At 37.2% G+C, this 57,671-nt stretch carries 58 protein-coding genes (2 of these 58 cut by a window edge); 28 read left to right on the top strand and 30 right to left on the bottom strand.

Annotated features, from left to right (window positions below):
• A protein-coding gene (locus BKM32_RS16075; RefSeq protein ID WP_076665274.1) for a trypsin-like peptidase domain-containing protein crosses the window boundary here: on the bottom strand, positions 1–1,272 show its 5' portion. The gene continues 135 nt to the left of window position 1, outside the view; 1,272 of the gene's 1,407 nt are visible here — the first part of the coding sequence; it begins with the start codon at positions 1,270–1,272; its stop codon lies off the left edge, out of view.
• A gap of 159 nt (positions 1,273–1,431) precedes the next feature.
• Between BKM32_RS16075 and dapF the strand changes: the two genes are divergently transcribed.
• From dapF to BKM32_RS16050, 5 genes are all read left to right on the top strand, one after another.
• Complete coding sequence (gene dapF / locus BKM32_RS16070) at positions 1,432–2,211, top strand: diaminopimelate epimerase (RefSeq protein ID WP_076665272.1); 780 nt, start codon at positions 1,432–1,434, stop codon at positions 2,209–2,211.
• Entirely contained in the window at positions 2,205–2,729 is a 525-nt protein-coding gene (locus BKM32_RS16065) for a GNAT family N-acetyltransferase (protein ID WP_076665269.1), read from the top strand. The genes dapF and BKM32_RS16065 overlap by 7 nt, the downstream gene beginning before the upstream one ends.
• Positions 2,730–3,773 carry an endolytic transglycosylase MltG gene (gene mltG, locus BKM32_RS16060; RefSeq protein WP_076665266.1) on the top strand — a complete coding sequence of 348 codons (1,044 nt, stop codon included), beginning with the start codon at positions 2,730–2,732 and terminating at the stop codon, positions 3,771–3,773.
• Positions 3,774–3,898: 125 nt separating this feature from the next.
• Positions 3,899–4,687 carry a DUF2279 domain-containing protein gene (locus BKM32_RS16055; RefSeq protein ID WP_371328834.1) on the top strand — a complete coding sequence of 263 codons (789 nt, stop codon included), beginning with the start codon at positions 3,899–3,901 and terminating at the stop codon, positions 4,685–4,687.
• Between the two features lie 106 nt (positions 4,688–4,793).
• Positions 4,794–5,468 carry a peptidoglycan-binding protein LysM gene (locus BKM32_RS16050; protein ID WP_076665261.1) on the top strand — a complete coding sequence of 225 codons (675 nt, stop codon included), beginning with the start codon at positions 4,794–4,796 and terminating at the stop codon, positions 5,466–5,468.
• Between the two features lie 9 nt (positions 5,469–5,477).
• Here the strand turns inward: BKM32_RS16050 and BKM32_RS16045 are convergent, their stop codons facing one another.
• The 4 genes from BKM32_RS16045 to dnaA form a co-directional block, all read right to left on the bottom strand.
• Positions 5,478–6,194, bottom strand: coding sequence for an SAM-dependent methyltransferase (locus BKM32_RS16045; protein WP_076665258.1), 717 nt, complete (start codon positions 6,192–6,194; stop codon positions 5,478–5,480).
• A gap of 2 nt (positions 6,195–6,196) precedes the next feature.
• Positions 6,197–7,600 (bottom strand): PQQ-dependent sugar dehydrogenase, encoded by a 1,404-nt coding sequence (locus BKM32_RS16040; RefSeq protein ID WP_076665255.1) that lies wholly within the window; start codon positions 7,598–7,600, stop codon positions 6,197–6,199.
• 62 nt (positions 7,601–7,662) lie between these two features.
• Entirely contained in the window at positions 7,663–8,124 is a 462-nt protein-coding gene (locus BKM32_RS16035; protein ID WP_076665252.1) for a low molecular weight protein-tyrosine-phosphatase, read from the bottom strand.
• Between the two features lie 3 nt (positions 8,125–8,127).
• Positions 8,128–9,555 carry a chromosomal replication initiator protein DnaA gene (gene dnaA, locus BKM32_RS16030; RefSeq protein ID WP_053977568.1) on the bottom strand — a complete coding sequence of 476 codons (1,428 nt, stop codon included), beginning with the start codon at positions 9,553–9,555 and terminating at the stop codon, positions 8,128–8,130.
• 198 nt (positions 9,556–9,753) lie between these two features.
• On the opposite strand from dnaA, the gene BKM32_RS16025 reads away from it, so the two are divergent.
• Positions 9,754–10,164 (top strand): thioesterase family protein, encoded by a 411-nt coding sequence (locus BKM32_RS16025; protein WP_076665249.1) that lies wholly within the window; start codon positions 9,754–9,756, stop codon positions 10,162–10,164.
• Here the strand turns inward: BKM32_RS16025 and BKM32_RS16020 are convergent.
• The 3 genes from BKM32_RS16020 to ribD are packed head-to-tail and all read right to left on the bottom strand — an operon-like array spanning position 10,161 to position 12,467.
• Entirely contained in the window at positions 10,161–10,781 is a 621-nt protein-coding gene (locus tag BKM32_RS16020; protein ID WP_123812153.1) for a YigZ family protein, read from the bottom strand. The two genes, BKM32_RS16025 and BKM32_RS16020, sit on opposite strands and share 4 nt — an antisense overlap.
• Before the next feature lie 29 nt (positions 10,782–10,810).
• On the bottom strand, positions 10,811–11,422 hold the full coding sequence (locus BKM32_RS16015) for an HAD family phosphatase (protein ID WP_076665243.1): 612 nt from the start codon (positions 11,420–11,422) through the stop codon (positions 10,811–10,813).
• Positions 11,415–12,467, bottom strand: a complete 1,053-nt coding sequence (gene ribD, locus BKM32_RS16010) for a bifunctional diaminohydroxyphosphoribosylaminopyrimidine deaminase/5-amino-6-(5-phosphoribosylamino)uracil reductase RibD (protein WP_076665240.1) — start codon at positions 12,465–12,467, stop codon at positions 11,415–11,417. Before ribD ends, BKM32_RS16015 begins: the two co-directional genes overlap by 8 nt.
• 34 nt (positions 12,468–12,501) lie before the next feature.
• On the opposite strand from ribD, the gene BKM32_RS16005 reads away from it, so the two are divergent.
• The 6 genes from BKM32_RS16005 (at position 12,502) to BKM32_RS15980 (ending at position 18,409) form a co-directional block, all read left to right on the top strand.
• Positions 12,502–12,990 (top strand): GNAT family N-acetyltransferase, encoded by a 489-nt coding sequence (locus BKM32_RS16005; protein WP_076665340.1) that lies wholly within the window; start codon positions 12,502–12,504, stop codon positions 12,988–12,990.
• Positions 12,987–13,853, top strand: coding sequence for a peptide chain release factor N(5)-glutamine methyltransferase (prmC, locus tag BKM32_RS16000; RefSeq protein WP_076665337.1), 867 nt, complete (start codon positions 12,987–12,989; stop codon positions 13,851–13,853). The genes BKM32_RS16005 and prmC overlap by 4 nt, the downstream gene beginning before the upstream one ends.
• Entirely contained in the window at positions 13,850–14,440 is a 591-nt protein-coding gene (locus tag BKM32_RS15995; protein ID WP_076665237.1) for a TIGR00730 family Rossman fold protein, read from the top strand. The genes prmC and BKM32_RS15995 overlap by 4 nt, the downstream gene beginning before the upstream one ends.
• A 186-nt stretch (positions 14,441–14,626) precedes the next feature.
• Positions 14,627–16,621, top strand: a complete 1,995-nt coding sequence (gene ligA, locus BKM32_RS15990; RefSeq protein WP_076665234.1) for an NAD-dependent DNA ligase LigA — start codon at positions 14,627–14,629, stop codon at positions 16,619–16,621.
• 131 nt (positions 16,622–16,752) lie between these two features.
• A complete protein-coding gene (locus BKM32_RS15985) occupies positions 16,753–17,436 on the top strand; it encodes a hypothetical protein (RefSeq protein ID WP_076665232.1) in 684 nt (227 codons plus the stop codon).
• Positions 17,437–17,650: 214 nt separating this feature from the next.
• Entirely contained in the window at positions 17,651–18,409 is a 759-nt protein-coding gene (locus tag BKM32_RS15980; protein WP_076665229.1) for a hypothetical protein, read from the top strand.
• A 1-nt stretch (position 18,410) separates the two neighbouring features.
• On the opposite strand, the gene BKM32_RS15975 is transcribed toward BKM32_RS15980, so the two are convergent.
• Positions 18,411–19,319, bottom strand: a complete 909-nt coding sequence (locus tag BKM32_RS15975; protein WP_076665226.1) for a bifunctional UDP-sugar hydrolase/5'-nucleotidase — start codon at positions 19,317–19,319, stop codon at positions 18,411–18,413.
• Between the two features lie 40 nt (positions 19,320–19,359).
• On the bottom strand, positions 19,360–20,115 hold the full coding sequence (locus tag BKM32_RS15970; RefSeq protein WP_076665223.1) for a 5'-nucleotidase C-terminal domain-containing protein: 756 nt from the start codon (positions 20,113–20,115) through the stop codon (positions 19,360–19,362).
• Positions 20,116–20,185: 70 nt separating this feature from the next.
• On the opposite strand from BKM32_RS15970, the gene BKM32_RS15965 reads away from it, so the two are divergent.
• From BKM32_RS15965 to BKM32_RS15905, 13 genes are all read left to right on the top strand, one after another.
• The gene (locus BKM32_RS15965; RefSeq protein WP_076665220.1) at positions 20,186–20,707 is read left to right on the top strand and encodes a hypothetical protein; all 522 of its coding nucleotides are present in this window, start codon (positions 20,186–20,188) and stop codon (positions 20,705–20,707) included.
• On the top strand, positions 20,707–21,585 hold the full coding sequence (dapA, locus tag BKM32_RS15960) for a 4-hydroxy-tetrahydrodipicolinate synthase (protein WP_076665218.1): 879 nt from the start codon (positions 20,707–20,709) through the stop codon (positions 21,583–21,585). Before BKM32_RS15965 ends, dapA begins: the two co-directional genes overlap by 1 nt.
• 123 nt (positions 21,586–21,708) lie before the next feature.
• Positions 21,709–22,524: an outer membrane protein assembly factor BamD gene (locus BKM32_RS15955; RefSeq protein ID WP_076665215.1), complete on the top strand. Its 816-nt coding sequence runs from the start codon at positions 21,709–21,711 to the stop codon at positions 22,522–22,524.
• Between the two features lie 12 nt (positions 22,525–22,536).
• A complete protein-coding gene (locus BKM32_RS15950; protein WP_053977584.1) occupies positions 22,537–22,866 on the top strand; it encodes a DNA-directed RNA polymerase subunit omega in 330 nt (109 codons plus the stop codon).
• A gap of 8 nt (positions 22,867–22,874) precedes the next feature.
• Positions 22,875–24,083: a bifunctional phosphopantothenoylcysteine decarboxylase/phosphopantothenate--cysteine ligase CoaBC gene (gene coaBC, locus BKM32_RS15945; RefSeq protein ID WP_076665212.1), complete on the top strand. Its 1,209-nt coding sequence runs from the start codon at positions 22,875–22,877 to the stop codon at positions 24,081–24,083.
• On the top strand, positions 24,076–24,966 hold the full coding sequence (locus BKM32_RS15940; RefSeq protein WP_076665209.1) for a DUF4835 family protein: 891 nt from the start codon (positions 24,076–24,078) through the stop codon (positions 24,964–24,966). Before coaBC ends, BKM32_RS15940 begins: the two co-directional genes overlap by 8 nt.
• Positions 24,967–25,020: 54 nt before the next feature.
• Positions 25,021–26,673 (top strand): DNA repair protein RecN, encoded by a 1,653-nt coding sequence (recN, locus tag BKM32_RS15935; RefSeq protein WP_076665207.1) that lies wholly within the window; start codon positions 25,021–25,023, stop codon positions 26,671–26,673.
• 72 nt (positions 26,674–26,745) lie between these two features.
• A complete protein-coding gene (locus BKM32_RS15930; protein WP_053977588.1) occupies positions 26,746–27,564 on the top strand; it encodes an enoyl-ACP reductase in 819 nt (272 codons plus the stop codon).
• 192 nt (positions 27,565–27,756) lie between these two features.
• The gene (locus BKM32_RS15925) at positions 27,757–28,770 is read left to right on the top strand and encodes a glycosyltransferase family 2 protein (RefSeq protein WP_076665205.1); all 1,014 of its coding nucleotides are present in this window, start codon (positions 27,757–27,759) and stop codon (positions 28,768–28,770) included.
• Complete coding sequence (locus BKM32_RS15920) at positions 28,760–29,728, top strand: CdaR family protein (RefSeq protein WP_076665202.1); 969 nt, start codon at positions 28,760–28,762, stop codon at positions 29,726–29,728. Before BKM32_RS15925 ends, BKM32_RS15920 begins: the two co-directional genes overlap by 11 nt.
• A gap of 46 nt (positions 29,729–29,774) precedes the next feature.
• Positions 29,775–30,368: a dephospho-CoA kinase gene (coaE, locus tag BKM32_RS15915; RefSeq protein WP_076665200.1), complete on the top strand. Its 594-nt coding sequence runs from the start codon at positions 29,775–29,777 to the stop codon at positions 30,366–30,368.
• 69 nt (positions 30,369–30,437) lie between these two features.
• Positions 30,438–32,018, top strand: a complete 1,581-nt coding sequence (locus BKM32_RS15910; protein ID WP_076665197.1) for a sensor histidine kinase KdpD — start codon at positions 30,438–30,440, stop codon at positions 32,016–32,018.
• 3 nt (positions 32,019–32,021) lie between these two features.
• Positions 32,022–32,732, top strand: coding sequence for a response regulator transcription factor (locus BKM32_RS15905; RefSeq protein WP_053977593.1), 711 nt, complete (start codon positions 32,022–32,024; stop codon positions 32,730–32,732).
• Positions 32,733–32,805: 73 nt separating this feature from the next.
• Here BKM32_RS15905 and BKM32_RS15900 read toward each other — a convergent pair whose 3' ends face one another.
• From BKM32_RS15900 to BKM32_RS15865, 8 genes are all read right to left on the bottom strand, one after another.
• Positions 32,806–32,997 (bottom strand): cold-shock protein, encoded by a 192-nt coding sequence (locus BKM32_RS15900; protein ID WP_053977594.1) that lies wholly within the window; start codon positions 32,995–32,997, stop codon positions 32,806–32,808.
• 78 nt (positions 32,998–33,075) lie between these two features.
• Positions 33,076–34,029, bottom strand: coding sequence for a tRNA (adenosine(37)-N6)-dimethylallyltransferase MiaA (gene miaA / locus BKM32_RS15895; RefSeq protein WP_253187473.1), 954 nt, complete (start codon positions 34,027–34,029; stop codon positions 33,076–33,078).
• Positions 33,980–34,837, bottom strand: a complete 858-nt coding sequence (locus BKM32_RS15890; protein ID WP_076665334.1) for an ion transporter — start codon at positions 34,835–34,837, stop codon at positions 33,980–33,982. Before BKM32_RS15890 ends, miaA begins: the two co-directional genes overlap by 50 nt.
• 22 nt (positions 34,838–34,859) lie before the next feature.
• Positions 34,860–36,824: a DUF3857 domain-containing protein gene (locus BKM32_RS15885; protein ID WP_076665195.1), complete on the bottom strand. Its 1,965-nt coding sequence runs from the start codon at positions 36,822–36,824 to the stop codon at positions 34,860–34,862.
• A gap of 5 nt (positions 36,825–36,829) precedes the next feature.
• The gene (locus BKM32_RS15880) at positions 36,830–38,197 is read right to left on the bottom strand and encodes a 3'-5' exonuclease family protein (protein ID WP_076665326.1); all 1,368 of its coding nucleotides are present in this window, start codon (positions 38,195–38,197) and stop codon (positions 36,830–36,832) included.
• A gap of 23 nt (positions 38,198–38,220) precedes the next feature.
• Positions 38,221–38,877: a YggS family pyridoxal phosphate-dependent enzyme gene (locus BKM32_RS15875; protein ID WP_076665193.1), complete on the bottom strand. Its 657-nt coding sequence runs from the start codon at positions 38,875–38,877 to the stop codon at positions 38,221–38,223.
• A gap of 153 nt (positions 38,878–39,030) precedes the next feature.
• Complete coding sequence (locus BKM32_RS15870; RefSeq protein ID WP_076665191.1) at positions 39,031–39,921, bottom strand: 3-hydroxyacyl-CoA dehydrogenase family protein; 891 nt, start codon at positions 39,919–39,921, stop codon at positions 39,031–39,033.
• 122 nt (positions 39,922–40,043) lie between these two features.
• Positions 40,044–41,003, bottom strand: coding sequence for a Gfo/Idh/MocA family protein (locus BKM32_RS15865; protein WP_076665188.1), 960 nt, complete (start codon positions 41,001–41,003; stop codon positions 40,044–40,046).
• Positions 41,004–41,158: 155 nt separating this feature from the next.
• Here BKM32_RS15865 and BKM32_RS15860 point away from each other — a divergent pair, with 155 nt between their 5' ends.
• Complete coding sequence (locus BKM32_RS15860; protein WP_076665322.1) at positions 41,159–41,800, top strand: protein-L-isoaspartate(D-aspartate) O-methyltransferase; 642 nt, start codon at positions 41,159–41,161, stop codon at positions 41,798–41,800.
• Here the strand turns inward: BKM32_RS15860 and BKM32_RS15855 are convergent.
• The 8 genes from BKM32_RS15855 to clpB all read right to left on the bottom strand — a co-directional run bounded on the left by BKM32_RS15855 (position 41,797) and on the right by clpB (position 51,031).
• Positions 41,797–42,339, bottom strand: a complete 543-nt coding sequence (locus tag BKM32_RS15855; RefSeq protein ID WP_076665186.1) for a hypothetical protein — start codon at positions 42,337–42,339, stop codon at positions 41,797–41,799. The two genes, BKM32_RS15860 and BKM32_RS15855, sit on opposite strands and share 4 nt — an antisense overlap.
• A gap of 31 nt (positions 42,340–42,370) precedes the next feature.
• Positions 42,371–44,842 (bottom strand): DUF5686 and carboxypeptidase regulatory-like domain-containing protein, encoded by a 2,472-nt coding sequence (locus tag BKM32_RS15850; protein WP_076665184.1) that lies wholly within the window; start codon positions 44,840–44,842, stop codon positions 42,371–42,373.
• Between the two features lie 102 nt (positions 44,843–44,944).
• Entirely contained in the window at positions 44,945–45,403 is a 459-nt protein-coding gene (gene smpB, locus BKM32_RS15845; protein ID WP_076665181.1) for an SsrA-binding protein SmpB, read from the bottom strand.
• A 73-nt stretch (positions 45,404–45,476) separates the two neighbouring features.
• Positions 45,477–45,980, bottom strand: a complete 504-nt coding sequence (locus BKM32_RS15840; protein WP_076665178.1) for a histidine phosphatase family protein — start codon at positions 45,978–45,980, stop codon at positions 45,477–45,479.
• Between the two features lie 92 nt (positions 45,981–46,072).
• Positions 46,073–46,735, bottom strand: coding sequence for a deoxyribose-phosphate aldolase (gene deoC / locus BKM32_RS15835; protein WP_076665176.1), 663 nt, complete (start codon positions 46,733–46,735; stop codon positions 46,073–46,075).
• Positions 46,736–46,966: 231 nt separating this feature from the next.
• Positions 46,967–47,842, bottom strand: coding sequence for a TraB/GumN family protein (locus BKM32_RS15830; protein WP_076665173.1), 876 nt, complete (start codon positions 47,840–47,842; stop codon positions 46,967–46,969).
• A 28-nt stretch (positions 47,843–47,870) separates the two neighbouring features.
• The gene (locus tag BKM32_RS15825; protein WP_076665171.1) at positions 47,871–48,260 is read right to left on the bottom strand and encodes a hypothetical protein; all 390 of its coding nucleotides are present in this window, start codon (positions 48,258–48,260) and stop codon (positions 47,871–47,873) included.
• A 161-nt stretch (positions 48,261–48,421) separates the two neighbouring features.
• Entirely contained in the window at positions 48,422–51,031 is a 2,610-nt protein-coding gene (clpB, locus tag BKM32_RS15820; RefSeq protein WP_076665169.1) for an ATP-dependent chaperone ClpB, read from the bottom strand.
• 294 nt (positions 51,032–51,325) lie between these two features.
• Between clpB and ytxJ the strand changes: the two genes are divergently transcribed.
• Positions 51,326–51,724, top strand: coding sequence for a bacillithiol system redox-active protein YtxJ (gene ytxJ / locus BKM32_RS15815; protein WP_076665167.1), 399 nt, complete (start codon positions 51,326–51,328; stop codon positions 51,722–51,724).
• A 27-nt stretch (positions 51,725–51,751) separates the two neighbouring features.
• On the opposite strand, the gene BKM32_RS15810 is transcribed toward ytxJ, so the two are convergent.
• Positions 51,752–52,954 carry a hypothetical protein gene (locus BKM32_RS15810; RefSeq protein WP_076665318.1) on the bottom strand — a complete coding sequence of 401 codons (1,203 nt, stop codon included), beginning with the start codon at positions 52,952–52,954 and terminating at the stop codon, positions 51,752–51,754.
• A 105-nt stretch (positions 52,955–53,059) separates the two neighbouring features.
• Positions 53,060–54,352 (bottom strand): fumarylacetoacetase, encoded by a 1,293-nt coding sequence (fahA, locus tag BKM32_RS15805; protein ID WP_076665166.1) that lies wholly within the window; start codon positions 54,350–54,352, stop codon positions 53,060–53,062.
• Between the two features lie 204 nt (positions 54,353–54,556).
• Between fahA and glyA the strand changes: the two genes are divergently transcribed.
• Positions 54,557–55,828 (top strand): serine hydroxymethyltransferase, encoded by a 1,272-nt coding sequence (gene glyA / locus BKM32_RS15800; RefSeq protein WP_076665314.1) that lies wholly within the window; start codon positions 54,557–54,559, stop codon positions 55,826–55,828.
• 51 nt (positions 55,829–55,879) lie between these two features.
• Here glyA and BKM32_RS15795 read toward each other — a convergent pair whose 3' ends face one another.
• Positions 55,880–56,257: a hypothetical protein gene (locus BKM32_RS15795; protein ID WP_076665163.1), complete on the bottom strand. Its 378-nt coding sequence runs from the start codon at positions 56,255–56,257 to the stop codon at positions 55,880–55,882.
• A gap of 78 nt (positions 56,258–56,335) precedes the next feature.
• Positions 56,336–57,671: the 3' portion of a hypothetical protein gene (locus BKM32_RS15790; protein ID WP_076665160.1), read on the bottom strand. The gene runs 230 nt beyond the window's last position; the window shows 1,336 of its 1,566 coding nt (coding positions 231–1,566); its start codon lies off the right edge, out of view — the gene reads right to left on this strand; its stop codon occupies positions 56,336–56,338.

Here is a 57,671-nt window from a genome sequence, read left to right as displayed (position 1 = left end):
GATGATATTACCTTCTTCAATGCCGTTCTTTTTCCAATATCTAGCATAAGTGTTATCTAAAGCCGCTATTTTAATACCATTATTGGTACGGTATTTTTGCAAATCGGAAGCTTTAGCATTTTTCACCTGTCCAACAATAGGAAGGGTTAAAGTAGAATTCTTCATCAAGGTTACAGGAAGTACCTTTGTGTCTCCATCCCTAAGTAATGTCACATTGACTACGTCATCCGGACGTTTTGTAGTAAGATAGCCTTTTAGGTCGGCAAACTTCGAAATTTTAATGTGATCCAATTTTGTAATGACGTCTCCTTCTTTGATACCCGCCAAATCTGCACCGGTGTCTTCCTCAATGCCGTTTACGTAAAATCCTTCTGAGGTATTCACACCAAAATGTTCAGCGGACTCACTGTTAAGAGAAATTCCCGTAACACCCAAAATACCAGTTTGTACATCGCCAAATTCCATAATGTCTTCTACTACTTTTCTGGCAATATTACTTGGCACTGCGAAGGAATATCCTATATAGGAACCCGTTTGGGAAGAAATAGCGGTGTTTATTCCAATCAAGTCCCCATTGGCATTGACCAGAGCACCCCCAGAGTTGCCTGGGTTCACGGCGGCATCTGTTTGAATAAAGGACTGCATGTTTCTACCAGACAAATCCCTTGCCTTAGCACTGATGATACCCGCAGTTACGGTTGAAGTTAGATTGAATGGATTCCCAACAGCCAATACCCATTCACCAATTTTTGCTTGGTCCGAATCACCAAAGGAAATGTATGGCAATTCTTCTTCTGCATCAATTTTTAACAGGGCGATATCGGTTTTTTCATCCGTACCAATAAGTTGGGCATCGTAAATTTTGTTGTCATTTAGTGTAATTGAAATTTCTCTGGCACCATTAATCACATGGTTATTGGTAATGATATAGCCATCTGGAGAAATTATCACGCCGCTTCCGGTTCCAACCTGGGCTCTTTGGGATTGCCTTCCAAAGAAAAAATCTTCAAAACTGTTTTGTCCTGTAATGATCGCCGTGTTCTTAACGTGTACTACAGAGTGCACCGTTTTTTCGGCAGCCGAAACAAAATTGGGGGCATTTACAGCATTGGCAATATTGGAAACGTTCTGGACGGTTGGGTAATATGTGGATTCGCTTACCGTCGAAGGGGATTGGAAAGCAGTGTTTTGATCGAAATACATTTTATAGGTAGACAGTGTAATGACTCCACCTAATACGGAAACTAAAACTAAAGACAGTAATTTTTTCATAGTTTATTAGGATTTTATGGTTTATATATTGAATAATTTAACGTTTAAAATTACTTTTTTATTGAATGGACAATTTCTATTTAACGCTTTTTAACGTTGGTTTTAACGCCTATTTAACAACGGGATTTACCGTCGATTATTCCTATATTTGTCCCCAATATGAAACTTACTTTTTACAAATATCAAGGAACAGGGAACGATTTTGTGATGATTGATAATCGTCAACAAACTTTCGACAAAAATGATACCAAACAAGTAGCTTTTTTGTGTGACAGACGTTTTGGCATTGGTGCCGATGGTTTGATTTTATTGGAAAACCACCCAGAATATGACTTCAAAATGGTGTACTACAACGCCGATGGAAACGAAAGCTCTATGTGCGGTAATGGAGGTAGATGCTTGGTGGCGTTTGCAAAACATTTGGGAGTTATTGAAGACAAGGCTACGTTTGAGGCTGTGGACGGACTTCACCATGCCACGGTAGACAACAATATTGTACACCTTCAGATGCAGGATGTGGATTTGGTTGAACAACATGATTCGCATGTGTTTTTAAATACGGGATCTCCTCACCATGTAGAATTCAATAGTAATTTGGACGACATGGATGTTAAAACCGAAGGCGCTAAAATCCGTTATAGTGAATTGTATGGTAAAGCAGGAAGTAATATCAATTTTGTGAGTAAAATTGAAGATGGCTTTTTTGCTGTGAGAACTTATGAAAGAGGAGTGGAGGATGAAACCTTATCTTGTGGAACTGGTGTTACTGCTGTAGCTATTGCCATGCACAATACCGGGCAAACCGATAAGGAAACAATTGCTTTGCAAGTTCAAGGAGGACAATTAAAGGTGTCTTTTGAAGTTGCAAATGGCCATTACAAAAATGTTTGGCTTATTGGACCTGCAACATTTGTATTTAAAGGTGAAATTGAATGCTAACACTCAAAGGGGAACATATCTATTTAAGGGCGTTGGAGCCAGAAGACTTGGAATTTGTCCATGCCATTGAAAATGATGAGTCCGTTTGGGAAATTAGCAACACCATAACCCCATATTCCAGATATGCCATCAAGCTGTATTTGGAAAATGCCCACAGAGACATTTTTGAAGTTAAGCAGTTGCGATTGGCTATTTGTAACAATAGTGATACAGTGATTGGCTTGATCGACCTTTTTGATTTCGACTTCAAGAACAAAAGAGCCGGTATTGGAATTTTGATAAAAGATAAGGTGAATCGTGGTATGGGCCATGGCAATGACGCTCTAAAGCTGCTCATAGGGTATTGCGATAAGTATTTAAATCTACATCAACTGTATTGCAATATTTCTGAAGAAAATGAAGCCAGTATCAAATTGTTTGAGGGCAACGGCTTTCAAAAAGTAGGGCTGAAGAAGGATTGGAACTTTGTAGATGGTTCCTTCAAAAACGAATATTTATTTCAACGTATATCTAGTTAAATGTACTTTAAAAAAATACTGTTGGCAATTGCCCTTTTAGGCTTGGCCATTGCTGCTTTTATTGCATATTATATTTATGGAGCCATGTTTAAGCCAAATACAAGCTTTAATAATGAGCAGGCTTATGTGTATATTCCGTCGGGAGCTACCTACCAAGATGTTAGGGACCAATTGGAACCATTGTTGTTGGATATCGATAAATTTGATGCCCTTGCCAATAGAAAGCAATACACAACCAATATCAAGGCGGGCAAGTATGTCATCAAAAAAGGCATGAGCAATAATGACATTATAAATTCTATAAGAAGCAATAATATTCCTATCAAACTGTCTTTTAATAATCAGGAAAGTTTAGCAAAATTAGCGGGAAGGATTGCTGTCCAGATAGAAGCCGATAGTTTGTCATTGTTGAATGAAATGACTTCCAAGGCATTTTTGGAAGCCAATGGGTTTTCTGAGAAAACAGCTCTGGGAATGTACATTCCTAACAGTTACCAATTTTTTTGGAATACCTCTTCTGAGCAATTCTGTGAGCGTATGGCAACCGAATACAGTAGGTTTTGGAATGACAGTAGAAAGGCTAAAGCCAAAGAAATTGGTTTGAGCCAAAATGAAGTTATGACTTTGGCTTCCATTGTGCATGAAGAATCCAAACAAGCAAGTGAGCAACCTAGGATTGCAGGGGTGTATATGAACAGAATCAAGATTGGTATGCCTTTACAGGCCGATCCAACCTTGAAATATGCGGCCTACCAATTACCAGAATATCAGGGTACGGTTATTAAACGTGTTTTGAATGTCCATAAGGAAATTGAATCGCCATACAACACCTATAAATATGCTGGCTTGCCTCCTGGGCTTATATCCATGCCGGATATTTCGGCCATAGATGCGGTTTTAAACTATGAGAAACATAGTTACTTGTATTTTGCTGCCGATGCCAAGCGTTTGGGATACCATAAATTTGCCAAAACTTTGACGCAGCATAACATTAATGCTAGGGAATACCAAAGTTATTTATCTTCTCAAGGGATAAGACGATAGGGGTGAAGCGTGGCCTCACACAAATAGTATTGTTTTGTTTTGCGGTTACTGCTTGCTATGCCCAAACAGGGATAAATAAATTTCTTAAGCCAAGCGACACTCTCAATATAAAAAGGAGAAATGCAGTGGTTATTTCCGAAGCTTCACTAGCAACCATGGCGTTGGTTGGTTTGGACCAACTTTGGTACGCCGATTATCCTCGTTCAAATTTCCATACCCTAAATGACAACCAAGAATGGTTGCAAATGGATAAGCTGGGACATGTTTACACCTCTTACCAAATGGGGAGATTGGGAGCAAACACATTGCAATGGAGTGGGGTAAGCGAAAGAGACCAATTGTTGTACGGCAGTACTTTAGGCTTTGCTTTTTTAACGGCAGTGGAGGTTTTTGATGGATTTTCAGAGGAATGGGGCTTTTCTTGGGGGGATGTTATTGCCAATGCTTCGGGTACGGGATTGTATATTGGCCAAGAGTTGCTTTGGAAAGAACAGCGAATGACTTTAAAATATTCATTTCATCAAACCCATTATGCACAGCTGCGGCCCGAAACCCTTGGAGATGGATTTTTGGAGGAAATCCTGAAAGATTACAATGGGCAAACTTACTGGTTAAGTATTAATCTGAATTCATTTTTTAGGGAAAGTAAAATTCCGAGGTGGTTGAACATGGCTTTTGGCTATGGAGCCGAGGGGATGCTTTTTGGATCGGAAAATGAAAATATTGAAGAAATTATTGAAAAAAATAGGCGCCGACAGTATTTTTTTAGTCTCGATGTAGATTTAACTAAAATTAACACAAACTCCCATTTTTTAAGAACTGTTTTTGAAGTTTTTAACCTTATTAAGATACCTTTTCCTACAGTGGAGTTCACCGATAAAAATTGCATAAAGTTCCACGGAATCTATTTTTGAAGTACTTAAGCGATTAATTTTCAGGGTTTAAAAAAAAGTTATACCTTTGCCCGCTGAAATTTAAAGCCCGTTTTTGGGGAGATAACGGCTTTATAAATTAGCTATTATGATAAAAAAGAAAACTAATTTTTTCGTAATCCCTCTTACAATTTGTGCGCTGATTTATTTGGCGCTTTCTTCTAACCAAGAAGCCGTTGATATGGGTGACTATTCAACAGAAGGGTTAGAACTTGATTTTACAGTTTCAGAAGATATGGCTTTTTTAGCTAATGAAACTAAAGAGCCCACAACTCCTTTCTCCGAGGAGGTCTATTTTCCAAATATAGGAAAAACCTATATAGGATTCAAGGAAGCGATTGCTTTTAAGGAATCCAGAGGAAATTATTTTACGGTGAATACGTTAGGCTATCTTGGAAAGTACCAATTTGGTGCAGAAACCTTGAAATTAATAGGAATTTACAATCCTAACCAGTTTTTGTACAATCCGGAACTTCAAGAAAAAGCCTTTTTGGCCAATGCAGAACGCAATAAGTGGATTTTGCGTAAAGACATCAAGCGTTTTGTAGGAACTACCATTAACGGTATCAGCGTTACGGAATCCGGAATTTTGGCTGCGGCCCACTTGGCGGGACCTGGAAGCGTAAAGAAATTCCTGAGAAGTTCGGGAGTTGACAATTTCAAGGATGCCTATGGAACATCTGTAAAGTACTATATGAAACGATTTTCAGGGTACGATACTTCCCATATTGTTCCAAATAAGACAGCAAAAGCTATTTTATAGTTGTATTGATTATTCCTTATGAATGATAAAGATTGACGGACGTTTGTGTAAGTCAATCTTTGTCATTTTCCATTGCTTGGCCGTTAAGGTTTTAATGTATTCGGTAGGCAATGTAATGTCGCAAGCCACACAAATTTTGGTTTGAGGCTGTAATACTTGACATAAATCTTCTAAAAGCTTATTGTTCCTGTAAGGGGTTTCAATAAAAATCTGACTTTGATTTTCTTCTTGAGAACGTCTCTCCAATTTTTTTAATGTGTTTTTGCGTTCCTGTTTGTCGATAGGTAAATAACCGTTGAAAGCAAAACTCTGCCCATTCATTCCAGAGCTCATCATTGCTAGAATTATGGAAGAAGGTCCTACTAGGGGCACAACCTGAATGTTGTTTTGATGTGCCAACTTTACAATTTCAGCACCGGGATCTGCAACTCCAGGACAGCCAGCTTCAGAAAGAAGTCCCATGTCGATGCCTTCTTTACATGGATCTAAAAAGGTCATCATCTCCATACTCTCCGTGTATTTGTTAAGTACTTGTAGATGCAATTTTGGTTGTGATTTTTGAGGACAGACATGTTTTATAAAGTGCCTTGCCGATTTTTCGTTTTCTACAATAAAAGAATCTATATGTTCAATAACATTTTTTACCGAAATAGGAAGTACTTCCAATGAGGGATTGTCTCCTAAAAGAGTTGGGATGAGGTATAATTTACCAGTGTTCTTTTCCATTCTTAATCAACGATTAGTTTTTTTATAACCCTTGAGCCATTTATTTTTTTGAGTTCCATAAGGTAGACCCCTGCTGAAAAGTTATCAGAAGAGATGGTAATTATGGAGCTTTCAAAATTAGTGATAGATTTTAAGAATTTCCCTTGAATATCATAAAGATTTAATTGGTTTATGGAAGTGTTGTTGTTGAGGTCTATAGTTATGGTTTGATTTCGGGAACTTGTATATATTTTTACTTCTGCCATGTGTTCATCCTCGATTCCTAAACTGTTCCCGGTGATTTTGTAGATAGTTCCTGAGGTTAAACCTGCAATATATAATTCACCACTCACATCTTCTCCAAAACAGCTCCATTCATTGTTTAAATATGGAGGGGTGAAAGTCATGGTCCAATCACTGCCATTAGCTTGAAGGGTGCCAATTTCATTACTACAAAAGTCGGCGAAAAAATAGAGACCATTGAAGCCGGCTTGTTCCGAACCTCGATATCTATAGCCCCCTGTAATAGAGCATTTCGTGGGGCCTCCATTGCCACTGTGACTATAAACATCAACGGGAAAAGTTAGAGTGCTGTCGTCAGGACAATTTGTTGAATTGTATGCTGTATTTCCTTCATAGCATCGCCATCCGTAGTTTAATCCGTTTGCGGAAGTTGAAGGAGTAACCATATTGATTTCTTCATATAAGTTTTGACCAACATCGGCAATCCATAAGTCATTGGTGTCACGATCAAAGGAAAATTTCCAAGGGTTTCTCAGTCCGTAGGCCCATATTTCATCTAGGGCATTGGGATTGGATACAAAAGGATTATCACTAGGAATCCCATAGTTGTTTCCTACAGAGGGGTTATCCACATCAATTCTTAACAATTTTCCTAAAAGAGAGGTAAGATTCTGAGCTCTATTTTGTGGATCACCCGAGCTTCCGCCATCACCTGTACCAATGTATAAATAGCCATCTGGCCCAAAGGCAAGATCTCCTCCGTTATGGTTGTTGTAGGGTTGGGTAATGGTTAATAAAATTAATTCAGAGTTGGGATTGGCTGTGTTGGTATCGGTTCGTTCAAATCTGGAAATGACTGTGTTTTGGCTATTGTTGATATAGTTTACATAAAAATAGCCATTGGTTTCATAGTTGGGGTGGAAGGCTAAACCCAATAAACCTTGTTCGCTAGCACCGTCATATACAATGGAAGTAATGTCCAAAAAAGGAGCTGTGTTTAAAGTTCCTTCAGAACTTATAATTTGAATGGTGCCGGCTTGTTCTGCAACAAACAGTCTTTCATCACCAGCATGTTTAATGTTCACCGGGTCTACAAACCCAGTGGCAAAAGACGTAATTTCAATGTCTTGGGAAAAGCTAATCTGAACAAAAAGGGCTAATAGAAGGGTGAAGGGAAGTTTCATTTTGATGTATTAGAATGCTTAGATACAACAAAATACAAAAATGAGATTGAAAAAAGGGGTGGTTAGGAATTAAGTTGGTCTGCAATTTCTTGACAAACGGTATCCAAAAGGGCAAAAACATGTTCAAAATCACTCATGTCGCCATAATAAGGGTCGGGAACATTTTTGCTTGAAATGTTGGTGTCTGCATCCAAAATCTTTCGGACTTTGGCAATATCATCCTCAGTACGGGCCAATCTAACAATATCATTATAATTGTCTTGGTCCATGGCATAAATGATATCGAAAGCATCAAAATCATTTTTGCTAAACTGTCTCCCAGCTTGATGGGAAATATCAATGCCGTGTAATCTAGCAACCGCTATAGACCTTCTGTCTGGCTGTTGGCCAATATGATAATTGGAAGTGCCTGCAGAATCCACATAGAATAAATCGTCAGGAAGTTTGGATTCCAAAATTCCATGAGCCAATGGTGACCTACAGATATTTCCGAGACACACCATTAAAATTCTAGTGATAGCCATTTGTTAAACGGAGAATTTTTTAGAAAGATCGTCTACGTATTTTCTAAATTGCTTGTCTGTAGCAGTCAAGTTATCAACTGTTTTACATGCATGTAATACCGTAGCATGATCGCGTTTTCCAATTTGAGATCCAATACTTGCCAAAGAGGCTTTGGTATACTTTTTAGCAAAGAACATAGCCAATTGTCTAGCTTGCACAATGTGTCTTTTTCTCGTTTTAGACTGTAAGGTGCTTACATCCATTTGGAAATAATCCGACACGACTTTTTGGATATAATCGATAGAAACTTCGCGTTTGGTATTCTTTACAAATTTCTCAACAATATCTTTTGCAAGGTTAAGGGTGACTTCCTTTTTGTTGAAAGAAGACTGGGCGATCAAAGAGATGATAGCGCCTTCCAATTCCCTTACATTGGTTTTGATATGCTTTGCAATGTATTCAATAATATCGTCAGAGATTTCTACACCGTCACGGTACAATTTGTTTCTTAATATAGAAACTCGGGTTTCAAAATCTGGGGTTTGCAATTCCGCAGAAAGTCCCCATTTAAAACGGGACAACAAGCGTTGCTCAATATCTTGCATGTCTACAGGAGCCTTATCACTGGTAAGGATTACCTGTTTGCCGTTTTGGTGCAAGTGGTTGAAAATGTGAAAAAACACGTCCTGCGTTCCTGATTTTCCAGATAAAAACTGAACATCATCAATAATAAGAACGTCAATGATTTGGTAGAAATGAATGAAGTCATTTCTGTTGTTCTTTTTAACGGAATCAATGTACTGCTGGGTGAACTTTTCAGCGGAAATATATAGAACAGTTTTCTCTGGATACTTGTCTTTAATATCAATACCAATGGCGTGTGCCAAGTGGGTTTTTCCTAAACCAACACCACCAAAAATCAAAAGTGGATTAAAAGAAGTTCCTCCCGGTTTACTAGCTACTGCCAAACCTGCATTTCTTGCCAATCGGTTAGAGTCTCCCTCCAAAAAGTTCTCAAAATTGTAATTTGGATTCAGTTGAGATTCAATCTTGATATTTCTGATACCAGGAATTACAAATGGATTTTTAAGTTCTGGATTTTTGTTGTTGAATGGAATGTCAACATCTTGGGATTTTACCGCAGTACGGTTGGAACTCGGTATTTTTTCAGTGAACGGCTGCTTGTTGCCATAGGTGTTTTCCATCTTGATAACATATACCAATTTGGCACTGTCACCAAGCTCTTTGGTAAGGGCAACTTTAAGGATTTTTACGTAGTGCTCCTCAAGCCATTCGTAGAAAAATTTACTGGGAACTTGAATGCTTAACGCTTTGTCTGAAAGTTTGACTGCTTGTATGGGTTCAAACCAAGTTTTATAAGCTTGGGGTTGTATGTTATCCTTAATAAAAGACAGGCAATTATTCCAAACTGATTGCGCAGTTACATCCATTCTCTAAGATTATTTGTTGTTTAGTTAGTTTAGTTTTAGTAAAAAAAAGAGAAAATAGAGTTTCTCTTGGATCAAATTTTTACATGACAAATATGTGAACAAAATTCTTAAAAAAAAAACTGAATAGGGGTTGAATTTTTAGAATTTTTTTACCATGTTTAAATTTCCTTGAAAGTACGAAAAAAAAATTAAAAAAGAATGGGTAACGCTTTAAAATCAGATGAAATACAATTTAGAATCCGATATGGAGAAACAGATCAAATGGGCGTTGTATACCACGGAAACTACGCGCAGTACTTCGAAATGGGACGAACCGAATGGTTACGAAAATTTGGGGTAAGTTATCGGCAAATGGAGGAGGAAGGAATCATGCTTCCGGTGGTGTCTTTGAGTGTAAATTTCAAGAAGTCAGCTCGTTATGATGATCAAGTTCGTGTGGTGACAACCTTGGCGAAAATTCCTTCGGCTTCAATTGAGTTTGATTATGAAATTTTTAATGCGGAAAATGAATTGTTAACAACTGGGAAAACTGTTTTGGCATTTATCGATATGGAACGCAATCGGCCAACCAGATGTCCAAAATATATTTTAGACCAACTGCAAAATTAATCGTTTAAATTTTTGATGTCGATTTCATATAAAGCATCGAAAATTTGGAAAATTTCATCGGCATTTTTTAGGCGAACAGAAATGGTGATTTCACAGTCCATTTCCAACTTCTGATTGACGATTTTTAGGTCCTTTTCTTTGATGATTCGCATGACTTTGTTCATGTTCACATAATCGAAATGGATCAGAAATTCCGCGTTGATGGTTTTGGTGACTATTTTGGAAACCTCAAGTGCCATTTGGGCGGCAGTTTTGTAGGCATTTATCAACCCGCCAACACCAAGTTTGACGCCTCCGAAATAGCGAACCACAACTACCAATATGTTGGTAACTTCAAAAGATTGGATCTGTCCGTAAATTGGCATCCCGGCACTGTTGCTTGGTTCTCCGTCATCATTGGCTCTAAAAATGATGTTGGGTTCTTTTGTGCCTATTTGGTAGGCATAGCACCAATGGCGTGCCGAGTGGTGTTGTTTTTTTAGGGCTTCAATATGGGTTTTTGCCTCTTCTTCAGATTTAATGGGGATGGCATAGCCGAAAAACTTACTGTTTTTATCCTTAAACAAGACTTCTTCAGATGCTTTGGTAATGGTTTTGTAAGTGTCTTTAGTCATCAGTGTTTTGGATAATGGATATCGGTTTTGTTTTAAAATAAGTGTTTGTGTGTGGCAAACAAAGTACAAACATCTTCGGTTTTAGGATCGATATTCCAAACGTGAATTCCCAATGACTTTGCGGCATCTGTGTTTTCTTTTAAATCATCAACAAAAAGACATTCCTCCGGTTTTAGATTGTTTTCCCTTAGTACAAATTCGTAGATTTCGGTATCAGGTTTTCTTAGTTGAATTTCATGAGATAGGTAGAATTTGTCAAATTGCTTTTTGAAATCTTCAAACACAGAAATGTTTTCTTTTACCCAATCAATATGAAGTTCGTTGGTGTTGCTTAAAAGAATAAGTAGATAATTGCCATCTTTTGCCAACTGTTTCAAAAAATCCAGTTTATGCTCTGGAAAGTCTTTTAAAATGTAATTCCAGGTATCTTTTAAAGTCTCCTCGGAGATGTTCTTGAAATTTTGGAAGTAAAAATCTTTGAATTCTTCTGTGGAAATAAGTCCCTGCTCATAAAGACAGTTCACCGATAGCATTTCTTCTGGAAATTCCTGAAGGTTCAAAGTGGCTTTGGTAGTCTCTATGGCGCCTTCCTTATCTAGGTTGATAAAAACGTCTCCAAAGTCGAATATTATGGTTTTAATCATTGCGGTATATTTTTAAACTGTCTTGTAAAATGTGTTGTTGTGAAACTAACGTTCCATGAATTTTTGGAGCTTCAATGCCCTTTTCAAAAAGAACATTGCCGGTAAACACCCTTGCTTCATCCCAAAGACCTTCATTTATAAAAGTATGCAGGGTTTGCGCACCTCCTTCAATAATTACAGATTGAATGTCTTGTTTATGGAGAAGCTCACAAATTTGTTTGGCAATATGTGTGTTGTCTTCCCAAGCTATGAATTCTGTCTGAGTAAATTCAGAATTTAAAACGTTCGTATTTTCTGAAGATGAAATTACAATGGTTTTGGATTCATTATTGAAAACACCAAGGTTTTTAGGGAGTTTACCTGTTCTGTCGAGTACAATTCTTATTGGGTTTTGGCCTTTCCAATCTCTAACCGTTAATTTAGGGTTGTCCTTAATAACGGTGTTAGTGCCCACAAAAATGGCATGTTCTTCGGTTCGCCATTTATGAACGATTTGTCGCGAAAATGTATTGGTAATCCAAACAGGTTCCTGTTTGTTTTGTGTTTCAGGTGCCAAATAGCCATCTAGGGTCTGTGCCCATTTTAGGATGATGTATGGTCTTAGTTTGTTGTGAAACGTAAAGAAGCGTTTATGATGTTCTTGACACTCATTTTCTAAAATTCCAACCGTCACATTGCATCCGGCAGCTGTTAATTTTTCAATGCCTTTTCCCGCAACTTTGCTATGGGTGTCAATGGTTCCAATAACAACATTTGGAATCTGGGATTTGATAATCAAATCACTGCAAGGAGGCGTTTTACCGAAATGGCTGCAAGGTTCAAGCGTCACGTAAAGTGTAGCTTTTTTCAATAAATTGGGGTCTTGAACCGAATGTATGGCATTTACCTCTGCATGATTTCCGCCGTATGGACTTGTAAAACCTTCGCCAATGATATTGTTCTCATGAACAATAACGCAGCCAACCATGGGATTGGGTCTTGTATTTCCCAAGCCATTTTTGGCAATATCTATACAGCGTGTTATGTATTTTTCGTGTATCTTCATCCCAAATTTGATGTGGCAAAAATACCAATTAAAAGTGAGCAAAAATAATATTGTCATTAGAGAAATTATGGCTGAAGACGATGCTCAAGTGGCGGCTGTAATCCGTGATGTTTTGATTGAATTTGGGGTTCCAAAAGTAGGGACTGCCTATGAGGATGTGGCTTTGGACTGTATGACCAAAATGTATAGTGCTCCTAAAATGGTATACTATGTTTTGGATGACAATGGTAAGGTAATTGGAGGCGCGGGAATTGCTCCTTTGGAGGGAGAGGTCAATGTATGCGAATTGCAGAAAATGTATTTTCTTCCTGAAGCTAGAGGCACAGGATTAGGAAGTGCAATGATGACAAAATGCTTGGAAAAGGCCAAAGAACTGGGATTCAAAAAATGTTATTTGGAAACCTTACCATATATGAAGGCAGCCACGAAGTTGTATGGAAAGGTGGGTTTTGAACCTTTGGAAGCGCCAATGGGAAATACAGGGCACTATTCGTGCAATGTTTGGATGATAAAAGAATTATGATTTTAAAGGATATAAAAACTCAGTTTCACCAATCCCTTGATGCAATCTATGGGGTTGAGGAAGTAGATAGTTTTTTCGGTCTTCTTTTGGACCATTATTTCAAGATAAAACCAATTACCTTGGTTTTGGAGCCAGAATATGAAGTGACGCCTGAAGGTGCTTCCAAAATGAACCAGGTTCTAAGGAGGTTGAAAGACCAAGAACCTATTCAATACATTTTAGGGGAGGCGGAGTTTTTTGGATTACCATTTAAAGTATCTCCTGCAACTTTAATTCCAAGACCAGAAACGGAAGAATTGGTGAATTGGATAATAGAAACCAGTAAAAATAGGTCTGAGCCAATACGGATTTTGGATATAGGTACGGGGACGGGCTGTATTCCCATTAGTTTGGGACATTACTTGCCCAGCGCTGAAATTTATACGCTAGATGTTAGTGCTCAGGCCATTGAAGTGGCCAAAGAAAATGCAGGAATAAATAATGTGGATGTGAACTTTATGGAAGGGGATATTCTTCAGTTTGAGAATTTAGCGCCTGAGTTTTTACAGCTCAAGTTTGATGTCATCGTCTCCAACCCTCCATATGTACGTGAACTAGAGAAAAGCGAGATGAAAACCAATGTTTTGGACTACGAGCCGGATTTGGCATTGTTTGTTCCTAACGATGATCCTTTACGTTTTTATAAAGTAATCACTAAATTTGCTGGTAAGAGTTTGAAAAACAGCGGGATGTTGTTTTTTGAGATCAATCAATATCTTGGAGAGGAAATGCGGCAGTTGCTTATTGATAATAATTTTACAGATATAGAATTGCGTCAGGATATTTTTGGGAATAACAGGATGCTAAAAGGAATAAAGTTATGAAAACACTAAAATCGATAGCTGTATTTTGTGGAAGCAGCGAAGGAAATGATCTCAAGGTAATCAGTGATGCCCAGTATTTGGGAAAGGTAATGGCGAAGGAAGACATTGCCTTGGTTTACGGAGCTGCGAAGATTGGAATCATGGGTAAAGTGGCTGAAGCCGTTTTGGAGCATAATGGCAAGGCAATAGGGGTTATTCCTGAATTTTTAAAATTAAAGGAAGTGGTACATTTAGGATTGCATGAGTTGATTACCACAGAAACCATGCATGAACGAAAGTTGAAGATGCATGAGCTTTCCGATGGCTTTATAGCTTTGCCAGGAGGATTTGGCACCTTTGAAGAGCTTTTTGAAATTATCACCTGGGCGCAATTAGGTTTGCATCAAAAGCCAATTGGCTTGTTGAATTCCAATGGGTTTTATGACGAACTTATTAAAATGTTCGAAACCATGGTGGCCAAGGGACTTCTTAAAATTTCAAATTTAGATTTGCTGATTGTGGAAGATGACATCAATAGACTACTTGATAAAATGAGAGGGTTCAAGCCTCAAGATGTACCACAATGGTTAAAGGCTGACAGAACCTAAAGTATTAAAAGGTTTTTCATTCAAATTTTTCTATTTTTAAAAATGACTCTCTGGGTTTTAATAAGGGACTTTATCTAATTCTTCTGTTAATATAAAACTCAAAAAACAAATATGCCGTCAGGGGCATTTTAGTATCTTGGAACCCTGAAATTAAACCAAAATTCATACATCTTCATAAGTTTTTAAATGGATATTCAACAACACATTACTGCCTTGAGAGAAGAGCTTAGAAAGCATAATTATAATTACTACGTATTGGACAATCCAACCATAAGCGATTATGATTTTGATATGAAGTTGAAGGAATTGCAGGAGTTGGAAACTAAACACCCTGAATATTATGACAGCAGTTCGCCCACTTTAAGAGTAGGAGGAGCTGTTACCAAAAATTTTGAAACAGTTGCGCATGAATACAGAATGTATTCATTGGACAATTCCTATTCCAAAGAAGATTTATTGGACTGGGAAGCCCGCATTAAAAAGTTGGTGGATGGTGATATATCTTATACATGCGAGCTCAAATATGATGGAGCTTCCATAAGTTTGACTTATGAAGATGGAAAGTTGCAAAAAGCGGTTACTCGTGGAGATGGTTTTCAAGGGGATGATGTAACCACTAATATCAAAACCATAAAATCTGTTCCTTTGCAATTGAATGGTGATTATCCTCCAAAATTTGATATTAGAGGCGAGATTGTATTGCCGTTTGAGGGTTTCAACAAAATGAATGAAGAACGTATTGAAATTGGTGAAGAGCCTTACAGAAACCCTAGAAACACAGCCTCAGGGAGTTTGAAATTACAAGATAGTGCAGAGGTTGCTAAGCGTCCTTTGGAGTGTCTTTTGTATACTGTGATAGGGCCTAACTTGGATATTGCAACTCAATATGAATGTTTGGATAAGGCCAGATCTTGGGGATTTAAAGTGCCGAATACAGCGCATTTGGCCAATTCTATTGAAGAGGTTTTGGAATTTATTGCGTATTGGGATACGAAAAGATTTGAGTTGCCTTATGAAACAGATGGAGTTGTAATTAAGGTCAATGATTTGTACCACCAAGAGGAACTGGGCTACACGGCTAAAGCGCCTAGGTGGGCCATAGCGTATAAGTTTAAGGCCGAACAAGTTTCAACTAGATTGAACAGTATAACCTATCAAGTTGGCCGTACAGGGGCTATTACGCCTGTTGCCAATTTAGATCCTGTGGAGTTGGCTGGAACTATTGTGAAAAGGGCTTCCTTGCATAATGCCGATCAAATTGAAAAATTGGATATTAGAGTAGGCGATGAAGTATTTGTAGAAAAAGGGGGGGAAATCATTCCAAAAATTATTGCGGTCGATTTGAGTAAACGACCAATCGATTCTCAACCTACCCAATATATTACCCATTGCCCAGAATGTGACACCGAATTGGTGAGACAAGAAGGCGAAGCGCAACATTACTGTCCTAATTACAACGGTTGTAAACCACAGATTATTGGACGTATTCAGCATTACATTTCCAGAAAGGCGATGGATATTGAAGGTATGGGAGGCGAAACGGTTGCCTTGTTAGTAAATGGCGGTTTGATAGATAATTATTCCGATTTGTATGAGCTTACAAAAGAGCAAATTCTTCCTTTGGAAAGAATGGCTGATAAAAGTGCTGGTAATTTGTTGAACGGTATTGAGGCTTCCAAACAGATTCCTTTTGAAAGAGTTTTGTATGCTTTGGGAATTAGATATGTTGGAGAAACCGTAGCTAAAAAATTGGCAAAACATTACAAGTCTATAGATAATTTAAAGGCTGCTTCACTGGAAGATTTGGTGAATGTGGATGAAATTGGGGTGAAAATAGCCGAAAGTGTTCTAGCCTTTTTTGAGGATGAGGCTAATATAAACATCGTTGAACGGTTAAAGCATTTTGGTGTCCAATTGGAGATTTCTGCTGAAAAATTAGCTGAGCAGACCGATAAATTGAAAAATCTCACTTTTGTGGTGTCTGGAGTTTTTGAAACCGTCTCCAGGGATGAACTTAAAAAACTTATAGAGGATAACGGGGGAAAGGTTTCATCTTCAATATCTTCCAAAACAAGTTATCTTGTTGCGGGCGATAAAATGGGGCCAAGTAAACGTACTAAAGCAGAGCAATTGAATTTAGCGATTATTTCGGAAATTGAATTTTTGCAAATGGTTATGTAAAATCCTACAAAATGTATTCTTTCATCGATTAAATACATTTTTTAACGTTGAATTGTATTTATTGTGTTACATTTGGCAAAGACCAATCGAGCTAGTTTATGCTGAAAAGGAATATTTTAGTCGCAATATTAATGGTTTTTAGTTTAGGATTTATTGGCCTTCAATTGCTTCAGTATGAATATTGTGCAATGGGAGTGAGGGCTCTAATGTTAATCTTATTAAGCTTTTTGTATGTAGTTAGGGTTAAAAACAAGCGTAATTTCTTCTTTTTGTTTTTATTGGCTTACACGCTTTCTGATGTCATCAATTTTATTACTTGGGAGTATAGTACAGAGGATGGAGGATTTGACTATTATTATTTAGGAAACGGACTGTATATTCTGTCTTATTTATTTTTGGTGGCCAAATTGCTTCAATCTATTAAAATTCGGGAAGTTGCGGTAAAATTACCTTTCCATGTTCTTATATTGTTTATTTTAGATTGCTTTTGTGTGGTAATTGTAACTAACACTACAAAAAGCGAGCTAGGTGTCTATCCTTATGTTTTGGAGTTTATTTATAATGCCGTGATCATGTTGTTGTTGACTCTAGCGTTACTGAATTATATCCATAAGGATGATAAAAAATCCATGAATTTTTTAATAGGCTCTATTTGTATTGTCTTTTATGAGGTAATTCAATTGGCGTACTTCTATATTTCCGAAACCAATATTTTAAATGTGATTTCTTCGGTGTTCTTGGTATTGGCCTTTGTGTTTCTTTATCTTCAGTCGAGATTGGTATATTCGGAAAGAATGCAGATTGCCAATTCGTAATCCTCCCTAGATTTCTTTTTAAAATAGTTTTGTCTGCCTTGTGAAACCTTGAAATTTACTTTTGTGTTCATTGGTTTGTATGTGTTATGGGTTGGTGTGTTGTTGATTTTGCATACATCTTGATTTTTTATTGAAAATTTCTTAAAATCGATGAAACGCAAAAAAATACTGACAAAATACATATATTTGTATGACCTACTTATAAAATCTAGTTATGGAATTTTGGCATAAAATGACGTCCAATAAGTCCTTGGTTATTGTATTTAGTGCTTTGTTTGCCCTACAGGTGCTTGCGGTAATTCAGGATGATTTAATGTTGGATAGGATAGCAAAAATTGTAGTGATTCCGGTTTTGTTGACTTTATATTTTACTAGGATGAAATATATGGCCAACATTTTTCTTACCGTATTTCTTTGTTCCTTTTTAGGAGACGTATTCACTGTATTTCACAAAAATGAACTCACTCATCAATTATCTGAAATGGCCTATGTGGGAAGTTATATCTTGTTGTTGGGTGTTCTGATAAGTCAATTTCGAAAAGTTCGGTTTGAGGGAGTTGTTTCGGTTTATTTAGGGCTCATTTTTATGTTCAATGCCTATCTGTTGTATATACTCTATGGGGCTGTAAAAAATAGTTTTGTAGACGATATAAGCTTGTGGCTGTATGCGGGTAGAGGACTGGCTATTGTGCTTTTGGTCTTTTTGGCTTTTGCCCTTTATTTGAGTAGAGAAAGCAAGCAATCTATTATCTTATTAGTTACTGTGGCATGTTTTGCTTTTGGGGATGTATTAAAATACATATGCGAATTATACGTGTATTTTTGGGTGTTTGAAGTATTTGCAATAGCATTGCATCTAGCTGCCTTGGTATTTTTGTTGGCCTATGTGAGTAATCATCATAGAAAAGCAGTTAGGTATTCTGTGAATAAAGAATCTCTATCTTCTACTTCTTCTGAACACGCTACAGTATAGGTTATACTATTATAGAAGTACCATCAGCAGATTTGTTGTTGAAACTGTCAAAATAGAAGTCTAGTCGGCCTAAATTGATGCCGTAACAGCCTACTTGGTTCACCAACATATTTTTGCCTTCAATATTTTTGGTTACGGTTGGTTTCTTCAAGAAGGTGTGGGTGTGTCCTCCGATAATTAAATCAATATTTTTTGTGGATTTTGCTAATTCAAGGTCACTAATTTTTGAACTTTTTCCGTAATGATAACCTAGGTGGGAGAGACAAATGATAAGGGCGCATTTCTCCTTTTCTTTCAAAATTCTTGTCATATCTTGAGTGGTTTCCACAGGATCCAAATACACTGTTTCTTTATAAAGGTTTTTTTCAACAAGACCATGAAGTTCTATACCTAAACCAAATACTCCAATCTTAATACCATCTTTTACAAACACTTTATAAGGTTTGGTGTGTGTGTCCATAATGGTGTTCTTGAAATCATAATTGGCAGACAAAAAATCGAATTTGGCATGAGGTAATTGGGCGTAAAGCCCTTCGATACCATTGTCGAAATCGTGATTTCCAAGCGTGGCAGCATCGTATTGTAACATGCTCATCAATTTGAATTCCAATTCGCCGCCGTAATAATTGAAATAGGGGGTTCCTTGAAAAATATCACCCGCATCAAATAGTAGCGTGTTGGGATTTTCCTTTTTAATGGCTTCTATCAAACTGGCTCTTCTTGCAACGCCTCCTTTGTTGGGGTGCATGCCATCTTGAGGACTAAATGGATCAATATGACTATGGACATCGTTGGTGTGTAGAATGGTAATTTTCTTAGCAGGCTCTTTAAAGGACTGCAATCCCAAACCAGCTAGGCCAACCAATGAAGTTGCGGCTGCTGTTTGTTGTAAAAAATCTCTTCGTTTCATGGTTCTCTATAGTTATTTTGTAAACGTAAAACTGGAGTGGTTATTCTATTTGCATATAACGATCGTCAATGGCGGCTCTAATGGTGTCTGTTTTTATGAAATAGTCCAGTAGGGCATTTCTAACTTTGTAATCCAGAGAGTAAACAGTGTCGTTTGGTTGGAAGAATGTCATGTGGTCCCCTCCGTTATACAGGTAGTTGTTGGTGAGGACATAATACGTTTTGTTGTAGTCAATAGGTTGTCCCCGGACAGCGGCGGAAACAATATTGAAATCCTTATCCACCGTCACTTTCAATTTTGAAATTGGGTGGGCCTTACTACTTGCGGTCAGGTATTTTAAAAGTTCTTTGATTTGTTCTCCTTTGATAGCTGTTACAACAACGGTGTTTTCGAAAGGCATCAGTTCATAAGCGGTTCTAATGGTAATATTGCCTTTGGATAGAATTGAACGAATGCTCCCATGGTTCAACATTACAAAGTCAATGTCTTTTCCTGTTCGTTTTTTAAAAATGGGGTTGGACTGCTCGTAAATGGCATCGGCCATAAAATTACCTATTGCTGTATTGAATGGAGAGTCTTCTTTTGTGTAAGTGTCTGCCGAATATGACAAAACACTGTCCAAGCTTTGGTTGAGGTGGTCATGGTAAGGTTTGATAAAGCTATCTATTTCTGAATTAGAGGGTAAACTATCTGTAATTGAAATCTGTTTCCCTTCAATTTTATAGAGGTGCTTTGTTTGGTTGCAAGAGAAGAAAACGAGAACTGTTAAAACAAAAAAAAGATGTTTTGGATTCATTTAGATTCTTAAGAAAAGTTAACAAAACATGTAGTGACTTTTACTACATTTGCAAAAATTATAAAGATAAATGATTTTAAAGGCATTTAAGGAAAAATCATACCAAAATTACATCAATAAATTGTTAAATTCTAGGAGTATAGAGGCTAACAATAAAAAGATTGAGTCGGTTGGGGTGATTTTGAATTTAAATGAATTTGCTGATTTTGAGAACTTCCAAAGATTTTTTGATGATTTGGGAGTGAAACAGAACCGATTGAAAATCATTGCCTTTGTAGCCGATGAGAAGTTGGCGCCAGAGACCCTTTGGGGCGTTAACGTAACACCCAAGGATTTTGGATGGAAAGGAGCCATAAAAAATGGCGACCTGAAAGCGTTTCTTGATACAGATTTTGATGCCTTGATAAGTTATTACAAAGAGGACCGTATGGAACTCAATATTATCACAGCGCAATCCAAGGCACGTTTTAAAGTGGGACTCTCGGGAATAGATGATAGGTTGTACGACTTGATTCTTGATGTGCACCCAAAAGAGTTTTCACTGTTTAAAAGAGAATTACATAAATATCTAACAGTACTAAATAAAATATAATGACTAAATTTTATGGGACAGGAGTGGCATTGATTACGCCATTTAATGAAGATTTGTCCGTAGATCACGAAGCGTTGAAAAACATTGTAAACTACAATGTAGAGAATGGAACCGATTATTTGGTAATAAGCGGGACAACTGGTGAAAGCGTGACTATTACTAAGGAAGAGAAGAAGGCTATCATAGCTACCATCGTAGAGGCTAACAACGGAAGATTGCCTTTGGTATTGGGAATTGGAGGAAACAACACTGCCAACGTTATTGAAGAGATCAAGGCAACTGATTTGTCTCAAATAGATGCAGTTCTTTCGGTTTCTCCATATTATAGCAAGCCTACCCAAGAGGGAATTTACCAACACTTTAAGGCTATTTCAGAGGCTTGTCCTGTAGACATTATTTTGTATAACGTACCAGGAAGAACTGCATCAAACATGTTGCCAGAAACAACTTTACGTTTGGCAAATGATTTTAAAAATATTGTGGCCGTTAAAGAAGCTGGTAACAACATGGGGCAATATTTAAAATTGTTAAAGGATAAGCCTGAAGATTTTTTGATTATTTCTGGAGACGATGATTTAGCCTTAGCGGTTGTATTGGCTGGTGGAGCAGGAGTTATCTCTGTGATTGGTCAAGGATTGCCAAAGCAATTTGCTAAAATGATCAAACTTGGTTTGGAAGGTAAAGCTAAAGAGGCTTATGATATTCACTTTAAACTTATGGATATTGTTGGTTACATCTTTGCTGAAAATAATCCAGCTGGAATCAAGGCTGTATTTGAAGCTTTAGGTCTTGCCAATGATGCTGTTCGTTTGCCGTTGGTGCCTGCAACTGAAGAGTTGAAGCAAAAAATTAAGGATTTTATCGCAAATTTGGACTAAGCAGCCAAACGTTAAAGTTAACTTAAAGACTTAGTAAAAGAGTTTGCAACCGTTATTTTCGTGTGTAACTTTTGTTTTTATAATAAGTTATAAATAATTACTTTTGCATTCTGTTTACATTTTATGAAGAACATTTTTTATACATTTTTACTGGTACTTTCGCTAACCTCTTGTAGTGAATTTCAAAAAGCACTGAAGTCGGAAGATATTGCTGAAAAGTTTCGCGTAGGAACTGAGCTTTATGAGCAAGGGAAGTACGGTAAGGCAAACCGTTTATTTGCACAGATCATGCCTCAGTATCGGGGAAAGCCACAGGCAGAAAAACTTACCTACATGTATGCTAAAACATACTATGAAATGGGTGATTATCACCTTTCTGGCTATCAATTTGAACGGTTTGAAACAGCATATCCTAGAAGTGAAAAAGCAGAAGAGGCATCGTTTCTTTCTGCAAGAAGCTACTACATGTTGTCTCCTGTTTACAGTAAAGAACAAAAGGAAACTGTTCAGGCTTTGGACAAGCTTCAAATCTTTTTAAGTAAATATCCAGATTCAGAATATTTGCCAGAAGTAAACACAATGGTAAAAGAATTGGATTATAAATTAGAAAGAAAGGCCTTTGAAATTGCGAAGCAGTACAACCAAATAGCCTATTATGATGCTTCAGATTATGAGGCGGCCATCAAGTCGTTTGATAATTTCTTATTGGAATATCCAGGAAGTACGTTTAGGGAAGAAGCCATGTTCTATCGTTTGGACTCGGCTCACCGTTTGGCTGTAAACAGTATGCAGTATAAAAAAGAAGCCCGATTATTGACGGCTCAAGGTTATTACAATTCGTTTATCAAGTATTATTCGGATTCTAAATTTGCCGAACAAGCCACTAAAATGAACGACGAATTGACGGCTGAATTAAATAAATTTGAAACAAAAAGTTAATTTATAAATACGATGGATTTAAAGAAAACCAATGCTCCGGTAAGTACAGTTACTTACGACAGAAATGAAATAGATGAGCCAACAGGAAATATCTATGAGGCTATTTCTGTTATTGCAAAGAGAGCAGAACAAATTAACACTGATATCCGTAGAGAACTAGTTGACAAACTTGATGAGTTTGCTACCTATAATGATAGCTTGGAGGAAATCTTTGAAAACAAAGAGCAGATAGAGGTTTCTAAATTCTATGAGAAATTGCCTAAGCCTCACGCTTTGTCAGTTCAAGAATGGCTTGACGATAAAATCTACTTCAGAAACACTGAGGACGAAACTCAGGCATAAACAAAATAATGTCGGTATTAAGTGGCAAAAAGGTACTTCTAGGCATTACTGCTGGTATTGCCGCTTATAAAACGGCAAACCTTGTTAGGTTATTTATAAAAGCAGGCGCAGACGTAAAGGTCGTCATGACGCCTGCTTCTAAAGACTTCATTACACCTTTAACCCTTTCAACTTTATCCAAAAATCCTGTGTATTCATCATTTACCCATGATGAAGATGATGCTGTTTGGAATAATCACGTAGAATTAGGGCTGTGGGCAGATTTCTTGCTTATTGCTCCAGCTACGGCCAATACCATGGCTAAAATGGCCAATGGTGTCTGCGACAATTTGCTTATGGCAACTTATCTGTCAGCCAAGTGTCCTGTGTATTTTGCGCCAGCAATGGATTTGGATATGTACAAACATCCTACTACACGACGCTCTTTCGATTTGTTGAATAGTTTTGGAAATATTATGATTCCTGCTACTAGCGGAGAGCTGGCCAGTGGTTTGGTAGGAGAGGGGCGTATGGCAGAACCTGAAGATATTGTAGATTTCATTGAAAGGGATATTTTGGAAGGTTTACCTTTGAAGGGGAAAAAGATGCTTATTACGGCAGGACCTACTTATGAAGCTATTGACCCTGTAAGATTCATTGGGAATCATTCCAGTGGGAAAATGGGTTTTGAAATTGCAAAATCTGCGGCCAATTTGGGCGCTGAGGTGATTTTAATTTCAGGACCAACACACGAAACGGTCAATCATCAATTTATAAAACTTATTAAAATTTTCAGTGCGGCAGAGATGTACACTGAAGTTCACAACTATTTCAAAGATGTGGACATTGCAATTTTGTCTGCTGCAGTGGCCGATTATCGTCCAAAATATGTAGCCGATAAAAAAATAAAAAAGAAAGCCGATACGTTTAGTATAGAGTTGGAACGTACTCAAGATATTTTGGCATCTTTGGGGAAAATCAAAAAGAATCAATTCTTGGTTGGTTTTGCTTTGGAAACCCACAACGAGTTGGAACATGCCAAAGGCAAGTTGGAATCCAAGAATTTAGATGTCATAGTACTAAATTCTCTGAATGATGAAGGTGCAGGTTTTGGGGTTTCCACAAATAAAGTTACTTTTATTACCAATACAAACGAAGTCTTGAGTCAAGACTTGAAATCGAAGGCCGAAGTGGCAGGCGACTTAATGAACCTAATAATTAAACAACTCAATGCATAGAGTCTTTTTTGTAATTACTTTTGTTGCCTTTTTTGTGTCTGGTTATGCCCAGGAACTCAATTGTAATTTAGTGGTTAATGCGCAAAAAACTGGAAACGAAAACGTTCAGGTGTTTAGAACTTTGGAGCGACAATTAACAGAGTTTGTCAACAATACTACTTGGACCAACAAGGACTTTAAACCTCAGGAACGCATTAACTGTAGCATGATCATCACCATTGCAGATTATGATACCGATGTGTTTCAGGCTTCTATACAAGTGCAATCTTCAAGACCTGTATTCAATTCAACGTACAGTACGCCAGTTTACAATTTTAACGATAGAAACTTTACGTTTCAGTATTTGGAATTCCAAAATTTGGTATTCAATCCAAATCAATACGAATCCAACTTGGTTTCGGTTTTGACCTATCATATCTATATGATTTTGGGGATGGATGCCGATACATTTCAACTTAATGGGGGCGACGAGTATTTTAAACAGGCACAAACCATTTTAAATTATTCACAACAGGAAAACTTTAAAGGATGGAAACTTGAAGATGGTACGCAATCCCGTTTTGTGTTGATCGATAACTTAATGTCACCAACTTTTGAACAATTCAGGGAAGTAATGTACAATTACCACAGAAATGGCTTGGACGTGATGTATGAAAATCCTAAAAAAGGAAAGCAGGAGATTGCCACTGCCATTGGGACTTTGGAAAAGCTACATAACAAAAGACCCAATTCCTTTTTGATGCGTGTGTTTTTCGATGCAAAGTCTGATGAGATTGAAGAAATCTTTAGTGATGGACCTAATGTGAATATCACCAACGTGGTATCTTCTCTTAATAGAATTGCACCAACCTACGCCTCAAAATGGCGTAACATAAGTTATTGATCCTTTGTGGTCATACTCGATTTCAGTTGATAGTTTAATTTTAAACATTTCCGTTTGCTTACAAATCTTTCAATAAAAAACTATGCCCTGATTGATGAACTTAATGTGACATTCAATAATGGCTTATCTATAATTACCGGTGAAACTGGTGCGGGAAAGTCCATCCTTTTAGGAGGGCTTTCGTTGATTTTGGGAAAAAGAGCCGATTTGGGCAGCATTAAAGATGAATCCAAAAAATGTGTAATCGAGGCCACTTTCGATATCACCAATTATAATTTGAAAGCTCTTTTTAAATCGGAGGATTTAGATTACGAGCCTCAAACTATAATTAGAAGGGAAATTTTGCCTTCTGGGAAATCTAGGGCATTTATCAATGATACCCCAGTAACTCTTGGGAACCTTCAGACTTTGGGAGTGTATCTATTGGATATCCATTCGCAGCACCAAACGCTTCAGTTAACGGATGATTCATTTCAATTTCAAGTCATAGATGCTTTGGCCAAAAATCAAGAGGTTATTCTTGAGTATGGCAAGAAGCTGAAAGCCTATAAAGGTGTGCAACGTGAGTTGAATGATTTAAACCAACAAAAAATTGAGGCTACCAAAGAGTTGGACTACAATTTATTTTTGTTGGAGGAATTGGAAAAGGCTAATTTAATTGATGGTGAAATGGAGGCTTTGGAAGAAGAATACGAAACCCTTAACAATATTGAGGAAATCAGTGAGCGTTTAGGAAGTTCGCATGGTTTGTTGAGTGATGAAACTGTTGGGGTAATTCCAAGTTTGACAGAAATTAAAAATCAATTATCTAGGTTGTCTTCTTACTCCAAAAACTATGAATCGTTGTTTGAAAGAGTCAATAGCACGGTCATTGAACTTGATGATGTTTTTGTTGAAATAGAGCGCTTACAAGATCAGTTGGAGGCAGATCCAGAAAGATTGGGCGTAGTGAATACTAAGTTGCAGTTGATTCATAACTTGAAGCAAAAGCATGTTGCTGAAAATGTAGGGGAGTTGATTGCCATAAGGGATGATTTAAAGGAAAAGGTGAATATCACCCAAAATTTGGACGATGTCATTTCTAAAAAGGAGCAAGAACAGAAAGTTATCGAAAAGGATTTAAATGAACTTGCTCTTAAAATCCACAATAGCAGAAATACTGCTATTCCCGAACTTCAGAAACAGTTGGAAAAGCTATTGTCTGTTTTAGGAATGCCAAATGCTAGATTCCAAATAGGACTTGAATTGTCCAAACAGTTTTATAATAATGGTAAGGACGATTTGGAGTTTTTGTTCTCGGCAAACAAGGGAGGACAATTTAACGAACTAAAAAAGGCGGCTTCGGGAGGAGAGCTTTCCCGAATTATGTTGGCGATAAAGTCTATTTTGAGTAAATATCAGCAATTACCAACCATTATGTTTGATGAGATAGATACAGGGGTTTCTGGTGAAATATCAGATAAAATGGGAGTGCTTATGCAAGAAATGAGTAAGACCATGCAGGTGTTTACCATTACTCATTTACCTCAAGTAGCTGCAAAGGGTGATGCACATTATAAAGTGTTTAAAACCGATATTGATGAGGTAACCCAAACACAATTAAAACGTCTGAGCCATGATGAACGAATTGTGGAGATCGCACAAATGTTAGGAGGCATAGATGTATCCAATTCGGCATTGGAACATGCAAAACAATTATTGAATTAGAGGAAATTCTCATTTTAATAGTATCTTTGCCCCACAAAACCAAAAACAACAATTGACTAAATAATAAATACCATGTCATATAATTTATTAAAAGGAAAACGAGGGATTATTTTTGGAGCATTGGATGAGAATTCAATTGCTTGGAAAACCGCAGAGCGTGTTCACGAAGAAGGAGGAACCTTTGTGTTGACCAATGCACCTATTGCAATGCGCATGGGACAAATTAAAGAGTTGGCTGAAAAAACAGGTTCTGAAATTATTCCTGCCGATGCCACCAATTTAGAGGATCTAGAAAATCTAGTAGCCAAGTCAATGGAAATCTTGGGAGGTAAAATTGATTTCGTATTGCACTCGATTGGTATGTCGGTAAACGTGCGTAAAGGAAATCACTATACAAACCAAAACTACGATTTCACACATAAAGGATGGGACGTATCCGCGGTATCTTTTCATAAAGTGATGCAAGTGCTTTATAAAAATGATGCCATGAGTGAGTGGGGAAGTATTGTAGCCCTTTCTTATATGGCAGCTCAGCGTGTGTTCCCAGATTATAATGATATGGCTGATAACAAAGCGTATTTGGAAAGTATTGCTAGAAGTTTTGGGTATTTCTTCGGAAAAGACAAAAAGGTTAGAGTAAACACTATTTCACAATCTCCAACACCTACTACTGCAGGACAAGGAGTAAAAGGATTTGACGGATTTATTGCCTATGCCGATAAAATGTCGCCATTAGGAAATGCAACGGCTCTAGATTGTGCCAACTATACTGTGGCTATGTTTAGTGATTTAACACGTCGTGTGACCTTACAAAACTTATACAACGATGGAGGCTTTAGTAACATGGGTGTGAGTGCCGAAGTGATGGAGGCTTTTGTAAAGGAGCAATAGAGAAAGAAAATATATATTAATGAAAGGGCGCTATTTAGCGCCTTTTTTTATTATTTATTAGAATAAGAATTTATGAATCTTAAATTAAGAAACCTGTTTTGTAGACTATAATATTGTAAAAATAGATTTCAATTATTTTATAAATCTCCCTTGAGGGATGTATTATATTTTCTTTGGTTACATTTGTATCGTATGAATACACTGTCTTTTTCATTTGTAGTACCTGTTTACAACAGACCTGATGAGGTTGCTGAATTATTGGAGAGTTTTTCCAAGTTAGAATACCATGATCCTTTTGAGATTGTGATTGTAGAAGATGGCTCGTCCATAGATTGTAAAGCGGAGGTTAAGCGTTATGGCAAATCTTTAGATATTACATATTATTTCAAGTCTAACTCGGGACCAGGCGATTCCCGTAATTATGGAATGAAACGGGCTAAGGGCAATTATTTTATCATTTTAGATTCCGATTGTGTCCTGCCTCCCCAATATTTAAAAGAGGTTTTTGCTTATTTGCAAAAGAATTACGTGGATTGTTTTGGCGGGCCAGATACGGCACATTTGTCGTTTACGCCACTACAAAAGGCTATCAATTTTGCGATGACATCTTTTATATCCACTGGAGGTATTAGAGGAGGGAAGAAACAGGTTGGAAAGTTCCAGCCTAGAAGTTTCAATATGGGAATTTCCAAAGAAGCATTTGAGGCTTCAGGTGGATTTGGAGTTATTCATCCCGGTGAAGATCCAGATCTTTCAATTAGATTGACAGATTTAGGGTTTCAAACCGCATTAATAGAGGATGCTTTTGTATATCATAAACGACGAATCTCTTGGTCTAAGTTTTATACTCAAGTTCATAAGTTTGGTTTAGTAAGACCAATTTTAAATTCATGGCATCCAAAAACATCAAAGCTTACTTATTGGTTCCCTACTTTGTTTATGTTAGGATTTGTTGGAGCTGTTATTTTGTGGCTTTTAGGTTATAGTTTTGGAATTTTGGCTTATCTGGCGTATTTTTTCATAGCATTTCTTTTAGCCCTTTTTGAAACGAAGAGTTTGGAAGTAGCTCTAAAATCCATGTATGCTATAGCGATTCAGTTTTTTGGATATGGTTATGGTTTTCTAAAATCTACCATTACATTGAAGGTACTGGGAAAAACGCCAGAAGCGGCTTTTCCTCATTTATTTTTTAAACATGCTGAATAAATTAAGATCAAAACTGTTAGAATCAATAAGAAACAAAAAGCTCAATGTCTTTGGCTTTTTTCTTCTGTTGTCGTTTTTGTTTTTGATTATTGGCAAGCTTTCTGGAAAGTATACTGAAACAGTTGCTTTTAATGTGTCTTTTGACAAGGTGCCTGAAAATAAAGTATTGCTTGAGAAGAAAAAGCAAAAAATTAATGCTGTGATATCCTCCAACGGATTCAATCTTTTACCTTTAATCTTCTTCAACCGTCCTGTTAAAATAGATTTTGAATCAGATTTGTACTATAACGAAGACCATTATTCATGGATTGCAAGCAAATCTTCGCATAAGATTAAATCTATGTTAGGACAAAAGGTGGAGATGCTTTCTGTGAAGCCTGATACCTTGAATTTTTATTTTGAGACGTTGGATACCAAAAAAGTCCCAATTAAGTTGGATGCCAATATTTCCTATACGGTGGGTTATGATGTGTTGGAAAAGTTGGTAGTCGAGCCAGATTCAGTAACCGTTATAGGGCCAGAAAACATTGTGAATGGAATTATGGAACTATCAACAGAACCTCTGGCTTTAAAGGATGTGAATGCAAGTTTTACAATGCCAATTTCAATCAAAATTCCGAAAATGGATGGGGTGTTGAAACTATCAACACCTAAGGTGACTGTTTCTTCTGAAGTTGTAAAATTTACGGAAGGTGCTATAGAAGTGCCCGTTACAATGATCAATGTTCCCAAAAGTTTAACGCTAAACTATTTCCCCAAAGCCGTAACGGTACTGTATTATGTGCCTTTGAACAGGTTCAATGAAATAAAAGCTTCTGATTTCAAAGTGGTTTGCGATTACAAGGAAATAGCGGAAACAGAGAAAAATACCATGACTCCAAAACTAACTTCTGTACCTGAAGCGGCAAAAAGTACAAGAATCAAGCAAAATAAAGTTGAGTTTATCGTTGTAAAATGATAAATTTATATTCTGAATATCAATTAATTAGCTAATTAACGGTTGTATGAAGGTTATAGGAGTTACGGGTGGCATAGGAAGCGGTAAAAGTACTGTGGCCAATATGTTTAGAAGTTTAGGGATTCCGGTTTATACGGCAGACATGGAGGCCAAAAGGATTATGGCAACTTCGCCTGAGCTTCAGCGTAAATTAAAAGTACTTTTTGGAGAACAGGCCTATGTGAACGGAGAACTTAACAGACCCTTTATAGCAGATGCCATTTTTAACAACAAAGCCTTACTGGAAGCTATGAATGCCATTGTGCATCCAGAAGTGGCCAAACATTTTAAAGAATGGTTGGCAGAGCAATCTTCTCCTTATGTAATTAAGGAAGCAGCGATTATTTTTGAGCAGCATATGGAAAAGGAGTACGATGCGGTTATTTTGGTGATTGCAGGAACCAATCAGCGAATAGAGCGCCTTTTGAAGCGAGAAGATACTTCCCGAGAAAAAATACAAGCCATCATGGACAACCAATTTAGTGATGACGAAAAACTCAAATTGGCAGACTACATTATTGTTAATGATAAGTTAGAAGCTACTCATAATCAGGTGCTAAAACTTCATGAAACCCTGCTTTCTGTAGGAAAAGAACCCTGATTTTAACATTTTTGTTAATGTAAGGTTAAAGCGGATATCTAATAAATGTTAAAATGTTAAATTTGAACGATGGGCAGAAAGCTATTCGTCTTATTGGTGATTTTAATGAGTGTCTCACTCATAGGTATAATTTTAGTACAAGCGTTTTTTATCAAAAATTCGGTTGAGATTGAAGAAAAGCAATTTGAAAGAAACGTAAAGCATGCTTTAAGCTTGGTATCAAAAAATTTGGAAGACAGAGAGCTTGAAGATTATACTAAAAAGGCTCTTAACCAAATTAGAAGACATGATGCTAAGGCAGATACTAGTACCATTAGGGAAATTTTGGTGAAAACTCAGGATAATGAAAGAGATGAAACCATAATTTACAGAAACACAGTTTTAGAGGAAAGCTTTAAAGTGCCATCGGTGTTCTTTGATTTAGGAGTAGATAGTGTCAGCATCAGTCGTTTGTTTAGTGAACGTGAAACTAAGATATATAGTAACACAGCTTTGGGGAGTGGAGGAGATTTAAACGTAAACCCAGAGCGCACTTACAGAGAGTATTCGGAGTTACCCGAGGTTACAAAAAAAATCATGGAAGATAGTTATAGGGATACCTACAAGAATTTTCCAATCTATAAAAGGGTGTCTTCGGAAGAAGTAGCAAAGCTTTTGAATTATCAATTAAAGGAAGATGGTATTGGCATCGATTTTGAGTTTGCCATTTACGATAAAGATCTGGCCACAAAGGTACAATCAGAAAATTTTGAGTTGAACAAGGCCTCCACTTATGGGATTTCGGTCTATTCGGGAAATGACAATCAAAATGATTATAGGTTGTATGTAAACTTTCCAGATCGTAGAAAGTTTTTGTTTTCAACCATTATTAAGGCCATTGTGCTGTCGGTAGTGTTTACATTGATTATCATCATTGCGTACTCAAATGCCATTTACCAATTGATAAAACAGCGCAAGATTTCGCAAATCAAGACAGACTTTATCAATAACATGACGCATGAGTTCAAAACGCCAATTGCCACGATAAATCTAGCTTTGGATGCCATTAAAAATCCAAAGGTTATTGAGGACAAAGAGAAGGTAAAGCGTTACTTAAAAATGATCAAGGATGAAAACAAGCGGATGCATGCACAGGTAGAAAATGTGCTTCGGATTTCAAAGCTTGAAAAGAACGAATTGAACATTAGTAAGGACCGAGTGAAACTACACGACTTAATAGAAGATGCTATTACCCATGTAGAGCTAATTGTAGAAGATAGAAAAGGCTACGTGAAAACACATTTGGACGCCACGAAATCTTCAATCTTAGCCAACGAAAGTCATTTTACAAATGTTATCGTTAACATTTTGGACAATGCTATAAAATATTCAGACGACGAACCAAAAATTGATGTGTATACAGAGAATGTAGGGAACAATATTTTATTAAAAATTGCCGATCAAGGTAACGGAATGTCCAAACAGGTTCAGAGAAAAATATTTGAAAAATTCTATAGAGAACACACAGGAAACGTGCATAATGTTAAGGGCCATGGTTTAGGTTTGGCCTATGTAAAACGAATAGTAGAAGACCATCACGGTCATATATCAGTAGAAAGCGAAAAAGGAAAAGGTAGTGTATTTACAATTAAACTACCGTTAATATCATAAATTATGGAAGAACAAAATAAAAAAATTCTCCTTGTTGAGGATGACCCAAATTTTGGAACGGTATTAAAGGACTATTTAACCATGAACGATTACGATGTTGTTCATGCTAAAAATGGGATGGAAGGTTTTGAAAAATTCAAGAAGGACGATTTTGATTTGTGTATCCTAGATGTCATGATGCCTTACAAGGATGGGTTTACCTTGGCCAAAGAAATTAGAGAGAAAAACACCGAAGTTCCAATCATTTTTCTAACCGCCAAAGCAATGAAGGAAGATGTTTTGAAAGGGTATAAAGTAGGAGCCGATGATTATTTGAACAAACCTTTCGACAGTGAGGTATTGCTTATGAAAATTAAGGCCATCATGCAACGTAAGGCTACCGAAACAGTTACAGATAGCAAACAGTTTGAGTTCAAAATTGGTAGATTCGATTTAAACTCCAAATTGAGATTCTTGCGATTTGACGGGGGGGAACCTATTAAATTGTCACCAAAGGAAAATGAATTGTTACGTATGTTGGCTCTTCATGAAAACGATTTGATGCCTAGGGAATTGGCCTTGACAAAAATTTGGAGAGACGATAACTATTTTACCTCTCGTAGTATGGATGTTTACATTGCCAAGCTTCGTAAATATTTAAAACCAGATGAAAACGTAGAGATTTTAAATATACATGGAGAAGGGTTTAGATTGGTAGTGAACCAAAGCGCTTAATTCTTCCTCTTCCAATAATAAAAAAGCCTATCAATTTTTGATAGGCTTTTTACTTTAAAAAAATGGGTGAATATTAGATAACTTTTACGTTTACTGCGTTCAATCCTTTTCTTCCTTCGGTAAGATCAAATTCTACTTCATCTCCTTCGCGAATCTCATCCTCTAAACCAGAAATGTGTACAAAATGTTCTTTGTTGGTCCCTTCTTCAACGATAAACCCAAAACCTTTTGAGTCGTTGAAGAACTTTACTGTACCTTTACTCATAATATAAATTAATTTAATAAAGGGCCAAAGGTAGGGTTAATAAACGGATTACAGCTATAATCTTAAGTTTATTTTAATTTATTGTTTTTCAACTAGTTTTGTGATGTCGTTTATGATGGTTTCCAAAGGTGTTGTATAGTCAAACCAAAGGATGTTTTCATTTTTTTTGAACCATGTAAATTGGCGCTTGGCAAAGCGTCTGGAGTTCTTTTTTATTTCCGAGACCGCAAAATCCAAAGTCCAATTGCCATTGAAATATTCAAACAATTCTTTGTAACCTACGGTATTGAGGGCATTTAAGTGCTGGTTGGGTAACAAAGCTTTGGCTTCTTCAAGAAGACCACTTTCCATCATGATATCTACTCGTTTGTTGATTCTTTCATAAACGATTTCACGATCGGCAGTCAAACCAACAGTAATAGTTTTGAATGGACGCTTGCTTTCCTTTTGGTTTAAATAAGAAGCATACGGTTTTCCTGTTCCAATAGAAACTTCCAAAGCACGTATCACTCTATGTGGGTTATCAATCGCGATACGATTGTAGGATTCTGGATCGAGTTCCTTTAATTGGTTTTGCAAAACGCCAAGTCCTTCGGTTTCTAAAGTTTCATTTAGTCCTTCTCTAATTTTAGGGTCTAGGTCTGGGAAATCATCCAGTCCTTTGGTCACGGCATCTACATATAGTCCAGAACCACCTACCATAATCACCACATCATGGGTTTTAAACAATACATCTAGACATTCTATGGCATCTCTTTCGAAGGCTCCAACATTATAATCGGTTTCAATTGATTTATGGTGAATGAAATGATGGGGCGCAGCAGCCAATTCTTCTGGAGAAGGGGCAGCGGTGCCTATTTGCATTTCCTTGAAAAATTGTCTGGAATCTGCCGAAATTATTTCGGTGTTAAAATGTTGAGCCAGTTGAATACTTAAGGCTGTTTTTCCTATGGCTGTTGGTCCAACAATAGAAATAAGATATTTAGTCATAGTGTAATTTACTTCCGCATTTATAGCAATATTTTGCTTCATCTTGGTGTTTATCTGCTAAACAATTTGAGCAGCTTTGCGTATTCACATGTACAGTATCTTCCTTTGTTGTTTTGTTGGGAGACTTACTTTGGCTGGTATATTCGGCTGACACAATTCCTGTAGGCACCGCGATGATTCCGTAACCCAAAATCATTACCAAAGATGCTATAAATTGCCCTAAGGGTGTTTGTGGAGCAATGTCTCCAAACCCTACAGTGGTTAAGGTTACGATACACCAATACACACTTTTGGGAATATTTGAAAACCCATTTTCTTCACCTTCTACTAGATACATTATGGTTCCCAAAATAATGGAAATAATAAGCACAGCGAATAAAAACACAGCAATTTTTGCTCTACTGGCTTTAAGGGCGTTGACCAAATTATTGGAGGCGCCTAAAAATCTGGCCAACTTCAATACTCTAAATACCCGCAAAAGTCTCAAGGCTCGTAAAGCAATCAAGGCATGGGTTCCTGCAAAAATAAGTGACAAGTATTTGGGTATGGTAGAAAGTAAATCTATTATTCCATAAAAGCTGGTGATATACCTAAAGGGTTTTTTTACTGAAATAATTCTAGCAATGTATTCAATGGTGAATAGAATGGTTATGACCCATTCTGAGATGTTTAAAAAGTCATGATAGCGATTGTCAATTCTCTTTACGCTTTCCAACATCACCAAAATAATACTGGCAAGTATGGCAAAGAACAAAATAATATCAAATAACTTTCCAGCAGGAGTATCAGCTTCATAAATGATTTCATGAAGCTGAGTTTTCCAGTTTTTATTTGATTTTTGGTTACTCATTAATCCAAAAGTACTAAAAGATTTAGGATTTTTTCTCCAATACAATCAGGGAGTTGTGTTGGATGTCTACAATTTTTCCAAAGAATATTTTTAGGCTTTTATAATACTCAGGACCGTAAATAGATTCCTTAAAATCAAATTTGAGGTAAAGCATGACATTGTTGTCTTCTTTTTTAGAATTGAATATTAGGGTACCTGTATTGTTGGGTAATGAGATTGTGAAATTTTCAGGGATTTCTAAGATATCTAGATCATCTGCCACTTGTATTTGTAGTTTATACATGAAGGAATCATTAAAACCAAAGTCGATAGGGTAGTTGCGCTCCTGTAGTTTAAAAGGATTTTGTGAGAAGAATTTTAGCAAAAATGGATTGATATAAATTTTGTTGCCTGATTCGTTGAGTGGATATGAAATTTCCAAATTTTCTAAAAATTCGTAATCCGATTTGTTTTGGGTTGTTACCTCATGGTTTATTATTTCGATATCTTCAAATTTTTTGAAGTAGCTATCATAGTAATCGTCTCTGTTACTATGGAATTTTTTCTTGTTCGGTAGTGCGTGGTAACCAGTAGACCTTAGGTTAATATTGCCCGATAAAACATTATGGGTGTCAAGTTTCAGGTCTAGACTTTGTACTATAACAGAATTTTTTCTAGGGGAAATTTCTATCCATTCACTTCCTTTATCAAAATCTAAAAGTCGTCCATCTCTATTTAAACATTTGAATGGTATTTCTCCAAAATCCAAGAATTCATCTGTGGCATCTAGCAAAAAGCTCTCACTTCCAATGTTGACTTGTACAATTAAATAGTTGAAATCTGATAGAACAGGGTATATTGTAGTAACAAATCCATTGCCTCTGGTAGATAAAAGCACAGGTTTGACATCAATGCCTTGTTCATTTAAAAGGTTGTGAAGTAAAATGTTGATTTCAGAAACACAACCCGTTTTGTTTTTAATCAAATCTTTGACGGATACATCCTTGAAAAGATTATATTCTTTGTTCCATCGATAATTCTCTTGAACATATTTATAGATGAGCTGAGCTTTATCCAGAGGTGAATCACTCCCAGATAAAAGCGCTTCCATTTCATCATTTAGCCCAGTGTTTTTAAGAAATTGTCGTCCTATATCTTTATCAGTTTTGAGTTCATGGTCAACCGTTTTCCATGATTTTGTATAGTTGTTCACGGTACCATCAAATCCTTTGAATGTTTTTAGCTCGTAATCTATTCTAGCCAAATAATTTTCCTTGGTGGTCATATAGTCTTCTTCAACAAAGGCAGGAATATTTTCCATAGCATAGGTGCTCACTGCACAACCCGAATAGGCACCACCGGCACCACTAAGGCAATTCGGTTCAATATGAGAGTCATTTTTCACCAATTTTTGGGTTCCCACAAGTTTGATGTTATACTCCCAGTTACCTGGAATACTAGTTTCATACTCACTGTAAAGCTTTGGAATATCGCCTTGAAACTCCCATGATTTATATTTAAACATGTACGGGGAGATAAGAGTGTAGCTATAGGTGATAACGGAACCTTCTTTAATATTTGGAAAGGTAAACTTTACCAAGGTATTGTGTTCATCATAGGTTTCCCTAAAAACCTCACTGTTTTTCAGTTTCACTTTAGTAACCTTACCGTTTTCTAGATTATATACTGTCGCTTGTATGCTTTTAACATCTTCCTTATTGGATTTGTCATTATATAAATGGATGGTTACTGTGGCATTATCAAATCCTTCTTTGTTAAGGATTTTTAATTTCTTGGTGATTTCAGTATTCAATTTGTAAGTGTTTTTGTTCACGTAGCTTTTGCCATACTCATAAAGCATCAAGGCATTGGCAGTTGTATCATTTGGGTAAATGTTTGTTTCTAGATCACCTTTGGTGACGTTAAGGTCGGAGGAGTTAAAAGGTGATTGTGAGAACAGGAATAATGAAAAGAAAAGAAAAAGGATGGTTAAGGTTGGTTGTTTCATAAATTTTAAGGGTTGGTTAAAGTAATTAGTTTTAATTTTTTATGTTTCCTCAAATAACTTTGAATTATGTGTTGGCTATCTCTGTTGTTTTCCATGGGGGTGATGATGGCATCCAAAATTTCAGGTTTGGTAATTTGATGGTTCAAATTGTAATATCCTAAACCAACAAAAGCCCCATTTTTAATGCTCACAACAGAACGTTCGTCCAATTCCCGTCCTTTGTCAATAATGAGCATGTCCTTGTCTCGATAGCTGTTTTTGTCAATAAATTCCATTACCCTTGAGTTATAGTTATCGTGGGGCTCTTCGTTTACGCAAGCTCCAAGGCACTCCTTGATGGTATAATTGAAACAATTACTGGAAGTAGGGTAGAGTCCTGCCAATTTTTGACACAATTGAAATTCTTCTACAGTTTTAAAAAGAAATTGTTTGGCGCTTTGTTTGGTTGTAAACGTAGTAATTGGGTGTTTACGTCCGTCGGTTTTGTCAATTTTTAAGTTGATATAACCTGCTTCATCTTTATATGAGTAAAGAGCAAAGGTAAAGTTGTTACGTCGTAATGCTCTATTGAAAAGAGGTTTGTTACGTTTAATCTCGGCACTTTCCTTTAAAAGAGCAACAAGTTCGCTACCCGTTTCTTCATAGGTAACTGCAGCAGTTTGTAGTTGTAATTTTTTCGATTTGGTAGTAGTGGCCGAAAAATGTTGGCTTACCCTATTTTTGATATTGTTGCTTTTACCAATGTAAATGATTTCGCCATCGTCATTATGTAAATAATAGACGCCAGTTACGTTGGGCAATTCGTCAATAATGCGTTTTAAATTGGGGTTGATTTGCTTCTGGTCAGACTTTAAAGCATCCTGAATGATGTATTTGTCCAAATCCTTGTTCAGTATCATTTTGAAAAGCTTCACAGTAGCCATGGCATCCCCAGCAGCGCGATGTCTATCGCTTACAGGGATTCCTAAAGATCTGGCTAATTTTCCTAAACTATAGGAGTCCTGTCCTGGAATCAGCTTTTTCGACAATTCAACAGTACAAAGGGTTTTTCGTTTGTAGCCAAAACCCAAGCGTTTGAATTCGGTTTTCAGAATTCGGTAGTCAAATTGGGCATTGTGGGCTACGATAATGCAGTCTTCCGTAATTTCTACTATACGTTTGGCCACTTCGTAAAACTTAGGAGCATTTCGAAGCATGTTACTGTTGATGCCTGTAAGGTTGACCACAAAAGGCTGAATTTCGCGTTCAGGATTCACTAGGCTTACAAATTGGTCTACTACTTTATGGCCATCAAATTTGTAAATGGCTATTTCGGTAATACCTTCCTCATTGTACTTTCCTCCGGTAGTTTCTATGTCAAGTATTGCGTAAATAACGTTGCCTCTTTCAGTGAAAATTATAAATAGTTGCGCTCGCCAAAAATACTGCTTCCAACCCTCACCATGGTGCTGCCACATTCAATGGCAAGAGGGTAGTCGCTACTCATTCCCATAGAGATGATTTCCATTGGGTGAAAAGTATTAAGCTGCTCAAATGTAGTCTTTAAATTGGAAAACTCCGTTTTTATTTGGGCCTCATCATCGGTAAATGTCGCCATACCCATAACGCCAACAATGGCAATATGTTTTAAATTGGAAATAGAGCTATCTTGCAATAAGTTTACAGCTTCCTCCGGACTCATACCAAATTTTGAATCTTCCTCGGCAATTTTAATTTGAAGTAAACACTTGATAATTCTATTGTGTTTTTCCGCCTGCTTGTCAACTTCCTGCAATAATTTAAGGTTGTCAACCCCATGGATAAGGCTTACAAAGTGTGCCATGTACTTTACTTTATTACGCTGTACATGACCAATCATATGCCACTCAATGTCTTTTGGGAGCTCTTCATATTTTTCAGCCATTTCCTGTATTTTGTTTTCACCAAAAATACGCTGGCCACTATTGTAGGCTTCCATAATATCACTAGCAGGTTTGGTCTTGGAAACGGCGACCAGAGTGACATGTTTAGGCAATTGAGATTTTATTTGTAGAAGATTGTGTTGAATATCCATTTCTTACATGTGTTTAATGAAACTTGGCTTCAAATCCTTCTTTAGTAGATTTGAAGGAATCTTGATAACTGTAAGTTTAGCTTTTCTCTAATAGGAGGAATAGCTAAAAAGCAAATACCGATGTAGCGTTTCCATTACATCGGTATGGTATTGTTATTTTAAAAATTGAGAAGCGACCACTTCAGCTTTTTTGCTGCTTGAGTAATCGTAAAAACCTTCACCAGATTTTACTCCCAATTTTCCTGCACGTACCATATTTACTAAAAGTGGACAAGGTGCATATTTTGGGTTTTTGAAACCTTCGTACATTACATTTAGAATAGATAGACATACGTCCAATCCAATAAAGTCGGCCAATTGTAATGGACCCATTGGGTGCGCCATTCCTAATTTCATCACCGTGTCAATTTCAGCTACTCCAGCAACACCGTTGTAAAGTGTTTCAATGGATTCGTTTAGCATTGGCATTAATATGCGATTTGCTACAAAACCTGGGTAATCGTTCACTTCAACTGGGACCTTATCCAAAGCTTTAGACAATTCCATAATGGTATTGGTTACTTCGTCGCTAGTGTTGTACCCACGAATGATCTCTACCAATTTCATAATTGGCACAGGATTCATAAAGTGCATTCCAATAACCTTTGTTGGGCGGGAGGTAGCGGCAGCAATTTGAGTAATCGAGATAGAAGACGTGTTAGTGGCCAGAATGGTGTTTTCATCACAAGCTTCGTCTAATTGCTCAAATATTTTTAGCTTAAGATCAACGTTTTCTGTTGCAGCTTCAACCACCAAATCCGAAGCTTTTACGCCTTCAGCAATAGAGGTAAAGGTGGTGATGTTATTTAGTGTTTCCAGTTTGTCTGCTTCAGTGATTTTTTCCTTGGCAACCATTCTGTCTAAATTCTTGGCAATGGTATTCAAGCCTCTTTCAAGAGAAGCTTCACTAATATCGATAAGGTGAACATTGAAGCCTTTTTGGGCAAAGGTGTGTGCAATTCCATTTCCCATGGTGCCGGCTCCAATAACTGCTATATTTTTCATATATATTAAAATTTGTGTCCCTTTGTTCTTGGAAAGGGGGTATTATTAAACTCTTGCTAATTTGGGTATTGCAATAGTGGGTACTAGCAATAAATGGTTGGTTGAAATGTTAAGTCGGTCTATTAAAACTGATCAATAATCATATGAGCCACCCGAAGTGCTTCTGTTCCATCAAGTAAAGTCACAACAGGAGCCGTATCTGTATTGATAGCATGTGCAAATGATTCCAACTCATCCAAAATGGCATTGTTGGCCGTGATGTCCGGATTGTCAAAATAGATCTGTTTCTTCACGCCTTCGGCATTTTGTAGAATCATATCAAAGTCTCCAGGATGTTCTGGGGCATCCTTCATTTTTACCACTTCGCATTTTTTCTCCAAAAAGTCTACAGAGATATAGGCGTCACGTTGAAAGAAACGTGTTTTACGCATGTTTTTCAAAGAAATTCTGCTAGCCGTTAGGTTGGCTACACAGCCATTTTCAAACTCTATTCTGGCATTGGCAATGTCTGGAGTATCGCTAATAACAGAAACACCACTGGCCGAAACGTTTTTAATTTTTGAATTCACCACGCTTAGAATAACGTCGATGTCATGGATCATCAAATCCAAAACCACAGGAACATCAGTTCCTCTTGGGTTGAATTCCGCTAATCGGTGGGTTTCTATAAACATTGGGTTGTGTACGCTTTCCTTAACTGCAATAAAGGCAGGATTGAAACGCTCTACATGTCCCACTTGTCCTCGAAGTCCATTTTCAGCCAAAAGTTCCCTGATGTGTTCGGCTTCTTCGATGGTATTTGTAATAGGTTTTTCTATAAAGATATGTTTGCCCTTGGCAATGGCCTTTTTAGCACACTCATAATGCGATAGAGTAGGTGTTACAATGTCCACCATATCCACAGCATCTATAAGTTCGTCGATGTCTTTAAAGTAGGTATACCCAAATTCTTCTACAACTTTTTGGGCATTGGCTTCGTTAGGATCATAGAACCCAACAAGCTCATATTTATCTGATTGATTGAGTAATCTTAAGTGAATTTTTCCAAGATGACCAGCACCAAGAACTCCTGCTTTCAACATGTTTTTGAGTTTTTAACAAAACTAAGTATTTTTCATTATTTGGGGACTTAAAAATGGAATAAAATAACCTTCTAAAGAGAGTTGATAAAACAAGGAATTTTAATTTTTGCCTTTAAAATGTTTGAAGTAATTTTGCCTTGAAAAGCTTACCAACATTGAAAGACACGTTTAAACATCAAGGAATGAGACAGCAACTTGTAGAAGTTGTTAGAGCTAAAGGAATTACCAATGAAAAGGTTTTAAAAGCCATCGGTACCATCCCAAGGCATTTGTTTATGGATTCTAGTTTTTTGGATCACGCATATCAAGATAAGGCGTTTCCAATTGCGGCAGACCAAACCATTTCCCAACCTTACACCGTGGCATTTCAAACCGAACTTTTAAATATCAAGCCGGGAGACCAAATATTGGAAATTGGTACAGGAAGTGGCTATCAAACAGCAGTTTTGTGCTTGATGGGTGCTAAAGTGTTCAGTATTGAACGTCAACAGGAATTGTTCAGAATCACCAGTAAGTTTTTGCCAAAATTGGGCTATCGTCCTAAAAAGCTAATTTTTGGAGATGGCTATAAAGGGATGCCTGAAGAAGCACCTTTTGATGGTATCATTGTAACTGCAGGTGCTCCGTTTGTGCCTAAACCTTTGTTGAGCCAATTAAAAATTGGTGGTCGTTTGGTAATCCCTGTGGGAGTGGATGTGCAAACTATGACCCTCTTCATTAGAAAAGGACCAAAAGAGTTTGAACAACACGAGTTTGGTGAATTCCGTTTTGTTCCACTATTGGAAGATAAAAATTAAGGCTTTGGTAAATAGTCTTCAGGAATAGGAGTTCCTTCCGTTTCCAAAGTCCAATACAGATTTACAACCCACCAACGTTGCCCGTCAAAAAGCAATTCAATGCTGTCTATTCCTCTAAGGAATGGGGTTTCGTCTTGCTCACTTCTGAAAGCTTCAAATGTGATAAAAGCGTGGGTTATATTTCCGTAAGATTGGGTAACTCTGTGAACTTCTTTTTTGATGTAACCGTTTGCAAGAATCCAGTCATTGGTGGTATTGATGTAATCTTCCACCGAAAGATAATTGGTATCATAAATACCTTTTACGCCATCTTTATAGGCCGGGATCAACTTTGCCTCGTTTTTAAAAAGGTATTTAAATAGTTTCCAATCGCGTTCAACTCCTTTTTCTCCTGAAATGGCTCCGTAAAGGGAAGTAATGGTAGAGTCTAAAGTAATGGTTTTTCCTAAGTAGCTCACTGGAGCTTCTTCGGCTTCCTGAGCATTGATGTTACAAATAGTGGTTAAAAAAAGTAAGGATGTAAGGGCGAAAGTTTTCATGCGGTTCACTAAAAAAATTTGCTAAAATTAATCAATTAAAGAGTTTCAACCCAAAAATAAAGGCGTCACTTTGGAATCCGTTTTGGTAAGAACGCACATAATCAAGTCTTAAGAACCTAAATTTACCCCAGCCTATGTTATCAATCCCAACCGAATATTCTTGGTAAGGTTTATAGGTTTCAGAGGAAAGAGCATGGGCACCGACAGTCAAGTTGTAATTTAATTTATTCAGCAATGGAATTTTACCCAAAATGTATCCATTAAAGTTGTGTTCGGCATGTAATTCCAAATATTTGTCGTTTGTGCTTAAGGAGTAGTACGGCAAATTGTTGAATACATTGGTGTAGCTTCCAGAGGAACTAACATGGGTTTGGTTGCCATTGAAATGTTGGTAATCCATAAATGCAATATCCTCGGCATTGAAAAAAGTCCCAGCTCTAAGGTTGTATGCAAAATCCCCTTTGTTACCAAGCTCCACATTTTGGAAAATGCGCAGTTTAAGTTGGTCAAAATTGTAAGCGTTAATAAAGGCTCCAAATCCTTTTTCATATCCTATGGCCAAGGTTGGGTATTTGGTTTCTATGACGGTGTATTTGCTGTCAGGATAACTAAAATATTCCTGTCCAAAATTAAAGGTGGCACTTAGGTTAAATTTGAAAATGTTGTGCGTATTGAACGGTGCAATGCCAAAGGCTGTTTCATCCAACGGGTTATTACTAGTGTAGGTATCGTCACTTTCGTTGATAAAGGTGGTATCTGTGGTGTTGAAAAGTGGTTTCCTGCGTTCGTAGCTTATGTTGCTGTACAATTTGAAGCCATTGAAAAGTTCCTTTGAAAAGCTTATTTCAGCAAAACTTTTATCGTAAAATTTCATGTAATTATCTTCAAAGAACAGAGAACTAATACTGTTTATTAATTTTGAAATTGGCTCTGCTCCATTAAATTGTTGGGTGGTTACACCTCCCGAAACCATTAGATATGGTCTACTTATATTATTAAATTTATAATGAGCTGAAAAGACGCCTCGCAATCTCTGATCTCCTAAGCCGTAATTAAGGGTTGCTCTTGTGAAGAAATAGCGTTTGAATTCATCGATGTTTTTTGTGTAGTGAATACCAACAGAACTATTAAAACCCTGAACCGTATTAAAATTAAGCGCTGAAAGGGGAGAGGAAACACCTAAACTCCATTTTTCATAGGAATTGGAAAATGTATAACCAGAAAAGATATCGGAAAATTTGAACTTATTGGATACCCTGTCTGTGGAATCCAAATAGGTTTTAGACCTTTTGATTGTTTGAATACTATCTTTTTTTAAATAATCTTGAATTTCTTCCTCGGTTAGGGGGACAGGTCTATTGATCTCCCAATACAAGGAGTCTTTTTTGTTGGCTTCCTCTTTAAAGGAGAGTATTTCTTTTCCAAAATTGCGTTTTGAAAATTCTGGATTGAAATTGTAATCACTATAGACAGAAGTGTAATGGCCTTCTCCATTGATACCAAACATGCCAAAGGAAAAATCAATGTTTTGCGACATCAAGGCCCAAACCTTATCCTGTTGGGAGTAGGAGAAATTTTGTTTAAGAGTGATGGTGTCGGCTCCAGGGATTTGTGCCTGTTGGCCGGTAGTCGTTAATTCAAGAGCGTAAATGGTCCATTGGTCTTCCACAATATACATATGTCCTTCAAATACCCGATCGTTTTTGCGTTTCGGGGTGACCTTTATTTTATTGATAAGGTTTCCAAAATCGTCATAGAAAATCCCTTCCAAAGTGTAGAGGTAATAGTTAAAGGCGTATTCTGCAATTGGGGAAATGAGAGGATTTTCTAAATCAATGGTGTTGTTGTAAAAGTTGAAATTGGCATCCATGGCCGTATTAAAGCTAAAGCCGTTGTCGTCGCCACTAACCTTTGAGGCAATAATAGTTTCCTTGAGTTTGTTGGGGTAGAGGTAGTCAATTTTTGAAACAGTTTCTGAAAGGTAAATGATTCCACTTCTAGTAGAATCCAAACCGCCTCCCAAATCTCCCAACTCCTGACCTAAAATGGCTTTTGGAGCATTTTTGATTTTCAGTAATCCCCTGGAATAGTAGTGAGCATTGAAAGCTTTGATGAGCTCAAGGTTCTCTTTTCGTTTGTCTATGGTAGCCCTCATGATTTTGTTGGCTGGATTTTCGTTGGTTTTTACAACGACTTCCTGAAGGGATATTTCTTCTTCCTGCAAAATCACGTCCAATTGATATGGGAAGTTTTCAATGGCTACTGTTTTTTTGAGGGTTTTATAACCTAAATATTTAAAGGTAATTGTATAAGTTTTGGGAGCGGAGACGTTCAGCTCATAAACGCCATTATCGTTACTAGTAGTGCCTGTGTAGGTGTTTTCTATATAAATATTAACAAAGGCTAAAGGGGTATTATTGCTGTCTTTTACAGTGCCTTGAATTTGCGCCAAGGCATAAAACGTCTGCAAAAAACTAAAAAGTAAAACTAGTTTTTGTTTCATATAGGTGTTGGTTGATGGAGCAAGAAATTTTCTTTAAAATGTCCGTGCATGAACTTTTGGTTATAAACATATGGAAAAGTACTGTTATAACCATTTAAAAAATTACTTGTAAATTTTCTTGATACGATCCAAGTTACGCTTGTTGTCGCGGTCTTTGATGGTGTCTCTTTTATCGTAAAGCTTTTTACCTTTTGCCAAAGCAATATCCATTTTGGCGTATCCTTTTTCGTTGATGAACACACGAAGCGGTACAATGGTAAGTCCTTTAACGGTTACGTCCTTCTGAAGTTTTTTAAGCTCCCTTTTGTTAAGAAGTAGTTTGCGTTCGGCTTTTGGTTTATGGTTGTAGTAGTTGCCGTAAACGTATTCCTGAATGGTCATGTTGATGACAAACAGTTCGCCACGGTCGTTAAATTCGCAAAAACTCTCGGCAATAGAGGCCTTACTATCCCGGATGGATTTTATTTCGGTACCTGTTAAAACAATTCCAGCAGTATAAGTGTCAAGAATTTCGAATTCAAACTTGGCTCTTTTATTTTTTATGTTGACCGTTTTTTGCATAGCACAAAACTACGTTTTTTATAATTTATGCTAAATACCTTTTGAGAATTTTATTGCGGTTTCAGAGAAGTCCTCAGTCTATGGTAAGTATATAGTCGGTGACAGTTTCTTTAAATAATACAACAATATATAGGAAGCTGTTGTTGTTGTCTTCCATCATGAGATATTTGTCTTGGGAAATGAGGGCGTTTGCTATAGCAGGTGTTGTGTTGCTATGGCCAACAATAAGTACGGTTTGCCCTTTTGTGTCATTTAAGAAGGTGTTTATATCTAGGTTGTTTGGATCGTATAGTTCAATCTCAATGTTGAATCTTTTGGCAATTGGTCCTACGGTTTCCAAAGTTCTAAAGTAGTCTGTAGAAAAAATACGATCAAAAGGAACTTGACTAAATATGCTGTCCCATTGGGTGGCGCGTTTCAAACCAATTTCTGAAAGGTGGGGGTTTGGGTTGGAAAGATCTGTTCTGTCTTTTTCTGCATGCCGAATTAAAAAGTAAGTGGAAGTTTTATTGCTCGATTCTTGTGAAAAGCCTTGAAAAGACAATAGTAAAAGAAACAAAAGACAGAAGGGTTTCATGTTGGATACTAATGGATTATATCCAAATATAAAACAAATTAGGGCCGAAGCCCTAATCTAATGTTTTGAAATTCAATAAGTTTTGCTGCTTGTTAGTCTTCGACTTTTAAAGCTTTGTCTGTAACAATAGCAACTCCGGCCGATGTTCCAATTCTGTCCACACCTATATCAATATATTTTTGAGCGGTTTCATAATCTTTTATACCACCAGAGGCTTTAATCTTGACATTATTACGAACCGTTTTCTTAATGATTTTTACTGCTGTTAAAGTTGCTCCGCTATTTGAGAAACCCGTTGAGGTTTTGATGAAATCGGCTTTGGCATCCATACAAATTTCGCAGGCTTTGATGATTTCGTTTTTAGACAATTCGCTAATTTCAAGAATTACTTTAAGCGGAATGCGTCCTATAGCTTGTTTTACATCACTAATGTCTTTATAAACTGCAACGTAATTTTTACTTTTTAAAAAGCCAATGTTTATTACCATATCTATTTCGTTGGCTCCTTGGTTTACGGCAGCTTTAGCTTCACAAACTTTAGCTTCGGTGGACATGGCTCCTAAAGGAAACCCAACAACCGTGCATACTTTTACATCTGTTTTTTCCAAAAGTTGATGGGCAAGAGGAACATAACAACCATTCACGCAAACAGAATAAAAATGATGTTTTTTTGCGTCGTTACATAAGTCTATAATGTCCCTTTCGGAAGTGGTGGGTTTTAATACCGTGTGGTCTATGTATTTACTAATCTTCATGTTTCAGTAGGTTTAATATTGATTTGATGTAAGCTTTCTTAAATGAATCATTTAAAGGAAGTTACAAGTCAATAGTGTCTATGTAATTGGGGAATTAATAGCGGGTCAAAATTAAGAAATTAATCTTAATTAGATAAAGTGAAAACTTAAACTTTATTGCCTTTGAACGAAAAATTTCACAAAAATTAACAAGTTTTGGGACTTGATAAATGAGTATCTGGTTGAATGCGATTATGGTAGGACGGCTTCCACGGTATATCCCGCTTTTCGCAATAATGAAATGACTCCATTGTCTCCGGATAAATGTCCGGCGCCAACTCCAAAAAAGGTAGGTTGTTCTTTGGAAAAGCTGCCAATTTTTGCAATCCATGTTTTATTGCGTTCGTCCAGCATTTTGTTTTGGTATTTAGCGGTCAATGTAGAGTCGTCTACCAATAAAAGATTGTAAAGGCCGTCTAGGTCTTTGTTTTCATAAAGACTCATCATTTCAGTAATGTTTGCTCTGTCGCTTGCCATATTGTCTTTAGCAGATTTTAGCAGTTCCTGAATTTGGTCTTCATAGGGAATTTCGTCAAACAATTGCATTTGCTGTTCAATGCTTTCCAATCCTTCAACGTCTTCTTTTTGATCTTTGGTAACGGCCATTAATTCGTTTTCAAAAGATTGAATAGGGCACCCCAGAAGTTTTGGATACAACATGGCACTTAAAAAGAAAGGTTTAATGTTTCCTAATAGATCTAGAGGCATTCCGGTTTGGGTTTTTATAAAATCTGAAAGGAGTTGGTAATCTGCTTCCGAAACATAATCCTTAATGGTTTTTCCGTCTTTCATGTACATTTCCTGCATCATTTTTGATTGTATTTCTGGATGGTCCATATCAATCTCTAGAACCAAAAGGGAAGTGTTGTCTAGGGCGGTTTTCACTGTTTGGTCCAATGAAGCATTACAGGTAATGTGGATGGTACCGAAAATATATGAAGGCGCTTCAAGGTCGTTTCCAGATATTTTCCAAAGCAAGGAGTTGTTGGTTTCCTGTGCAATTGTGATTGTTGAAATAAGAACTATTGCAGTGTTTAGAATGGTTCGGGAAAAAGATGTTAATGACATTTTTATTTAATATTAAAGTAGATTGGGGTTATTGTTTTTGGTGGAAATCTGTCAGGATTTTGTGAGCCCATTGGATTGCCTCAGATAAGGTATTAAAAATCTTGTAAGGTTTATCGAAAAAATTCTTTTCATATTCCGCGTTTTGGCGCATTATTCTGGTGTCTGTCACTATAGCAATACCTGCAAGATTGGGGATTTTTTCTGTTTCCACATAAGTTAATGGATCTACGGAGTAGGAGTTGACGCGATTGGATATATACACAAATTGTTTTCCCGTATAATGGGTTTCTACAATCTCGTTCAATCTTTCGTTATGTTTAGGGTGAATGTCGGCACCTTCCCTGATTTGCATGATCAAGAAATCATCAAATACCAGAATTTCGGCACTTGGAAAATCGTAATAATAAAACCTTCCCATAAAACTCTATTTAAAAGTTAAAGGGGCCTTTTGTTTTTGATAAAAAAAGCAACGCTAACCTAATTAAAGGGTCGCGTTGCCTAACACCAATCAACCAAATTATTATGAAACGTCCTAGCGGACATTTAAACTCCAATGGCGGTTAACCACTGAAGTTTTCGTTAAAGTTCTTCTGTAACCATATTGGCCTGGTTTCTGAAGACTAATCTGTCATCAAATGCGTCTAAAAGTACAACGCTATCGGTGGTGACCTTTCCAGAGAGAATCTCTTTGCTCAATTCGTTGAGCACCTCTTTTTGAATAACTCTCTTTACAGGTCTCGCCCCGTACTCTGGATTGTATCCTTTTTCAGCAAGATACTCAATGGCTTCTCTTGTGGCGTCAAAAGTAATACCTTGTTGGCCAATCATTTTTGTGAGTCCTTTTAACTGTAACTCTACAATTTCCAAAATATTTTCCTTGGATAAAGGCGTAAACATGATGGTTTCGTCTATTCTGTTTAAAAATTCGGGTCTTACTGTTTGTTTTAGTAAGGCCAACACGTCAATTTTGGCAGCTTCCATAGCGGAATCAATATCCTTGGTAGCTTCAAAACGCTCTTGTATGATCTGACTTCCCATATTGGAAGTCATAATGATGATTGTGTTTTTGAAATCTGCTAAACGCCCTTTGTTGTCCGTAAGGTGTCCTTCATCCAATACTTGTAACAAGATATTGAAAGTATCTGGGTGTGCCTTTTCAATTTCATCCAAAAGCACTACGGAATAAGGTTTGCGTCTTACAGCTTCTGTCAATTGTCCTCCTTCGTCGTAACCTACATATCCAGGAGGCGCTCCTACCAATCGGCTCACGGCATGACGTTCTTGGTATTCGCTCATGTCTATTCTAGTCATGGCGTTTTCATCATCAAAAAGATATTCGGCCAAGGCTTTTGCTAATTCGGTTTTACCTACACCAGTGGTTCCAAGGAATAGGAAGGTCCCAATTGGTTTTTTAGGGTTTTGCAAGCCTGCACGGCTTCTTCGCACGGCATCACTTACCGCCGTAATGGCTTCGTCTTGTCCTACTACACGTTTGTGAAGTTGGTCTTCCAATTTTAACAATTTTTCACGCTCACTTTGAAGCATTTTGGTAACAGGAATTCCTGTCCATTTGGCCACGACTTCTGCAATATCGTCATAGGTAACCTCTTCTTTAATTAAGGAGTTCTCGTTTTGATTTTCATGAAGCTCCTTTTGAAGTTTTTCGAGACGTTCCTGACTTTCCTTTATCTTTCCATAGCGAATTTCAGCAACTTTGCCGTAATCGCCATCACGCTCTGCACGTTCTGCATCCAGTTTATAATTTTCAATTTCAAGTTTAGTTGCTTGAATATTGTCTACAACATCTTTTTCGCTTTTCCACTTGGCATTGATTTCGTTTCGCTCTTCTTTCAAATTGGCCAATTCTGAGCGCAAGGAATTTAATTTTGCCTCATCTTTTTCACGTTTAATGGCTTCAATTTCAATTTCCAATTGCATGATTTTTCTATCCAAAACATCCAATTCTTCAGGTTTTGAATTGATTTCCATACGCAATTTGGAAGCAGCTTCGTCCATTAAGTCGATAGCCTTGTCTGGAAGGAATCTGTTGGTGATGTAACGTTCGGATAGCTCTACGGCACCAATAATTGCTTCGTCTTTGATGCGAACCTTATGATGGGTTTCGTATTTCTCTTTGATTCCTCTCAGTATAGAAATGGCACTTTCGGTATCGGGCTCATCTACCATTACTTTTTGGAAACGTCTTTCAAGAGCCTTGTCTTTTTCAAAATACTTTTGGTATTCGTCTAGGGTAGTGGCTCCAATGGCGCGCAATTCACCTCTAGCTAAAGCAGGTTTTAAAATATTGGCAGCGTCCATGGCACCTTGACCTCCTCCGGCGCCAACAAGGGTGTGTATTTCGTCTATAAATAGTACGATATCACCATCACTTTCGGTAACTTCTTTGATAACCGCTTTTAAGCGTTCTTCAAATTCACCTTTGTATTTGGCACCTGCAATAAGCGCACCCATGTCTAAGGCAAAAATCTGTTTGTCCACCAAATTTTCAGGAACGTCACCATCTACAATACGATGGGCGAGTCCTTCGGCAATGGCTGTTTTACCAGTACCTGGTTCCCCAACCAAAATTGGATTGTTTTTGGTACGTCTAGATAAAATTTGAAGAATTCTACGTATTTCTTCATCACGACCAATTACGGGATCCAGTTTTCCATCTTTGGCCAATTGATTTAAGTTTTTAGAATATTTGTTTAGCGAGTTATAGGTGTCCTCTTGACTTTGAGAAGTTACACGGTCGCCTTTTCGCAATTCGTTGATGCCTGCCGTTAGAGCTTTTTCAGTGACCCCTTGGTCCTTGAGCATTTGGGCTATTTTGCTATTGGATTTAAAAACAGCCAAGATTAAATGTTCAATGGATACAAAGTCGTCCTTCATTTTTTTTGCAATGATGGACGCTTCATTAAGTGTTTTTCCAGCTTCTCTGGACAACATAATGTCGCCTCCTGAAACCTTTGGAAAGCTCTCTAGTTGCTTATCCAATGCCTGTTGAAGGACAAGGGTGTTTACATTCAATTTTTTAAGAATGAATGGTAATACGTTTTCATCAACTTCAGAAATAGCTTTAAAAATGTGCTCGTTTTCAATTTGTTGATGACCAAAACCCTGGGCGAGCTGCTGTGCTTGCTGTATGGCTTCTTGTGACTTTATTGTATAATTATTTAAGTTCATAGTTTGATTTTCCTTTAATTTAGGAAGGCAAAGTCAAAAAGCTTACCACTTAAATAGATGAGACAAAATGTCGTTGTTTCGTGAAAACAGCATGACTTTTTGTCTGGGTTAGGGAGTTGTAAGGTAGGTTTTGGATTATTCTGTAAGTTACAAAAAAGTATTGTTTTTGTAACGGATTTTTTAATATTAATTATCTGAAAATCAGTTGTATTTATTCGTTTGTTGGTTGATTAACGTTAATTTATAATTCTTGATTAAAAAATAAATTAGTTTTACAACCTAAAATCAAAGTGCATGGGATTTATAAAGAAATTATTTGGAGGCAGTGAAATATCTGAAGAAAGTAAAGAAGTCAACACAATGCCTTGGTTAGGTTTGACTTCGGTTGAGCAACTCAATAAATTGAAGGTTGCTTCCGAAACAAAACCACAATTAATCTTTAAGCATTCCACGAGATGTGGAGTGAGTAGAATGGTAATGCGTCAATTTGAAGAGTCCTATGGTTTTTCCAATGAAGACTTTGATGTGTACTATTTAGATTTGCTAAATTATCGGGATGTATCCAATGTTATTGCAAGTATGTTTCAGGTGATGCATCAATCTCCACAATTACTTGTTATCAAAAATGGAGTGGTGGTAGCGCATGCTAGTCATGGGGCTATTTTGGATGTGGATTTGAAGAATTTCGTGTAGTATACTTTTTTCAAAAAAAAACAGCCCCTAATAACGAGGGGCTGCAGTTTGATTATCTATTTTAAAGGAGGCCAAAATATCCTTTAGCCTCAATTTTAAATCTTCTCCGGTGTCAAATACCATTTGCTCATTGCTAGGGAATGGAATGGCTTGATTACGGGTCAATTTTAAGTCATCTTTGGTCAAGGCACGTTTGTCTCCGCGATAGGTAGCATAGAAATGTTCAAAGATAAATCCACTATCTACAGGAAGTGTGCTTATTGTCTGTTGTGTTTTTAGGTCGGAGAACACGGCGTTTCCAAGAATTTGTGATGATTTGAATTGTTGAAATTCAAAAAGATCAGCTTTTACCTTGATGATTTTGTCCACTTTAATGTCATTACCAAGACTGTCTTTCATCACATTGCCGTTTTGATCTAATTGGTATTGCCATCCATCTACTATTTCTTGTTCTCTAGGAATTTGACGTTCCTTGACTTGTTCAGGAGAAATGTTAATGCGTTGCAATTGTAATTCCATGGCATAGTCGTATTGCAGACCTGAGATTCTGTTGGAGTGATAAGCAAGCCAAAACTGATTTAGACCATAGGTGTCAAAATTCAATAGATCTTGTTCCAATTGACGAGGGATAACTTGATTGGTATTATTTTTAATATTTACAATGACGTGTTCAATCCCTCTTTCATGCGCTTCCAAAAGTAATTCTCGAGTGTCTTCATAATTTGGGTGGATTCGCTCCACGTATGATAATACATTGTGGGCTTCCCTGATATCTGTTTTATAGTTGGATTCTAAAAGGGCTAGACCTCTTTCGTATAAATAATCGGCGGTTTTGTTTTTCCATTCAGAAATGGCATTGCTGTAATCCTGAAACTTAAAAGTGATGGTTTTGCCTTCAACTACCAATGGTAAAATTGGTTTAATGGCTTCCTGTCTTTTGTTGAGGTAGTTGTAAAGTTCATAGATTTCTGTATACAATTCTGGATTGTTATCTTTCTTAAGATGTTTAATTGTATTCAGGTCGCGTTCCTGTGCCTTGTGAAATGCCTCTTGTAGCATCATGGCATAATCCTGTTTGCGTTTAGAAGTCTTATTGGTTTCCAATTTTCGTAGCGCTTCAGTAATAGCTTGATTGTAATTGCCTGTGTTGATGGCGCGTTCAACCTGTTTTTTGCTACTACAGCTCATTGCTAGGGAAAGGATGATTGATAAGAGTAAAATTCGTTTCATAAGCATTCGTTTTAGGGGTGTATGTGTTGTAGATTCAAATTTAATGCCAAAAAAACACCCCCAATATCACTATTGAGGGCTGTAAGATGAATATTTTTGATTGGATTACTTTTTCTTTTTAGGTTCAAATACTGGAAGTAGCTGCGTGGATACTTCACCAAATCCAATACGGGTACCGTCTTTCTCGCAATATCCTCTCATGATTACGGTGTCATAGTCATTGATGAATTTACGCTCGGAACCGTCTTTCATTGTTAAAGGACGTTCTCCTCTCCAGGTCAATTCCAACATAGAACCAAAAGAGTCTTCGGTTGGTCCCGAAATGGTGCCGCTTCCCATTAGGTCTCCAGAATTCACTGGGCAACCGTTAATGGTGTGGTGGGCCAATTGCTGGGCCATGTTCCAATACATGTATTTAAAATTGGATTTGCTCACAATGGTTTCTTTTGCCGATTTTGGCTTAAGGGATACTTCCAAGTTGATATCGTAACTCTTTTTGCCTTTATATTGTAAATATGGCAATTGTGGTTTTTCTGGTTTTGGTCCTTGAACTCGGTATGGTTCCAAGGCATCCAAAGTCACAATCCAAGGAGAAATAGAAGAAGCAAAGTTCTTCGCCAAAAAAGGTCCTAGTGGCACGTATTCCCATTTTTGAATATCGCGGGCAGACCAGTCGTTCAACAATACCAATCCAAAGATGTATTCTTCTGCTTCTTCAATTGGAATAGGTTCTCCAAGGTCGTTAGCATCGGTAGTGATGAAAGCCATTTCCAACTCAAAATCTACTAATTTGGATGGTCCAAACACTGGGGTTTCGCTTTCTGCTGGAAGGGTTTGTCCTTGTGGTCTGTGTACAGGGATTCCCGACGGGATGATGGAAGAACTTCTTCCATGGTAACCAACAGGAATGTGAAGCCAGTTAGGCATCAAGGCATTATCTGCTCCTCTAAACATAGTTCCCACATTGGTAGCGTGTTCCAAGCTAGAGTAAAAATCGGTATAGTCTCCAATTTCAACAGGCAATTGCATTTCAATTTCGTCCAAACGAAACAGTACAATTTCTTTATGTTGTTTGTTGTTTTTTAAAGTGGTGTTATTACTGTCAAAGATTTGAGCGATACGGTTACGTACGGCACGCCATGTTTTTCTTCCGTCGGCTATAAAGTCGTTTAGGGTATCTTGAAGGAATATATCGTCGGTTAATGGAATGCCATCAAAATAGCCTAACTGATGCAGTGCTCCCAAGTCTATGGCAGTATCTCCAATTCGGGTTCCTATAGTAATGATGTCGTCACGTGTAAGAAACACCCCAAAAGGTATGTTTTGGATGGGGAAATCTGAGTTCTTTCCTACGTGCAGCCATGATGTTCTATCTGGATTATTTGCTGATAAAGGCATAAAAGTCTTAGAGATTAATGGTTTAATAAATTCTAGTCAAACCTACATAATTTTTTCGTTCTAATTGAAAAAAATGCCGAAAAAGTAGCTTGATTTCTAAGGGTTAATAAAAATTAGAGGCTAAGGCGGTAAATATCTGTTTTTTGAACTTCTATACTCATGGGATTTATTATTTTTGATAAATTTTTAACTAAACTAATTTTTATGCTACGTGATCAACAAATTTTTGAGCTCATAGAAGACGAAAGAGAAAGACAATTGGAAGGTTTGGAGTTAATTGCTTCCGAGAATTTTGTAAGTGAACAAGTAATGGAAGCTGCAGGTTCTGTATTGACCAATAAATATGCCGAAGGATACCCAGGAAAACGTTATTACGGAGGGTGCGAAGTGGTTGATCAAATAGAGCAAATTGCCATAGACCGTGCCAAAACATTATTTGGAGCTGCCTACGCAAACGTGCAGCCACACTCAGGAAGTCAAGCTAACACTGCAGTTTTTGCATCTTGTTTGAAGCCTGGAGACAAAATATTAGGTTTCGATTTATCTCATGGAGGGCACTTAACACATGGGTCTCCAGTGAACTTCTCAGGGAAATTATACAATCCTGTGTTTTATGGGGTAGATCAAGAAACTGGCGTTTTGAACTATGATAAAATCCAAGAGATTGCCACTAAAGAGCAGCCTAAACTTATTATAGCGGGAGCTTCTGCTTATTCCCGTGATATGGACTTTAAAAAGTTCCGTGAAATTGCCGATAGCGTAGGTGCTATTTTAATGGCCGATATTTCTCACCCAGCAGGTTTGATAGCCAAAGGAATCTTGAACGATCCAATCCCTCACTGTCATATTGTAACTACCACTACTCACAAAACTCTAAGAGGACCTAGAGGAGGGATGATTTTAATGGGAGAGGATTTTGACAATCCATTTGGATTGACCTTGAAAAATGGAAGCTTGCGTAAAATGTCATCGTTGTTGGATTCTGCTGTATTCCCAGGAAATCAAGGAGGACCATTAGAGCACATCATTGCGGCTAAAGCAATTGCCTTTGGAGAGGCGCTTACTGATGACTTTATGCATTATGTTTTACAAGTAAAAAAGAACGCTGCAGCTATGGCTGAGGCTTTTGTAGCAAAAGGATATAACATCATTTCCGGAGGAACAGATAACCACATGATGTTAATTGATCTTCGCAATAAAAAAATTACTGGAAAAGAGGCTGAGGAAGCTTTGGTAAAAGCTGATATTACAGTAAATAAGAATATGGTGCCTTTTGATGACAAGTCTCCTTTTGTAACCTCAGGTATCAGAGTAGGTGCTGCTGCCGTTACCACGAGAGGTTTGAAAGAAGCTGATATGGAAGTCATCGTAACCTTGATTGATGAGGTTATTACAAACTATGAAAACGAAACTGTGCTGGAAGAAGTCGCTGTTAAAGTGAACAACATGATGAAGGATAGAGCTTTGTTTAACTAGAGCTTTACTGTTTCAAAATTATTGCTAAAAAAATAGAATTGAAATGATCTGTTAGCAAAACGGATTCATATTAAATAAGCCTAGAACCCCTAGTATAAGTGCGGCATCACCGATGAGTACTTTATAGGGGTTTATTTTTTTTGAAAGGGTGAAAAGCGCATCACCTATCCCTGGGATTTTTGAAAGTTGTTGCGGGAGTAACAATATCCCACAGGCTATCCCTACAATTGCGAATATGATGCAATTGAATTTGAAAATAAACATGATTCCAATTGCTAAGGTTAGTACACCAATTAGTGGGCTTAGTGGTTGTAACTTGGCAGCAATATTGACGAAAAAATTACTATCCCCGTCCAATCGGTCCAAAGTGGTGATGGCAAGCATGATACCGGCACAGATACAGGCAATTTCAAAAATAAGATAGATCATAACAGAACCCAGATTAATAGTTGTGTTATAAAATTAGGTAAATTTTAATTACCTAAATACGCATTTGGGAAACTAATCTTAATTTTCTTCAAATGTAATGTGTTGATATGCGCCTAGATCGGGAGTGCCAGTCCGGTCATTGTTCAATAGGTCTGTTGGCACTTGGTTGGCATAAAATGCATTCCCTTGATTGTTTGCCGCAGAATCTTCCCCGATTATTAAATCGTTTTCAAAAGGCGCTCTAAAATCAGGGGATTCATTAAAGATATTGTTCTCGTACAGAAGCGTATTGTCAAAATCATAATTGTCTCCAGAAAAGAAATTCGTGTTATCCTGAAATCTTAACAAACAGTTGGTGAACTTAAAATTGAAGACTTCGCCACTTTCTTCTTGGTCCAAAAGAAATTCGGGGTTGTCATTGCCATAAATGATGCAATTGTTGAAGTTGGCTTCATCCAAGTCGTTGGTATAGATGTTCTGTTCTTCATCAACCACATAGTTATTGAGCAATACAGAAGGAAATTGCCTAAAACTGTTACCCCAATAATTGGCAATTGTACAATGTGTGAAGTTGTATTTTCCGCCATAGGTCCCCGCAAAAGAGGATTGTCCCGAGTTATTGATAACCACGTTTTGCGCTCCAATAGAAGTAGCTCTTCCCAAAACACCAAAGTTACTGGAGTTGTAAATTTGGGTATTTGCAAGGTTTAGTTTGTTGTTTGCTTCGTATTGGTTTCCTTCACTTAAAACACCAATGGTTGCATTTTTTATGGTGGCGTAATTAATAGAGTTATTGGTGCTTCCGTTGTATAGCCAAATCGTTCCCCATTGCCCAGGAACATCTTCATATAAAGGTTCTAGACGATCCCCTTGAAAAATAACTTCGTTTTCCAAAAGTTCCTGATCATTACTGAAGGCTCCATTTATTTGCAAAGAAGCATTGTTAGTTACCAATAAGCCCGAATTGGCATGAAAGTGCACGCGTGCGCCAGCTTCAACAGTAAGTGTATTACCGCTGTTAACTCCTGCGTAACCGTAAATAACATAAGGTTTTTCGTTGGTAAAGGTCAATTCTTCATCGGTTAAAAAGCGCCCTTGAAGATTGGTTTCGTCATCAATGCCATCGCCATCCACATCAAACGTTAGTGTTTCAACAATTCCGGTAGTTTCATCTTTACTAGGATAGATGAAGACCGCATCTTGTATAAGGGTTACCAATTCTACTTTTTGAAAATTGCTACCGCTGTCAAATTCTATGGCATCGGTGTATAAAAAATGGTTGTTGGCTGCCGCAAAGGTTTCTATGTCTACAGTAGTTTCTATAAAAATGTACATACTGTCCTTTGCCAATAATTCTACATCCTGAAACTCTTTTCCGGAAAGGCCATCAACATTCAAGCGGTAATTGGAAGTT

It is taken from the genome of Mangrovimonas sp. DI 80 (genome assembly GCF_001975575.1).
Lineage (GTDB): Bacteria > Bacteroidota > Bacteroidia > Flavobacteriales > Flavobacteriaceae > Mangrovimonas_A > Mangrovimonas_A xylaniphaga.
This window is presented reverse-complemented; position numbering and strand designations above follow the sequence as displayed.

Coding starts and splice junctions, on each gene's coding strand:
- dapF (WP_076665272.1), top strand. CDS start 1,432: ATGAAACTTACTTTTTACAAATATCAAGGAACAGGGAACGATTTTGTG.
- BKM32_RS16065 (WP_076665269.1), top strand. CDS start 2,205: ATGCTAACACTCAAAGGGGAACATATCTATTTAAGGGCGTTGGAGCCA.
- mltG (WP_076665266.1), top strand. CDS start 2,730: ATGTACTTTAAAAAAATACTGTTGGCAATTGCCCTTTTAGGCTTGGCC.
- BKM32_RS16050 (WP_076665261.1), top strand. CDS start 4,794: ATGATAAAAAAGAAAACTAATTTTTTCGTAATCCCTCTTACAATTTGT.
- BKM32_RS16045 (WP_076665258.1), bottom strand. CDS start 6,194: ATGGAAAAGAACACTGGTAAATTATACCTCATCCCAACTCTTTTAGGA.
- BKM32_RS16040 (WP_076665255.1), bottom strand. CDS start 7,600: ATGAAACTTCCCTTCACCCTTCTATTAGCCCTTTTTGTTCAGATTAGC.
- BKM32_RS16035 (WP_076665252.1), bottom strand. CDS start 8,124: ATGGCTATCACTAGAATTTTAATGGTGTGTCTCGGAAATATCTGTAGG.
- dnaA (WP_053977568.1), bottom strand. CDS start 9,555: ATGGATGTAACTGCGCAATCAGTTTGGAATAATTGCCTGTCTTTTATT.
- BKM32_RS16025 (WP_076665249.1), top strand. CDS start 9,754: ATGGGTAACGCTTTAAAATCAGATGAAATACAATTTAGAATCCGATAT.
- BKM32_RS16015 (WP_076665243.1), bottom strand. CDS start 11,422: ATGATTAAAACCATAATATTCGACTTTGGAGACGTTTTTATCAACCTA.
- ribD (WP_076665240.1), bottom strand. CDS start 12,467: ATGAAGATACACGAAAAATACATAACACGCTGTATAGATATTGCCAAA.
- prmC (WP_076665337.1), top strand. CDS start 12,987: ATGATTTTAAAGGATATAAAAACTCAGTTTCACCAATCCCTTGATGCA.
- BKM32_RS15995 (WP_076665237.1), top strand. CDS start 13,850: ATGAAAACACTAAAATCGATAGCTGTATTTTGTGGAAGCAGCGAAGGA.
- ligA (WP_076665234.1), top strand. CDS start 14,627: ATGGATATTCAACAACACATTACTGCCTTGAGAGAAGAGCTTAGAAAG.
- BKM32_RS15985 (WP_076665232.1), top strand. CDS start 16,753: ATGGTTTTTAGTTTAGGATTTATTGGCCTTCAATTGCTTCAGTATGAA.
- BKM32_RS15980 (WP_076665229.1), top strand. CDS start 17,651: ATGGAATTTTGGCATAAAATGACGTCCAATAAGTCCTTGGTTATTGTA.
- BKM32_RS15975 (WP_076665226.1), bottom strand. CDS start 19,319: ATGAAACGAAGAGATTTTTTACAACAAACAGCAGCCGCAACTTCATTG.
- BKM32_RS15970 (WP_076665223.1), bottom strand. CDS start 20,115: ATGAATCCAAAACATCTTTTTTTTGTTTTAACAGTTCTCGTTTTCTTC.
- BKM32_RS15965 (WP_076665220.1), top strand. CDS start 20,186: ATGATTTTAAAGGCATTTAAGGAAAAATCATACCAAAATTACATCAAT.
- dapA (WP_076665218.1), top strand. CDS start 20,707: ATGACTAAATTTTATGGGACAGGAGTGGCATTGATTACGCCATTTAAT.
- BKM32_RS15955 (WP_076665215.1), top strand. CDS start 21,709: ATGAAGAACATTTTTTATACATTTTTACTGGTACTTTCGCTAACCTCT.
- BKM32_RS15950 (WP_053977584.1), top strand. CDS start 22,537: ATGGATTTAAAGAAAACCAATGCTCCGGTAAGTACAGTTACTTACGAC.
- coaBC (WP_076665212.1), top strand. CDS start 22,875: ATGTCGGTATTAAGTGGCAAAAAGGTACTTCTAGGCATTACTGCTGGT.
- BKM32_RS15940 (WP_076665209.1), top strand. CDS start 24,076: ATGCATAGAGTCTTTTTTGTAATTACTTTTGTTGCCTTTTTTGTGTCT.
- BKM32_RS15930 (WP_053977588.1), top strand. CDS start 26,746: ATGTCATATAATTTATTAAAAGGAAAACGAGGGATTATTTTTGGAGCA.
- BKM32_RS15925 (WP_076665205.1), top strand. CDS start 27,757: ATGAATACACTGTCTTTTTCATTTGTAGTACCTGTTTACAACAGACCT.
- BKM32_RS15920 (WP_076665202.1), top strand. CDS start 28,760: ATGCTGAATAAATTAAGATCAAAACTGTTAGAATCAATAAGAAACAAA.
- coaE (WP_076665200.1), top strand. CDS start 29,775: ATGAAGGTTATAGGAGTTACGGGTGGCATAGGAAGCGGTAAAAGTACT.
- BKM32_RS15910 (WP_076665197.1), top strand. CDS start 30,438: ATGGGCAGAAAGCTATTCGTCTTATTGGTGATTTTAATGAGTGTCTCA.
- BKM32_RS15905 (WP_053977593.1), top strand. CDS start 32,022: ATGGAAGAACAAAATAAAAAAATTCTCCTTGTTGAGGATGACCCAAAT.
- BKM32_RS15900 (WP_053977594.1), bottom strand. CDS start 32,997: ATGAGTAAAGGTACAGTAAAGTTCTTCAACGACTCAAAAGGTTTTGGG.
- miaA (WP_253187473.1), bottom strand. CDS start 34,029: ATGAAGCAAAATATTGCTATAAATGCGGAAGTAAATTACACTATGACT.
- BKM32_RS15890 (WP_076665334.1), bottom strand. CDS start 34,837: ATGAGTAACCAAAAATCAAATAAAAACTGGAAAACTCAGCTTCATGAA.
- BKM32_RS15885 (WP_076665195.1), bottom strand. CDS start 36,824: ATGAAACAACCAACCTTAACCATCCTTTTTCTTTTCTTTTCATTATTC.
- BKM32_RS15875 (WP_076665193.1), bottom strand. CDS start 38,877: ATGGATATTCAACACAATCTTCTACAAATAAAATCTCAATTGCCTAAA.
- BKM32_RS15870 (WP_076665191.1), bottom strand. CDS start 39,921: ATGAAAAATATAGCAGTTATTGGAGCCGGCACCATGGGAAATGGAATT.
- BKM32_RS15865 (WP_076665188.1), bottom strand. CDS start 41,003: ATGTTGAAAGCAGGAGTTCTTGGTGCTGGTCATCTTGGAAAAATTCAC.
- BKM32_RS15855 (WP_076665186.1), bottom strand. CDS start 42,339: ATGAAAACTTTCGCCCTTACATCCTTACTTTTTTTAACCACTATTTGT.
- BKM32_RS15850 (WP_076665184.1), bottom strand. CDS start 44,842: ATGAAACAAAAACTAGTTTTACTTTTTAGTTTTTTGCAGACGTTTTAT.
- smpB (WP_076665181.1), bottom strand. CDS start 45,403: ATGCAAAAAACGGTCAACATAAAAAATAAAAGAGCCAAGTTTGAATTC.
- BKM32_RS15840 (WP_076665178.1), bottom strand. CDS start 45,980: ATGAAACCCTTCTGTCTTTTGTTTCTTTTACTATTGTCTTTTCAAGGC.
- deoC (WP_076665176.1), bottom strand. CDS start 46,735: ATGAAGATTAGTAAATACATAGACCACACGGTATTAAAACCCACCACT.
- BKM32_RS15830 (WP_076665173.1), bottom strand. CDS start 47,842: ATGTCATTAACATCTTTTTCCCGAACCATTCTAAACACTGCAATAGTT.
- BKM32_RS15825 (WP_076665171.1), bottom strand. CDS start 48,260: ATGGGAAGGTTTTATTATTACGATTTTCCAAGTGCCGAAATTCTGGTA.
- clpB (WP_076665169.1), bottom strand. CDS start 51,031: ATGAACTTAAATAATTATACAATAAAGTCACAAGAAGCCATACAGCAA.
- ytxJ (WP_076665167.1), top strand. CDS start 51,326: ATGGGATTTATAAAGAAATTATTTGGAGGCAGTGAAATATCTGAAGAA.
- BKM32_RS15810 (WP_076665318.1), bottom strand. CDS start 52,954: ATGAAACGAATTTTACTCTTATCAATCATCCTTTCCCTAGCAATGAGC.
- fahA (WP_076665166.1), bottom strand. CDS start 54,352: ATGCCTTTATCAGCAAATAATCCAGATAGAACATCATGGCTGCACGTA.
- glyA (WP_076665314.1), top strand. CDS start 54,557: ATGCTACGTGATCAACAAATTTTTGAGCTCATAGAAGACGAAAGAGAA.
- BKM32_RS15795 (WP_076665163.1), bottom strand. CDS start 56,257: ATGATCTATCTTATTTTTGAAATTGCCTGTATCTGTGCCGGTATCATG.